This window comes from Pyxidicoccus sp. M6 (assembly GCF_055568925.1).
Map to the genome: position 1 here is coordinate 11606787 of NZ_CM145714.1, position 57671 is coordinate 11664457.

At 69.4% G+C, this 57671-nt stretch carries 47 protein-coding genes (1 of these 47 only partly in view); 28 read left to right on the forward strand and 19 right to left on the reverse strand.

Annotated features, from left to right (window positions below):
- The 3 genes in view from ACVTJA_RS45630 to ACVTJA_RS45640 are tightly spaced (at most 59 nt apart) and all read left to right on the forward strand, a layout consistent with a single transcriptional unit that may run on beyond the window.
- On the forward strand, positions 1 to 1118 hold the 3' end of the coding sequence (locus tag ACVTJA_RS45630) for an efflux RND transporter permease subunit (RefSeq protein WP_465830258.1). It extends 1594 nt beyond the left edge of the window; the window shows 1118 of its 2712 coding nt (coding positions 1595-2712); its start codon lies off the left edge, out of view; its stop codon occupies positions 1116 to 1118.
- A gap of 59 nt (positions 1119 to 1177) precedes the next feature.
- The gene (locus ACVTJA_RS45635) at positions 1178 to 1780 is read left to right on the forward strand and encodes an MXAN_6521/LA_1396 family lipoprotein (protein ID WP_465830259.1); all 603 of its coding nucleotides are present in this window, start codon (positions 1178 to 1180) and stop codon (positions 1778 to 1780) included.
- 11 nt (positions 1781 to 1791) lie between these two features.
- On the forward strand, positions 1792 to 2307 hold the full coding sequence (locus ACVTJA_RS45640) for an MgtC/SapB family protein (protein WP_465830261.1): 516 nt from the start codon (positions 1792 to 1794) through the stop codon (positions 2305 to 2307).
- Positions 2308 to 2314: 7 nt separating this feature from the next.
- Here the strand turns inward: ACVTJA_RS45640 and ACVTJA_RS45645 are convergent, their stop codons facing one another.
- The 7 genes from ACVTJA_RS45645 to ACVTJA_RS45675 all read right to left on the reverse strand — a co-directional run bounded on the left by ACVTJA_RS45645 (position 2315) and on the right by ACVTJA_RS45675 (position 7600).
- Positions 2315 to 2872, reverse strand: a complete 558-nt coding sequence (locus tag ACVTJA_RS45645; protein ID WP_465830263.1) for a hypothetical protein — start codon at positions 2870 to 2872, stop codon at positions 2315 to 2317.
- 122 nt (positions 2873 to 2994) lie between these two features.
- Positions 2995 to 4827, reverse strand: a complete 1833-nt coding sequence (ptsP, locus tag ACVTJA_RS45650) for a phosphoenolpyruvate--protein phosphotransferase (protein WP_465830265.1) — start codon at positions 4825 to 4827, stop codon at positions 2995 to 2997.
- Between the two features lie 46 nt (positions 4828 to 4873).
- Complete coding sequence (locus ACVTJA_RS45655) at positions 4874 to 5152, reverse strand: HPr family phosphocarrier protein (RefSeq protein ID WP_465830266.1); 279 nt, start codon at positions 5150 to 5152, stop codon at positions 4874 to 4876.
- A 21-nt stretch (positions 5153 to 5173) separates the two neighbouring features.
- Positions 5174 to 5941 (reverse strand): PTS system mannose/fructose/sorbose family transporter subunit IID, encoded by a 768-nt coding sequence (locus tag ACVTJA_RS45660; RefSeq protein WP_465830268.1) that lies wholly within the window; start codon positions 5939 to 5941, stop codon positions 5174 to 5176.
- Complete coding sequence (locus ACVTJA_RS45665; protein ID WP_465830270.1) at positions 5938 to 6654, reverse strand: PTS sugar transporter subunit IIC; 717 nt, start codon at positions 6652 to 6654, stop codon at positions 5938 to 5940. Before ACVTJA_RS45665 ends, ACVTJA_RS45660 begins: the two co-directional genes overlap by 4 nt.
- 4 nt (positions 6655 to 6658) lie before the next feature.
- The gene (locus tag ACVTJA_RS45670; protein WP_465830271.1) at positions 6659 to 7144 is read right to left on the reverse strand and encodes a PTS sugar transporter subunit IIB; all 486 of its coding nucleotides are present in this window, start codon (positions 7142 to 7144) and stop codon (positions 6659 to 6661) included.
- A gap of 33 nt (positions 7145 to 7177) precedes the next feature.
- Complete coding sequence (locus ACVTJA_RS45675) at positions 7178 to 7600, reverse strand: PTS sugar transporter subunit IIA (RefSeq protein ID WP_465830273.1); 423 nt, start codon at positions 7598 to 7600, stop codon at positions 7178 to 7180.
- Between the two features lie 565 nt (positions 7601 to 8165).
- Here ACVTJA_RS45675 and ACVTJA_RS45680 point away from each other — a divergent pair.
- A complete protein-coding gene (locus ACVTJA_RS45680) occupies positions 8166 to 8675 on the forward strand; it encodes a peroxiredoxin (protein WP_465830275.1) in 510 nt (169 codons plus the stop codon).
- Positions 8676 to 8778: 103 nt separating this feature from the next.
- Here ACVTJA_RS45680 and ACVTJA_RS45685 read toward each other — a convergent pair whose 3' ends face one another.
- A complete protein-coding gene (locus ACVTJA_RS45685; RefSeq protein WP_465830277.1) occupies positions 8779 to 9744 on the reverse strand; it encodes a TPR end-of-group domain-containing protein in 966 nt (321 codons plus the stop codon).
- Positions 9745 to 10293: 549 nt separating this feature from the next.
- Here ACVTJA_RS45685 and ACVTJA_RS45690 point away from each other — a divergent pair.
- Entirely contained in the window at positions 10294 to 11376 is a 1083-nt protein-coding gene (locus ACVTJA_RS45690) for a M35 family metalloendopeptidase (RefSeq protein ID WP_465830278.1), read from the forward strand.
- Between the two features lie 88 nt (positions 11377 to 11464).
- Positions 11465 to 12028, forward strand: a complete 564-nt coding sequence (locus tag ACVTJA_RS45695; RefSeq protein ID WP_465830280.1) for a protease — start codon at positions 11465 to 11467, stop codon at positions 12026 to 12028.
- Positions 12029 to 12031: 3 nt separating this feature from the next.
- On the opposite strand, the gene ACVTJA_RS45700 is transcribed toward ACVTJA_RS45695, so the two are convergent.
- From ACVTJA_RS45700 to ACVTJA_RS45740, 9 genes are all read right to left on the reverse strand, one after another.
- Positions 12032 to 12952, reverse strand: coding sequence for a diacylglycerol kinase catalytic domain-containing protein (locus ACVTJA_RS45700; protein ID WP_465830282.1), 921 nt, complete (start codon positions 12950 to 12952; stop codon positions 12032 to 12034).
- Positions 12953 to 12970: 18 nt separating this feature from the next.
- Positions 12971 to 13990 carry an SPFH domain-containing protein gene (locus ACVTJA_RS45705; RefSeq protein WP_465830284.1) on the reverse strand — a complete coding sequence of 340 codons (1020 nt, stop codon included), beginning with the start codon at positions 13988 to 13990 and terminating at the stop codon, positions 12971 to 12973.
- Positions 13991 to 14087: 97 nt separating this feature from the next.
- Positions 14088 to 14774, reverse strand: a complete 687-nt coding sequence (locus ACVTJA_RS45710; RefSeq protein ID WP_465830286.1) for an iron-containing redox enzyme family protein — start codon at positions 14772 to 14774, stop codon at positions 14088 to 14090.
- Between the two features lie 71 nt (positions 14775 to 14845).
- The gene (locus ACVTJA_RS45715; RefSeq protein WP_465830288.1) at positions 14846 to 15649 is read right to left on the reverse strand and encodes a GNAT family N-acetyltransferase; all 804 of its coding nucleotides are present in this window, start codon (positions 15647 to 15649) and stop codon (positions 14846 to 14848) included.
- A 182-nt stretch (positions 15650 to 15831) separates the two neighbouring features.
- Entirely contained in the window at positions 15832 to 16539 is a 708-nt protein-coding gene (locus ACVTJA_RS45720; RefSeq protein ID WP_465830290.1) for a DUF4384 domain-containing protein, read from the reverse strand.
- Entirely contained in the window at positions 16536 to 17102 is a 567-nt protein-coding gene (locus tag ACVTJA_RS45725; protein WP_465830292.1) for an RNA polymerase sigma factor, read from the reverse strand. Before ACVTJA_RS45725 ends, ACVTJA_RS45720 begins: the two co-directional genes overlap by 4 nt.
- Positions 17103 to 17108: 6 nt before the next feature.
- The gene (locus ACVTJA_RS45730) at positions 17109 to 17996 is read right to left on the reverse strand and encodes a tetratricopeptide repeat protein (protein WP_465830294.1); all 888 of its coding nucleotides are present in this window, start codon (positions 17994 to 17996) and stop codon (positions 17109 to 17111) included.
- A gap of 97 nt (positions 17997 to 18093) precedes the next feature.
- Complete coding sequence (locus tag ACVTJA_RS45735; RefSeq protein ID WP_465830296.1) at positions 18094 to 18981, reverse strand: tetratricopeptide repeat protein; 888 nt, start codon at positions 18979 to 18981, stop codon at positions 18094 to 18096.
- A 247-nt stretch (positions 18982 to 19228) separates the two neighbouring features.
- Positions 19229 to 21772 carry a DUF5916 domain-containing protein gene (locus tag ACVTJA_RS45740; RefSeq protein WP_465830298.1) on the reverse strand — a complete coding sequence of 848 codons (2544 nt, stop codon included), beginning with the start codon at positions 21770 to 21772 and terminating at the stop codon, positions 19229 to 19231.
- Positions 21773 to 22081: 309 nt separating this feature from the next.
- Here ACVTJA_RS45740 and ACVTJA_RS45745 point away from each other — a divergent pair, with 309 nt between their 5' ends.
- The 5 genes from ACVTJA_RS45745 (at position 22082) to ACVTJA_RS45765 (ending at position 28258) form a co-directional block, all read left to right on the forward strand.
- Entirely contained in the window at positions 22082 to 22789 is a 708-nt protein-coding gene (locus ACVTJA_RS45745) for a metallophosphoesterase family protein (RefSeq protein ID WP_465830300.1), read from the forward strand.
- A 192-nt stretch (positions 22790 to 22981) separates the two neighbouring features.
- On the forward strand, positions 22982 to 23680 hold the full coding sequence (locus ACVTJA_RS45750; RefSeq protein WP_465830302.1) for an imm11 family protein: 699 nt from the start codon (positions 22982 to 22984) through the stop codon (positions 23678 to 23680).
- 168 nt (positions 23681 to 23848) lie between these two features.
- Complete coding sequence (locus ACVTJA_RS45755; protein ID WP_465830303.1) at positions 23849 to 24961, forward strand: serine/threonine-protein kinase; 1113 nt, start codon at positions 23849 to 23851, stop codon at positions 24959 to 24961.
- A gap of 58 nt (positions 24962 to 25019) precedes the next feature.
- Positions 25020 to 26081, forward strand: a complete 1062-nt coding sequence (locus tag ACVTJA_RS45760; protein WP_465830305.1) for a PEGA domain-containing protein — start codon at positions 25020 to 25022, stop codon at positions 26079 to 26081.
- Positions 26082 to 26212: 131 nt separating this feature from the next.
- Complete coding sequence (locus ACVTJA_RS45765; protein WP_465830307.1) at positions 26213 to 28258, forward strand: TonB-dependent receptor plug domain-containing protein; 2046 nt, start codon at positions 26213 to 26215, stop codon at positions 28256 to 28258.
- A 377-nt stretch (positions 28259 to 28635) separates the two neighbouring features.
- Here ACVTJA_RS45765 and ACVTJA_RS45770 read toward each other — a convergent pair whose 3' ends face one another.
- On the reverse strand, positions 28636 to 32175 hold the full coding sequence (locus ACVTJA_RS45770; protein ID WP_465830309.1) for a tetratricopeptide repeat protein: 3540 nt from the start codon (positions 32173 to 32175) through the stop codon (positions 28636 to 28638).
- A gap of 332 nt (positions 32176 to 32507) precedes the next feature.
- Here ACVTJA_RS45770 and ACVTJA_RS45775 point away from each other — a divergent pair, with 332 nt between their 5' ends.
- Entirely contained in the window at positions 32508 to 33128 is a 621-nt protein-coding gene (locus ACVTJA_RS45775) for a hypothetical protein (RefSeq protein WP_465830311.1), read from the forward strand.
- 89 nt (positions 33129 to 33217) lie between these two features.
- On the opposite strand, the gene ACVTJA_RS45780 is transcribed toward ACVTJA_RS45775, so the two are convergent.
- The gene (locus ACVTJA_RS45780; protein ID WP_465830312.1) at positions 33218 to 33535 is read right to left on the reverse strand and encodes a hypothetical protein; all 318 of its coding nucleotides are present in this window, start codon (positions 33533 to 33535) and stop codon (positions 33218 to 33220) included.
- A gap of 321 nt (positions 33536 to 33856) precedes the next feature.
- Here ACVTJA_RS45780 and ACVTJA_RS45785 point away from each other — a divergent pair, with 321 nt between their 5' ends.
- The 16 genes from ACVTJA_RS45785 to ACVTJA_RS45860 all read left to right on the forward strand — a co-directional run bounded on the left by ACVTJA_RS45785 (position 33857) and on the right by ACVTJA_RS45860 (position 57547).
- The gene (locus tag ACVTJA_RS45785; RefSeq protein WP_465830314.1) at positions 33857 to 35695 is read left to right on the forward strand and encodes a carbohydrate-binding protein; all 1839 of its coding nucleotides are present in this window, start codon (positions 33857 to 33859) and stop codon (positions 35693 to 35695) included.
- A gap of 319 nt (positions 35696 to 36014) precedes the next feature.
- Entirely contained in the window at positions 36015 to 36791 is a 777-nt protein-coding gene (locus ACVTJA_RS45790; protein ID WP_465830316.1) for a hypothetical protein, read from the forward strand.
- A gap of 46 nt (positions 36792 to 36837) precedes the next feature.
- Positions 36838 to 38064 (forward strand): ROK family transcriptional regulator, encoded by a 1227-nt coding sequence (locus ACVTJA_RS45795; RefSeq protein WP_465830317.1) that lies wholly within the window; start codon positions 36838 to 36840, stop codon positions 38062 to 38064.
- Positions 38061 to 38918 (forward strand): glycoside hydrolase family 16 protein, encoded by an 858-nt coding sequence (locus ACVTJA_RS45800; RefSeq protein ID WP_465830319.1) that lies wholly within the window; start codon positions 38061 to 38063, stop codon positions 38916 to 38918. The genes ACVTJA_RS45795 and ACVTJA_RS45800 overlap by 4 nt, the downstream gene beginning before the upstream one ends.
- Complete coding sequence (locus tag ACVTJA_RS45805) at positions 38915 to 40555, forward strand: ABC transporter substrate-binding protein (RefSeq protein WP_465830320.1); 1641 nt, start codon at positions 38915 to 38917, stop codon at positions 40553 to 40555. Before ACVTJA_RS45800 ends, ACVTJA_RS45805 begins: the two co-directional genes overlap by 4 nt.
- A gap of 2 nt (positions 40556 to 40557) precedes the next feature.
- Positions 40558 to 41538, forward strand: coding sequence for an ABC transporter permease (locus ACVTJA_RS45810; RefSeq protein ID WP_465830322.1), 981 nt, complete (start codon positions 40558 to 40560; stop codon positions 41536 to 41538).
- Positions 41531 to 43291 carry a dipeptide/oligopeptide/nickel ABC transporter permease/ATP-binding protein gene (locus ACVTJA_RS45815; protein ID WP_465830324.1) on the forward strand — a complete coding sequence of 587 codons (1761 nt, stop codon included), beginning with the start codon at positions 41531 to 41533 and terminating at the stop codon, positions 43289 to 43291. The genes ACVTJA_RS45810 and ACVTJA_RS45815 overlap by 8 nt, the downstream gene beginning before the upstream one ends.
- A complete protein-coding gene (locus ACVTJA_RS45820; protein ID WP_465830326.1) occupies positions 43288 to 44280 on the forward strand; it encodes an ABC transporter ATP-binding protein in 993 nt (330 codons plus the stop codon). Before ACVTJA_RS45815 ends, ACVTJA_RS45820 begins: the two co-directional genes overlap by 4 nt.
- Complete coding sequence (locus ACVTJA_RS45825) at positions 44261 to 45631, forward strand: GH1 family beta-glucosidase (protein WP_465830328.1); 1371 nt, start codon at positions 44261 to 44263, stop codon at positions 45629 to 45631. The genes ACVTJA_RS45820 and ACVTJA_RS45825 overlap by 20 nt, the downstream gene beginning before the upstream one ends.
- Positions 45628 to 48924 (forward strand): glycoside hydrolase family 2 TIM barrel-domain containing protein, encoded by a 3297-nt coding sequence (locus ACVTJA_RS45830; protein WP_465830329.1) that lies wholly within the window; start codon positions 45628 to 45630, stop codon positions 48922 to 48924. Before ACVTJA_RS45825 ends, ACVTJA_RS45830 begins: the two co-directional genes overlap by 4 nt.
- A gap of 10 nt (positions 48925 to 48934) precedes the next feature.
- The gene (locus ACVTJA_RS45835; RefSeq protein ID WP_465830331.1) at positions 48935 to 49492 is read left to right on the forward strand and encodes a hypothetical protein; all 558 of its coding nucleotides are present in this window, start codon (positions 48935 to 48937) and stop codon (positions 49490 to 49492) included.
- Positions 49489 to 50142, forward strand: a complete 654-nt coding sequence (locus tag ACVTJA_RS45840; protein ID WP_465830333.1) for a hypothetical protein — start codon at positions 49489 to 49491, stop codon at positions 50140 to 50142. The genes ACVTJA_RS45835 and ACVTJA_RS45840 overlap by 4 nt, the downstream gene beginning before the upstream one ends.
- Positions 50143 to 50230: 88 nt before the next feature.
- Positions 50231 to 53557 (forward strand): ELWxxDGT repeat protein, encoded by a 3327-nt coding sequence (locus ACVTJA_RS45845; RefSeq protein ID WP_465830335.1) that lies wholly within the window; start codon positions 50231 to 50233, stop codon positions 53555 to 53557.
- 69 nt (positions 53558 to 53626) lie between these two features.
- Complete coding sequence (locus ACVTJA_RS45850) at positions 53627 to 55000, forward strand: hypothetical protein (protein WP_465830336.1); 1374 nt, start codon at positions 53627 to 53629, stop codon at positions 54998 to 55000.
- Between the two features lie 99 nt (positions 55001 to 55099).
- The gene (locus ACVTJA_RS45855) at positions 55100 to 56113 is read left to right on the forward strand and encodes a hypothetical protein (protein ID WP_465830338.1); all 1014 of its coding nucleotides are present in this window, start codon (positions 55100 to 55102) and stop codon (positions 56111 to 56113) included.
- Positions 56114 to 56152: 39 nt separating this feature from the next.
- A complete protein-coding gene (locus ACVTJA_RS45860; RefSeq protein WP_465830339.1) occupies positions 56153 to 57547 on the forward strand; it encodes an amidase in 1395 nt (464 codons plus the stop codon).
- The last annotated feature ends 124 nt before the right edge of the window (positions 57548 to 57671 follow it).

Genomic DNA, 57671 nt, shown 5'->3' on the forward strand with positions numbered 1-57671 from the left:
TCAACAAGCGCTTCAACATCTCCAGCGACCCGATGGCCATCTACACCAAGGACCTCGACGAGGCCGAGGGGGTGTACCGGGAGCTGACGCAGCACCCGGAGAAGTACCCGTCCATCGACCAGGTGGTGAGCATCTTCACCTTCGTGCCGCCCGAGGCGACGGCGAAGGCCAACGAGAAGGTGCTCCAGGAGTGGAAGGCGGAGATGGCGCAGCTGGAGGCGGAGGGCTTCACCACCGCCGCGCTGCCGCCGGAGATGCAGGACAAGGCGGAGTTCTTCAAGAAGGTGCTGGACGCCAAGCCCTTCGACGTCCACGGCGTGCCGGCCAACTACACCAGCCAGTTCAAGAACCTGCCCACCGCCCTTCCGGAGAACCAGGGCTACCTCACGTACATCTACGCGAGCGTGGACCTGCTGGACGGCAAGAAGATGATGAAGTTCGCCGAGGAGACGAGCTCCATCCCCGCCACGTACTCCCCCGGCAAGTTCGACAAGGACGCGTGGGACCCGGCGGGCCCCACCGCGCAGAAGGAGTTCCGCGCCGCGGGCGCCACGCGCCTCTACGCGAAGCTGGCGAGCATCGTGCTCTGGGACGGCAAGCTGACGGTCATCCTCACCGCGCTATGGATTCTGGGCATGCACTTCCTGGACTTCCGCAACGTGAAGCTGGCGCTGGCGTCGGTGATTCCGCTCGGCGTGGGCGTGGCGATGATGCTGGGCATCATGTCGCTCGTGAATGAGCGGCTGAACTTCATGAACATCATCATCCTGCCCATCCTCCTGGGCTTCGGCGTGAGCCACGGCCTCTACCTGCTGCACCGCTTCCTGGAGGGCACCTCGCCCCTGGTGGCGCTGCGCAGCGTGGGCGCGGCGGTGGCGTCCTCCACGCTGACGGCGGTGGCGGGCTTCGCGGCGCTGCTGGAGGCCGCGCACCGGGGCCTGAAGTCCATGGGCATGGTGGCCTGCATCGGCCTCATCACCACGCTGGTGGTGTCCTTCACGGTGCTGGCCGCGGTGATGCAGCTCATGCACGACAAGCGGCGGCGCGAGGGCGGCGCGGCGTCCGGCACGGGCGGCGGCGCGGCCGGCGGCGAGAGCAGCGAGCCGAAGGCGGCCTGAAGCGGCGGAGTGATTGAAGGAGGCCCCCTTCGCGATGAAGGGGGCTGGGAGAGAGGGACATGACGACGAAGCGACTGTGGCCCGTGCTCGGGCTGGGCCTGCTGTCCGCGTGCTCCACGGTGAAGAGCCAGCGGCTGCGCCCCGACTACGAGCAGGTGGACAAGCAGCAGGTGAAGCGGCTGGTGGTGGTGACGGAGCCGCTGCCCGCCAACAAGCCCGCGGTGGGCGAATTGTGGAGCCTCCTCGCCCGCCAGTGGGTGAACCAGAACCGGGACTTCATCGTGAAGTCCAACCTCGCGCTGCCGGAGAGGCCCCAGGACACGTCCTTCAAGGGCCTGTGTGTCGAAGGCATCGAGGGCGTGCTCTGGCTGGACCCGAGCATCACGCTCAAGAACAAGGACGGCGCGGAGGCGGCCGTGAAGGCGCGGCTGACGCGCTGCCGCGACGGGGAAGAAATCTGGGCCGCCGAGGCCGGCGGGAGCTGGGGCACCCAGGACGAGGACTACGCGCAGCGCGTGGAGCAGTACGTCCAGGAATTGGGCGAGGAGGTACGCCTGTACGTGGTGCCCTCCGCGAAGCTGCTGTCCGCCACGCTGGACACGCTGCCCAATCCCCAACTGAACGACGCGGACAAGGACGAGAAGATAGAGCTGGGTGAGTAGGCTCGTCCCCCGTGGACGAGAAGACCATCGCCCTGAGATTGGCCCTGGCCGCGCTGCTCGGCGGCGTGCTGGGCCTGGAGCGTGAGGTGCGCGGCCAGGACGCCGGCCTGCGCACCCACATCCTCGTGTCGCTGGGCGCGTGCTGCTTCACGCTGGCCAGCGTCTTCATCGAGGTGCCGCTCGCGGTGGGCGCTCCCGAGGGCGCGCGGGGGGACATCGGCCGCATCGCCAGTCAGGTGGTGGTGGGCATCGGCTTCCTGGGCGCGGGCGTCATCCTGCGCCACGGCGGGCAGGTGAAGGGGCTGACGACGGCGGCCAACCTGTGGCTCACCGCCTCCGTGGGGCTGGCCTCGGGGCTGGGCTTCTTCGCGGCGGCGGGCTTCACCATGGCCATCGCCTTGCTGTGTCTGGTGGGGCTGCGCCCGCTGGAGCGCGCCATCCATCGCTACCGCACCCGGCGCGGGCTGCATCCGGACAAGGACATCGCCGGCTCCCGCGCCGAGCCCCCGCGCCACGACGCGGGCTGAAGCGTCTTCAGCGGCGCGTATCCGGGTCCACGTCCGGCGAGGGCTCGCGGCGGCGGGGTGTCTCCGCCTCGTCGCGCGAGGCCCGGCGCTCCACCACCGCGGGCGGCTGCCGCACCGCCACCACCGCGGGGTCCACCTCGCTGATGAGGGCTTCCCGCCGGGGCTCGCGCTCGGGCTGCGCCGAGGCCCCCGGCCCGACGTCATGGCGGCCAGGGTCCTGGAACCTGGCGCTGTCCATGTGGGCCTGCTCCAGGTCCCCCGGCTCCAGCCCCAGGCCTCCGGTGAGGTCGTGCGACAGCGTCCGCCCCTCCGCCGACCTTCCGCCCCGCTCACCGGAGAGCGCCTCCGGGCTGACACCTGGCATGTCCGACACGGCCTCGCGCAGGTAGACGTCGTCCCCGTCGAGGTCCATCACATCCGAGAAGGCCACGCGGTAATCGCGAACGAAGTAGTCGCTCTTCCCGATGAAGAAGCCGCCCGCGTCCACGGAGATGACGGTGCCCAGCGTCTCGCCGTCCCGGTCCCTCGCCGTCATGCCCATGTGGATGTTCGCTGGATTGAACATGCTCGCCCCCAGGAGTGGTGTGCGCGTCCTGGAAAAGCTGGGCACGGTGGGAAGCCTCCGGCATCCCCGCGCCACGCGGCGGCCGGGCGGGCGGGCCCCTCCATGGCGGCAGGGGCACGCCTTCAGCCCGTGGTGCGGTCCGTGGGCTGGTGCTCGGCGGACTCGGGCTCGCCGGTCGGGGCGGCGGGCGGCTCCATCACCTCGGCGAAGCGGCGGTCCATCTCCGTGCGCACGTAGCGCTCGATTTCCTCCGCGGTGGTCAGCTCCATGGCGCCGTTGAGCAGCTCCACGGCGTCCGCCCGGCTCACCCGGCGGATGAAGCGCTTCACCACCGGAATCTGCCCCGACGTCATGGACAGCTCGTCGAAGCCGAGCGCCAGCAGCACCAGCGTGTACAGCGGGTCTCCCGCCATCTCCCCGCACATGGACACGGGGATGTTCGCCGCCTTGCCCGCGTCGATGATGGTGCGGAGCAGGCGCAGCACGGACAGGTGCAGCGGCCGGTAGAGGTAGGCCACCTCGCGGTTCTGGCGGTCGATGGCCAGCGAGTACTGGATGAGGTCGTTGGTGCCGATGGAGAAGAAGTCCGCCTCCTGCGCGAGCCGGTCGGCAATCATCGCCGCGCTCGGCGTCTCCACCATGATGCCCACCGGGAAGCGCTTACCCACGGGCACGCCCGCGCGGCCCAGCGCCGTGCGGCACGCCTCCAGCTCGCTGCGCGCCTCGCGCAGCTCGCTCACGCCGCAGATGAGCGGGAACATCAGCCGCAGGTTGCCGTGCACGCTGGCGCGCAGCAGGGCGCGAAGCTGCGTGCGGAACAGCTCCCGGTTGGACAGGCAGTAGCGGATGGCCCGCAGGCCCATGGCCGGGTTGGGCTCCTTCTCGTGCTTCGTCTTGCCCGGCACCTTGTCGCCGCCCAAATCCAACGTGCGGATGGTGACGGGCCGCCCGCCCATGGCCTCCAGCACCTGCCTGTAGGCCCGGTAGTGCTCCTCCTCCGTCGGCGCCGTCTTCCGGTCCAGGAACATGAACTCGGTGCGGTACAGGCCGATGCCCTCCGCGCCGTGCGCCAGCAGCGAGGGGATTTCCTCCAGGAACTCCATGTTCCCGTAGAGCCGGATGCGGTAGCCGTCGCTGCTCACCGCCGGCAGGTCCTTCGTCGTCAGGGCCAGCCGCTCGCTCTCCTGGTAGCGGCGCTGGTCCTCCCGGAAGACGGCGAGCTGCTCCTCGGTCGGATTGACGAGGATGACGCCCCGGATGCCGTCCATGGCGACCAGGTCGCCCGGCGAAATCTGCTCGCTGGCCCTCCCGGCGCCCACCACCGCCGGCGTCTCGCGCGCCCGCGCGACAATCGCCGTGTGGCTCGTCTGGCCGCCCAGGTCCGTGACGAAGCCCGCCACCCGCCCGCTGCGCGCCATCAGCGCCGCGTCCGCGGGGGACAAGTCATGGGCGACGACGATGGCCTCCGCGGGGACCTCCACCTCCTCGTCCACCACCTGGCCCATCAGGTTGCGGATGATGCGGTCGGCGACGTAGTCCACGTCCGAGCGGCGCTCGCGGAAGTACTCGTCGGGGATGTTGTCGAAGAGGTGCTTGATTTTGCGCGCCACGCGCCGGACGGCCCACTCGGCGTTGATGCGGTCGTCGACGATGAGCCGGTTGACCTCGTCCACGAGCATGGGGTCGTGGAGCATCAGCCGGTGCGCTTCCAGGATGAGGGCGTGGTCGCTGCCCTCGGTGCGCGTAATCTGTTCCTTCAGCTCGGCGAGCTGGCGGTCGGACAGCTCGATGGCCGTCTTCATGCGCATCCGCTCGGGCTCCACCTCGGCCTCGGCCAGGCGGAGCTTGGGGGTGCGGATGCGCTTGCGGTCGAGGATGAATGCGTGGCCCACCGCCACGCCGGGAGAGGCGCCGATGCCCAACAACCTCAGGGTGGGTGTGGCCTGGCTGCTCACGTGCCCATCTTCTCCCTTGGTTCTACCGCGTTCCCATTCTCACCCGTCACTGGGCCTCGCCGAAACGGTCCCCGATGAGTTTTGCCAACTCCTGGAGACAGGCGTCGGCGTCGTCGCCCTTGCAGGTCACCTTCACGATGGTGCCCTGGGCGGCGGCGAGCATGAGCACACCCATGATGGATTTGGCATTGGCCCGCTGGCCCTGGGCCTCGAGGGTGACCTCGCTCTTGAAGCGGTTGGCGACCTTCACCATCTGCGCCGCGGCCCGCGCATGCAGGCCCAGGGCGTTGATGATTTCGTATGTCCCTTCGGCCACGGTTGGCATCGCGACTCCCACCTCTCTTCTCTAAAGGAATGCCCCCGCCGCGCAGGCCAGCCCCGCGGCAAGGTAGAGCACCACGTAGTTCGGCACCCGACGACTCACCAGTACGTAGGACGCCACCCCCAGGGCCAGACACCCGGCCGCCAGGAAGGGCGCACGGGCCCCTCCCGCGTTGGTCCCGAAGGAGACGGACAACCAGGCGGCCAGGCCGCCCGCACTCGTTGCCGCCACCGCCCGCAGCTTCGCCCCGCGCGTGGGCAGGTTCGCCCGCGCCACCGCCTCCACCAGCCGGTCCCCCAGCGTCAGGCCCAACCAGTACAGCTTCACGCGCAGCAGCACGTGGACCAGGTTGTAGAGCACCAGGAAGAGCGGCACCGCCCACACGCCCAGGAGCGGCACCGTGGCCGCGCACAGCGCCCCCACCGCCGGCTTGAGGGACAGCCAGAAGAAGCCGTCCCCCAGCGCCGCCAGCGGCCCCATCAGCGCGGCCTTGAAGGCCACGACTTTATCCGGCGTCTCCTCGCCCCGGGAGATGCGCACCTCGTGGTTGAGGACGCCGCCGACGATGGCCGCCGCCACGTACGGGTGGGTGTTGAAGAAGACGAGGTGCCGGCGCACCGCCTCCTCGCGCTTGGGGCCTTCCGGGTACAGGTGCCGCAGCGCGGGATAGATGGCGTAGGCCAGCCCCAGGTTCTGCATGCCCTTGGGGTTCCACGACGCCTGCAGGAAGAGCGAGCGCAGGAAGACGCGCAGCAGCACCCATGGCGGCAGCGGCGTGTCGGGCGCGCTCACCGGGGCTCCCGGAGCAGGAGGAGGACCACCGCCACCGTCACCGCCGCCGCGCCCAGCGCCGCGTAGAGGGGCGCGCGCCGCGCGTGACTGCCCTGCGCGGCGATGGCCGCCGCCACCGAGGCCATGGCCGGCCAGGCCCACGCCAGCCCGCGCACCACCGCGGCAGGCAGCGCCTGCAGCAGCGGCTCCACGAAGAAGCCCAGGAGCGCGCACAGGGCCGTGAGGGAGCCGTACAGCACGAAGTGCGGCCACATGCCCCACAGGTTCTGCCGCACGGCGCGGGCCAGGTTGCCGGACTCCGCGGAGGCCAGCGCCACGCGGGCCAGCCGCGCCGAGTAGCCCTCCAGCAGCCGGTCGGCCCGGCGGCCCACGCGCCCCATGCCGATGAACAGCAGCACGGCGAGCGACCAGATGGCCGGCGTGGAGCCCGCGCCCGTGGCGGTGGTGAGCGTGGCGGCGGCGGCGCTGGTGGCGGTGGCCGCCAGCGTGTCGTTCTCCGGCAGCGAGGCGCCCAGGTTGGCGGTGCCCAGGAAGAACAGCTCCAGGAGCAACCCCACGGCCAGGCCGGAGCCCGCGTCCCCGAGCAGCAGACCCATGAGGGTGGCGGCCACGAGGGGGCGGGACAACATGGCCTGGAGGAACGCCTTGCGCTCCAAGGCCACCAGTCCGCCCCACAGCCCCGCGAGCGCCACCTGGGTCCAGACGACGCTCACACGCTCACCCGGCCTTCGCCCACCGGTCGGTGAGGTCCAGCAGCTCCACGGGCTTCTCCGAGGGCACCGCGCGGGCCTCCACGCGCACGCCCTTCTCGGAGAGCTGCTGGAGCGTCTTCAGCTCCGCCTCCGCCAGGAAGACGGACGGGGACACCTGCCGGCGCCCGGTGCCGAAGTGGACGTTGCCCAGGTTGAGCTCGTCCATGGACAGCCCGTGCGCGAAGGCGAAGGGCACGGCCGCCACGTCGCGCAGCAGCACCAGCGTGCGCACCCCGTCCTTGGACAGGGCGGCGAAGTCCACCTGGGCGAGCGGGAGGATCTGCACCTCGATGGCGCTCTGGACGGCGAGCGCCATGGCCGCGCGGATGAGGGGGCTGGACGCCGCCTCGTCATCCGCCACGACGACCCGGGACACCTTGAGGAAGGGCAGCCAGGCCTCGACGACCTGACCATGGATGAGGCGGTTGTCGACGCGGACCAGGGTGATCACGGCAGTCTCGAATCGCCGACCCGCGCGGACCCGTCAAGTTCGCGGCTGCTGCTGGGCCTCGCGAAGCAGGGCGGATGCACAGGTGATGTTGCGCTGGCCGTGGGAAGCCAGCTGGTTGGCCATCTCCGGAAGGGAGATCTGCTCATTGCGGAGCGAGTTCGCCTTGAGAAGCATGGGCAGGTTGACGCCGGCGAGAACCTCCAGGTTCATCCGCTGACACATCATCAGCGACTCCTTGCACGGAGTACCGCCGAACAGGTCCGCGAGGATGATGACACCTTCTCCCTCATCCACGCGCGACACCGCCTGCTTCATCTTCGCGCGGAGCTCCTCGACGGGAGTCCCCGGCTCGATGTTGCAGGTTGCCACCGCGGGAAGCTTTCCCACGATCTGTTCCGCGGTGGAGACCAGCTCCTCCGCGAGACGCCCGTGCGATGCGACGACGAGGCCGACCATGTCCGCTCCTGACCAACCCCCCGAAGTTTGCGGTCTACGCCTGAACGCCGCGCCGCGCAACTCCGGCGAAAGTTTCCGCCCTGTACCCCGGACCCCAGCTTCCTCTTCCTGTCTCGAAAGGTAAGACGACGTTGGCTTCCATGCCCGAAATTTCGGGTCCGGCCACGTGCAGGGCTGTCGCCTGCCGGACGGGGGAGCGACTCCGTTTCCCCCACACTCTATTGGATGCCATGGAAGCACGCGCGATGCGCGCCGTCGCCCTCCCTCCGCACGCCCCGTCCCACCGCCCGTACAGCAAGGAAGCAGGCGCCCTCTTAAACGAGTGCGGGACGAAACGATAGAGGGCAAACGCGCAAGCCTTCCGGAGCGGTGTTTCACGTTCTCGGAACGTGGCTGGAGCATGAGGCGTCCAAGCGCACCTGGGTCTGTGCTGACGCCATTGACGGCGCACGGGGTCGATGCGGCGGCCCCTGCCTCAGGCCGATTGCATTGACAGTTGAGTCACCCATCAGCATCCACGGGGCACATGCACCGGCCCGACGTGTCGGGGCGGATGGAGGAACCCATGGCGCGGTCGAAGCTCCTGAAGGAAGGCGATGCACTCCCGGATGTCACGCTGAAGGGCGCGGGCGACAAGCCGGTGCGGCTGCGCGACCTGGTGGGGCAGAAGGTGCTCGTCGTGTACTTCTACCCGAAGGACGACTCGCCGGGCTGCACCGCTCAGGCGTGCAGCCTGAGGGACCAGTACGAGGACTTCACGGCCGCGGGCGCGGAGGTGGTGGGCATCAGCGGCGACTCGGTGTCCTCACATGAGGGCTTCGCCGCGAAGCACCGCCTGCCCTTCGTCCTGCTGAGCGACGCGAGCGGCGAGGCGCGCGATGCGTTCGGCGTGCCGCCGTCGCTGTTGGGGCTCATCCCGGGCCGCGTCACCTTCGTGGTGGACCGGCAGGGCATCATCCGCAACGTGTTCGAGTCGCAGCTGCGCGTGGGCGAGCACGTGCGGCGCGCGCTGGATTTGGTGAAGACGCTGGCGCGCGAGGGTGGCGCGACGGCGGGCGTGGCGGCGGCGAAGTGAGAGGACCCGCGCATCGGGCCCGGGTGGACCCGATGCGCGGAGCGACCACGTGGCTCGGGCTCGAGCGCATGAGCCCGACGCGGCCCGCCCGTGAAGGCACGCGTCAGCGCAGCGTGGTGGGAATCTCCGCGAGCGGCGGGAAGCCCCAGCGTGCGCGCTCCTCGTCGGTGACGCTCGGGTCCACGGTGTAGAGCTTTGCCTCCTTCGTCGGGCCATCGCTCCGGTACTGCGTGCCGAAGCGCTGCGGTTTCCCGGCGTTCATCAGCCAGCGGTCCCACGCGGCGGCGGCCAGCCACAGGCCTCCCGGGTGTCCACGCCGCGCGGCCTCCGCGCCCATCTCCCGCGCCATGGCGAAGTCCTCCTGCGTGCGGCCATGCTGGAAGACGAAGCCCGCGGCGAGGAAGTCCGCGCCGTCCTTCAGCGCGCCCTCGGCAATCAACTCCTTCACGCGCACACGGCGCTGCTCATCGCGCGCCGAGACGACCTTCCAGGCCTCCTTCGTGGCGGGCGGCGGCGAGCGGTCCGCCTGGTCCTCCGCGAACAGCCTCCGCAGCTCCTCGTGGGACGCGGCGTCCTTCGGAGGCAGCGTGGGGATGCGCGCCACCAACGCGGCGAAGGCCGGCTCCGAGCGCAGCGAGACGAGGTCCTCGTCCTGCTGCATCCAACCCACGTTGCGAAAGCCCCACTCCGCCGCGCGCGACAGCTGCTCCAGCGCCTCCTGCTTCCGGCCCAGCAGCGCGAGCGCGCACGCGGCCGAGTACGCGGTGTTGTCGCGCGTGTTCCCCTCCTTCATCGCCTGCTGGTAGGCCGCCAGGGCCTCGGCGTGCTTGCCCTCGCTCATCAGCAGGTCGCCGCGCTTCACCAGCTTCCAGCCCGGCATCGGCTTCCCGGGCGGCTCCATGAAGGGCAGCTCCGCGACAGGCGCCTTCGTGGCGGGCGCATCCGTGGCGGGTGCCTTCTCGGCGGGCGCCTCCGCTGGGGCGGGAGCAGTGGCGGTCTCCGTGGAAGCCGGCGCATGCGCGCACGCTCCAGCCAGGACGAGCAACAACGCGGACGTGGGGATTCTCATGGCGCGCAGTCTAGGGGTCTCCAGCGACCTTGGCGCCACCCCAAGCCACGCAATGCCGAACCCGCACGGGCCTTTCCCACGCCCGAACACGCGCGGCGGACAAGCTGCCCCAGACCTGGGACGAAATGCCCCGCGTCCGGCGCGTGAGCCCTCGCAAACCCGCGTCCCGCCTCACCTTACGCGCTCAATGCCTCGCATCGAGCGCAGTGGCCCACGCCTTGCTCAAGGGTGAAGTGCCACGCGATGACTGCGAGGCAGAAAAGAGCAAGGCCATGAAGAATCACGATGAGAGCTTCCTCGATGTCGTCGTCCTCGCCATGGGCCCGCTGATGGCCGCACAGCTGTTCGCCATGGTGATGATGGTCGTCAGCTACGCCCACCCGTAGCCACTCGTGTCCGCGCCGATTGAAACATTGCGTAACACATTGATCCTGGACGGGACCGCCCCCAGCTCGATATAAACAGCAAAGCGCGATAGACAGGTATTCCCTGTGGAGCCACCGCGCTGCCGCTGAGATTCCCCCCACGAGCTGAAAGGAAGTCCCCGACATGAGCCTGAACCCCCGCGGTCGTCTCAATTGGTGGATTGGTGCTGTTGCCAGCGTTTCGCTGCTGGGTGCCTGCGGAGCGCCGGATGAGCGCGCCGAGTCGAACGAGCCCGCCGTGCAGGACGCGGTCGCGGGCGACGTCCAGGTGAAGCTCTCGGTGGAGAAGTCGTCCCTGGCCGCGCGTGACAACGTGCTGGTGAACGTGACGCTGACGAACGTCTCGTCGCGCACCGTGCGCCTGCTCAAGTGGAACACGCCGGTGGACGGAGTGAAGGAGGACCTGTTCAAGGTCACCGCCGACGGCGTCGCGGCGGAGTACAACGGCCGCCACTACAAGTGGGCCACGCCGGAGGCGTCGGACTACCTCAACCTCGCCCCGGGCGAGAGCGTGTCGAGCAAGGTGGACCTGTCGGCCATCTACGACTTCTCGAAGACGGCCAACTACGACATCAGCTTCGGCGCCGCGCATGACGGCGTGTCGGAGTTCGCCTCGAACAGCGTGAGCGTGTTCGTCGAGGGCCGCGCCTTCGTCGACCCGGTGGCCGAGGCCGCCCCGGGCACCGTCTCCGCGATGGCGCTGTCCACCGCGAACTGCACCAGCAGCCGCACGACCTCCGTCACCACGGCGTTCAACTCCGCGAAGACCTACGCGAACGGCGCGGTGACCTACCTGGGTGGCACGCCCAGCGCCACCGCTCGCTTCACCACCTGGTTCGGCACCTACAGCACCACCAACTGGAACACCATCAAGACGCACTTCACGACCATCAAGAGCGCCTTCGACACCAAGTCCGTCATCGTCGACTGCGGCTGCACGGACAGCGCCTACGCGTACGTGTACAAGAACTCGCCGTACCGCATCTACGTGTGCAACGCGTTCTGGAACGCGCCGAACACGGGCACGGACTCGCGCGCCGGCACGCTCATCCACGAGATGAGCCACTTCACGGTGGTGGCGGACACGGATGACTGGGCCTACGGCCAGACCGCCGCCAAGAACCTGGCGAAGTCCAACCCCACCAACGCCCGCGACAACGCGGACAGCCACGAGTACTTCGCGGAGAACACGCCGGCGCAGAATTAGTCCCGCGCGAGCGGTGACATGATGTGAAGTGGGACGGGGGCGGCGACGCCCCCGTTTCTTTTTTCCCGCAGCCGGGAGTCCCATTCACATGAGACGTGGAAAGCTGAGCCTCACGCTGCTGTGCCTCGGAGTCATGGGTGGCGCGTGCGCGTCACGTACCTCCGAGTCAACCCCGCCGCAGAGCGCGGCACAGCAGGAGGAGTCCGCCATGGCGACGACGTTGGAGTGTGCCCTGAGCGCCCCCAAGACGGTGAAGGCGGGCGAGCCGGTGGAGGTGGTCTTCCGGCTGACCAACCCCACGACGAAGCCGCTGTACGTGCTCGACTGGCACACGCCGCTGGAGGGACTGCTCAACAACATCTTCCAGATTACGCGCGACGGGACGGAGCTGGATTACTCGGGGCCGATGCTGAAGCGGGCAGCCCCTGGCGCGGACGACTACGTCACGTTGGAGCCGCACTCGACGTTGGAGGGCAAGGTGAATGTGGCGCTCGCGTATGACTTCACGCAGCCGGGCCGCTACCGGATTGCCTTCCGCGGCCAGCTGATGGACGTGGCCACGGAGAGGAGCGAGGTGCCCCACGGCTTTGATGCGTTCCACGGGCAGCCGGTGAAGTGCAACGAGGTGGAGACCACCGTCACCGCGCCCTGAGCGTCACCCGACGACGAGCCGCGCGCGCTGCCTCGCCGGGCGGATGCGCGCGGTGGCGCCCGCGCGGAACTCGAGGAAGTCCTCCTCCACGCCGTCGCTGAAGATGACGCCCCCCGACGCCATGCGCGACTCCAGCACCAGCTCGCGCTCCGCCGTCACGAAGCCACCCACCACGTCCGCCGCCGAGTGACGGCTGATGAAGGGCTCTCGCACCACGAAGGCCAGCTTCGGCTCCTCCCACTCCAGCTTCCACGGCTGCCCCGGCACCCCACCCGTCTGCTGCGTCAGGCTGCGCGCCAGCGTGAAGACGGACGACAGCCATCCGCTGGAGCCCGCGCCCGTGGACACCAGCACTCCACTGGAGGACTGCGACTCCTCCTTCTCGCCGTAGCGCAGCCGGTAGCGCGCCGACACGTGCGTCTTCGCGCCGATGAACAAGTCGTTGAAGGCGAGCAGCCGCTGCCCGTCCTCCAGCGCCGCCTCCGCCAGCGTCACCTGCCGGAAGCCCGCCTTGCCCTCCATCACCCGCCGCACCGCGCCGCGCGCCCCCGACACGCGGTACGGCAGCAGCACACCGTCGAAGCGCTCCGGGTCCGGATTCACGCCCACCAGCGGCTGCGCCCCCACGTACTTCGCCACGTTCGCCACCAGCCCGTCCTGCCCCGCCACCACCACCACTTCCTTCCCCGTGAAGAGGAAGGTGGGCACCAGGCTCCGGTCCACCTGCTGCACCGGCAGCCCCAGGCTCAGCCCATCGCGCAGCGTGTCCACCGCGCGGCGGTAGGCGTCGTCCTCGCGGGAGAACTCCTCGAAGTCCTGCCCCGCGTGCTCCACGTAGAACTTCGCCTGCTTCTTCGTGTTGAAGCGCTCCACCAACCCCGCCAGCCGCGTGCGGCGGGTGACGAGGACAATCTTCTCGTACATGGCCCGCCCCCTTCCCGGTCAGCGCTCGCGTGGGCCTTCCAGCTTGTGCACCTGCGCCGGACGCGTGGGCTTCGCGCCTCCACCGCCGCCGGAGTTGCCCACCAGCGCGTGCAGCAGGTCCGGCGACACGTTCAGCTCGCCGATGCGATGCGCGTTCTCCGCCATCTCCCGGAAGGCGAGCGCGATGTTCAGCGCCGGGTCCCCGCCTCCCGCCGACGTGGCCATCAGCGTCTTCCAGTCCACCCCGCGCACCGGTGCCAGCGTCTTCTCCAGCGCGTAGGCACGCGCGTCCGCGGCCTGGCGCTCGTTCTGGCTCCAGCGCTCCATCAGCGCCGAGCGCTGCTCCTCCACGGCGATGTCCGCCGACATCTTCGCCTCGCGAATCTGGCGCTGCCGCTCCTCCACCGCCAGCTCCGTGGCCAGCTCGCTCTCCTTGATGCGGCGCTCCTGCTCCACGGCCGCGTTGCGGCGCGCGTAGATGGCCTCGTCCGCGGAGCGCTGCAGGGCCTCGCGCGCCTCGGCCTCCAGCGCCCGCGCCATCTCCGGCGTCGGCTTCACCGACAGCAGCGAGAAGGCCATCACCTCCACGCCCAGCGCACGCACCGGCTCCGCCCCCGCCAGCGCCGCGAGCACCTGCGCCTCAATCGTATCCGTGTGGACGAGCACCTCGCGCAGCGGCATGCCCTGCACCACCGTGCGCGCGCGCACCTGCGCCACCTGCACCAGGCGCTCCGCCAGCTTCTCCGGGTCGTCCGAGCGGTAACGCCCGGACGGCCCCACCGAGTAGTCCAGCAGCGACGACAACCGCTTCGGGTCCGCCACGCGGTACGTGAGCTGCCCCTGCAGCGTCACCGCCTGGAAGTCCCGCGTCACCTCGTTGAAGGCGAAGGGCACGTCCGCGCTCGACAGCGGCACCGAGACCAGCGTCGCGGACGGCTTCCAGTAGAAGAAGGCGAGCCCCGCCCCCTCGCGGACCACCCTCCCCCCCTCGAACTGCATCACGTACGTCGTCGGTGCCGCCTTCATGTACCCAATCATCGGGCCCGCCCCTCTTTTGCTTCGTGTATTTTCGACACATTATTAGTGTCCTATCTACACTCTGGCAAGTCGAAGTGCGGCGGCCGGATGTCGGTGCTCAGCCCACTTCGTGGAGCGGAGCTTCCGCGGCCGGAGTGAAGAGGGCCGGATAGAGGGCGCGCGTCGTGGTGGCGGAGAGGAGGATGGCCTCCTGCTCGGCCGGGTCCTCCAGCGTGCGCAGCACGGTGGCCAGTTCCTCCACGTGGTCTCCATCCGCGCCCGCGTGGCCTCGCAGGAACGTGACGGCGCGGTGGATGCCGGGGATGGCACCGCGCGCCACCAGGCGCTCCGCCGCGAGCCCCGCGCGCACCACGGACAGGTGCTCCAGCACATAGGCAGTCCCGAGGAACGCGGTGGGCACGCCCGCCTCCGCGGTGAAGCGGTTCCAGTTCACATAGGCCCGCACCGCCGCGCAGAGCGGCGTCGCGTCCACGCGCTCCCGCGTCCAACCCAGAGCGCGCAGGTCCGAGAGCAACCAGCGCTCGTGGCCGGACTCCTCCTTTGCCTTCTGCACGAGCAGCGACGCCAGCGCGGGGTGACGCCCCAGCCGCAGCATGCGCCGGCCCGCGAGCCCCAGCAGCGGCGCCGTCCAGCGCACGTAGTGGTACGACTGCGCGAGGTAGCCGGCGTACTGCCCGGCATCCGCCGTGCCCTCGAAGAGGCGCCGCGCTTCGGGGTGCGCGTCCAATTCGCGCACCAGGGTGTTCGCCTCGTGCGCCAGCTTCTCGACCAGGTCCTTCGACATGAGCTTCTCCCGTCCGGGCGCACCGAGGGCGTGCCCGCTGTTGAGTGGATGGTTGTGTTGGAATGGGGACTTCAGGCGGCGCGCGTGGCGCCTTCCGGCATCGCGTCGAACCAGGCGCGCGTGCTCGCGGGAATCGCGTCCAGCGCGGCGACGAGCGGCGTGGAGAACCGGCGGAAGCGTGCGTCGTAGAGGGGCTCGCCGATGAAGCGCGCGCCCAGCTTCTTCGCGAAGAGCGAGAGCGTGCGCGGCAGGCGCAGCCCGTCGAAGTGCCCCTGGCATGCGCGCTGGCGCTCCTCGGGCGTGTACAGCGGGGCCTCGGGCACCTCGGGTGCCGGGGATGGCTCGTGAGGTGTCACCCTCCAGAGCGGGCTCACGCAGCGCATCCTCGCGGCCACCTGGAAGGCGATGAGTGCGTCCCGCGCGCAGTCCGTCTCCGTGTTCGCGGACGCAATCCAGTGCGTCACGCCGCGCCTCCGGCTCTCTCGGTACATCTCCGCCTGGAGGCGCAGCAGCACCTCCGAGCCGCGCCAGCCGCGCATCACGCAGTAGCGCGTCGTCTCCGCGAGCCGCATGCCCGGCGCATCGACGGAGCCCAGGTCCAGCTTCTGCTCCAGTTCGATGCCCAGCCGCTGCCCGGAGGTGCGCGCCACCTCCGCGTTGGGTAGCAGCAGCCGCGACGTGGCCACCGCCGTGTCCCCGGCGTAGACGACGAAGTGGAGCGTCGTCTCCAGCGTGTCGAAGCAGCTCACGTCCCGTGGCGCCGGAGGTGGAGTCCCCAGCAGTCCCATCTCCGTGCCGAACACCGCCCAGCGCACCCGGAGCGCGTCATCCAACTGCCGCTGCTCCGTGGCAATCACACACCGCACCGTCTTCATCTTCACCTACCCCCTGGCAATGGCGGACGGCGCACGACAGGCATGGCGGCCCCGAGCCCCCCAAGACTCCGGAACCGTCACCGCGCCCCGCTCTCCTCGTTCATCGCGCGGGGGATTTTCCGTGGGACTTTTTTCTTCGCCCTCGTCCGGCGCGCATTTCCGCAACGGGGCTGCGCGGCGGTTCAGCGCTTGTCGAAGCCGACTCGCGTCACCGCCACGGCCTTGGGTGCCGCGTCCTCCAGCCGTCGGCCTTCCTTCAGCGCGGCCACGGCCCACGCCAACGCAAAGGGCTGGCGCGAGTGCAGCGCGTAGACCTCCTCGTGTCCGCGCACGTCGTCCAGCTCGATGGCCGAGGGCAACATCGGGCGCGCCGCCTGGTAGGGCGCGGCCTCGGTGCCGTTGAACGGGTGATACACCGTGACGTTTCCCTGCCCGTCCCGGCTGAGCACCGCGATGTAGCCGTCCTCGGCGGCCTTCACCTCGAACTGGAGGATGTCTCCCGGGGCCAGAGTCGCGCCGGGCTCCACGCGTGCACTGCCATTGCCGGCCTTGCGGTGCAGCACCAACGCCACCGAGCCCTTCACGGTGAACGGGTCCTCACCAGGCCACAACACAATCGCCAGCACCGAGGCCACGAGCGCCGGCACCAGCAATACCCACCATGGGCGACGTTTCGCGGGCTGGGAGGCCTCGTGGCGGGCCACCAGCGGACCGGGCGGATGCTGCGTGAGGAACGCCGCCGAGTCCGCGCGCAATTCCTCCAGCCGCGCCCGGTCCGCCGCCGAGTCCACCAGCACCGCGTCCACCTGCTGGCGCGCCTGCGGCGTGAGCGCATCCGCGAGGTACCGCTCCAGCAGCGCGTCCTTGATGCGACGCTCACCCACGCTCATGTCCCCTCCCCCGGAGCGAGCCGCGCACTGCGCTTGCGCGCGCGCTCCGCGAACCGCGCCAGCATCCGGGACACCGTCTTGCGCGACATGTCCAGCACCTGCGCCACCTCGTCCGTGGTGTGCCCTTCCACGAAGTAGAGCACCGCCACCGTCAGCACCTCCGGGTCCTCTCCCTGAGTGAGCAGCGCCAGGTCCTGCAGCGCCTCCACCCGCTCCATTCCGCCCGTGTGCGCCGTCGCCGCCTCGTGCCACCGCTGCTCCGCGTCCTCGTCCTCCTCCACGGACAGCGGGCCCAGCCGGCCGGACCAGCGCGCGCGACGGCGCACGCGGTCCACCGCCCGGTACGTGGCGATTTGATACAGCACCGTGAAGGGCGAGGCCTCGTCGCGCGCCGAGCCATGGACCTTCATGTACGCCAGGAAGGTGTCCTGCGTGACGTCGAGGGCCTCCTCGGCGTCGCGAGTGAGCGACAACGCCCGCCGGTGCACGGCGGGGCCGAAGCGCCGGTACAGCGCCGCCAAATCAGTCGAGGCGGGCGCGGGCGCGGTGGACGCTGGACTCAACTCACGTCACTCCCGCAACGCCTGACGGCTCGCCTGCCGGCGCGCGCACGCGTCCTTCATCTCCACGTAGTAGTCCTTCGACACCAGCGAGATGGCGCGCGAGTAGTGCTCCAGCGCCTGCTCATACTCGCTGCTCGCGTCCAGCAGCACGGCCAGGTTGTACCAGCCCGACGCGTTGTCCGGATGCTGCTCCGTGTAGCTCTTGAACTGGCTGATGGCCTGCTCGACGTCGCCCTTCTCCGCCACCTTGATGATGGCCTTCTGCGACTCGTCCTCGTCGTCCATCTTCAGGAAGTGGGAGACCTTGCGCGGGGTGAGGTCCCGGAGCACGCGGTCCACCAGCTGCTCCGACACCGTGCGCAGCACGCTGTCCACCCGCTCCGTCTCGAACTCGCCCGAGTAGGACTCCTGAGCCAGCAGCACCTTGCCCGCGGCGTTGAAGGCCGTCACGCCGAGGACGAGCTTCCCGATGTAGATGTCCTTCCGCGACTTCTTGACCTTGCCCTTCTCATCCTTGGTCTCGACCTGGCGGTGGTCCACGCTCGTGTCCCAGTCGAGCAGGTCGATGCGCAGGCCAACCTCCCCCGCCTGCGGGGCCGCCGACGGGTCCCCCTGCACGTCCACCTTCTGGCCGGAGACATTCACCGTGGCTCCCGCCTGGGAGCGGTCCGCGAACCTGAAGTAGCCGTCCTCGCGGCTCTGCCGCAGCAACTCCCCGACGACGGTGTTCTGCACGGTGGGGTTGTCCTCGCCCCCGGTCTGCACCAGGACGAGCTTCTTGGAGGAGCCCACATTCACCCGCGCGGGCTCGAGGACGTTGACCCGGAGGCCGGAGGAACAGCCCATCAACAGCAGGGCCAACAACAACAGCGGGCGCGGCGCGCGGTGGAGCATACGGACTCTCTCGTCGGAAGTGAGCGGCGCCGCAGTGTAGCAGGCGCCGTCAGTCCTCCGGCAGCCACCAGGGCCGCCCCACCGCGGCTCCGCGTCCTCACTCCCGCATCGCCAGCCGAATCGCCTGCCGGCGTGCGCACGCGTCCTTCATCTCCACGTAGGAGTCCTTCGACGTCAGGGAAAGGGCGCGCGAGTAGTGATGCATGGCCCGCGGGTAGTCGCCGCTCGCGTCCAGCAGCACGGCCAGGTTGTACCAGCCCGCCGCGTTGTCCGGATGCTGCTCCGTGTAGCTCTGGAACTGGCTGATGGCCTGTTCGAGGTCGCCCTGCTCCGCCACCTGGATGATGGCCTTCTGCGCTTCGTCCCCGTCGTCCATCTTCAGGAAGTGGGAGACATGGCGCGGGGTGAGGTCCAGGAGCATGCGGTCCACCAACTGCTCCGTCGCCGTGTACAGCAGGCCGTCCGCCCGTGCCGTCTCGAACCGACCCGAGTACTCATCCTGCGCGAGCACCTCGCCCGCGGCGTTGAAGGACGTCACGCCCAGGATGAGCGTCGCGGCGTAGAGCTCCCTGCGCGTCGCCTTCCTCGCCGTGATTTTGCCGTTCGCATCCATTGCCACGAGGGGCTCCCTCCGCGGGTCCGTGTCCCAGCCGAGCACGTCGATGCGCAGACCAACCTCCCCCGGCTTCAAGGCCACGGCCTTGTCGCCTTGCACCTCCACCTGCTCCCCGGAGACGTTCACCTTGGCGCCCGCATAGGTGTGGTCCTCGAAGGCGAAGTAGCCAAGCTGCCGGGTCTGGTTCTCCAGTTGCCTGGCGATGGCGCTCTGCACCCTGGCCTGGCCCTCGGCCTGCACCAGGATGAGCCGCTTCGCGGGGCCCACATTCACCCGCGCGGGTTCGAGGACATTGACCCGGACCCCGGAGGAACAACCCATCAACAGCGTGGCCAGCAGCAACAGCGGACGCAGCGAGTGGTGGTGCATGTCGTTCTCTCCCGGAACAGGGCAAGGCGCTTCGCGAAGCGGGTAGACCTCTGGCAGCCCGCCCCGAAATAGATACGGACGACGGTAGAGCAGTTGGCGCTACCAGGAACAGACGCGGCCCGGTTCCAGTCCGCCGCGCAACGGGTTCCGGAGGGGATTGGCATCCGAGCCATGCATTGACATAGGCTCCCGGCCCACTCGGTGGCATCTGCCCCACGAGTGCAAAAACAAAACCCCATGGGGCGCGTCAGTTCACCGGCAGCCACCAGGCCAGCTTCACCGCGAAGGTGTGACTGCCGGGCGCGGAGAAGCTGTTGCCCAGTGCGTCCGGCTCCAGCACGCGTCCCAGGGCGCGCTCGTTGGAGCGGTCCTGCTGCCACACCACGAAGAGCGTGCTACCCGGCCGGAACTCCCAGCGCACCACCAGGTTGCTGCGCAGCGAGCGGAGGTTGAAGTCCGGGTCGTCCACCTCGAAGGCCACCCCCGCCGGGTCCACCAGCCGCAGCTTTCCGTCGGCCCGCGTGGTCTGCCCCTCGTCGTACCGGAGCAGCGCGCGCCCCCGCGGCTGGAACAATTCCCCGAAGCGGCTGTAGCGCCCGCTGGACGCGAAGGGCTCCGCGTACACCTCCACGCTCAGGTCCGGCGTGACGAAGAAGTCCGCGCGCAGCCGCGCGAACAACTCCTGCCGCTCCACCGCGCCGAAGACGTAGCGCTGTCCATACGTCTCTTCCCGGCCGCCACCCACCGTGGCCACGTACTGCGGCTCCTCCGTGTAGCGCGACAGCCCCGGCTCCACCGACAGGCGCAGCCGCCGCGTGGGCTGCACGCTCAGGCTGCCCTCCAGCTTGAAGCCGTGGCTGCCCGTCTCGAAGCGCCACGTCTTCGTCTCGAGGCTCCAGCGCGTCGTCGCGCTGAAGGCGTTGGACAGCTCGGTGATGAGGTCCACGCCCTGCCCCGTCTGCATCAGCGGGCCGCCGCGCGTCAGCCCGTCCGACAGCGCGCGCGGCAGGTACGTGCCCGTCGCCTCCGCCGTCCAGAAGTTGGGGAAGGTGACGCTCACCGTCGAGGACACGCTGGTGGACTGGCGCACCCCGCCGTAGTTCCAGTTGTTGTACAGCGCGAGCGTCGCCTCCATCCCGCGCAGCCACCGGCCCGGGTCCGTGTCCCGGTACGTGAGGCTCAGCTCCGCGTCCAGGTCATCCGCCGACTGGAGCTGGCCCACGTCGTTGATTTCGAAGCCCGGCGACTCCGCGTAGCCGCGCACGAGCCACAGCCAGTGCCGGCCGCTCACCCGCTCCAGCGTCGCGCCCGCCGTATAGCCCGACAATGACGTGGCCTCCGGGTTCAGCCGCGCGTACGTCTGGTCCGGCCGCTGGAAGTACCGTGCGCTGGAGCGCTGCAGGCGCAGCATCGCCTCGCGCGTGCCGCTGACATGGCTGCCGCCCGCGTACGCGGTGAGCGCGTACTCGCCGCCCGGGCCCAGCCGGAAGGACGCGTCCGCGCCCGCCGAGTAGGCCTGCTCGGGCAGGTTGAAGGTGAGGCTCTCTCCCTCCTGGCCTGGCTGCGCCAGCGAGCGATTCACCCCCGTCAGCATGGCGCCCACCACCGAGCCCTCGCCCAACTCCTGCTGCACGCGCACCACGCCGTAGCCGGTGAAGGGCTCCAGCTTCACCCGGCCCTCCTGGGCCGTGTCGAAGTCGTAGACGTCCGCGAAGCTGTGGCCGGTGACGGCCGCCAGCGCGCCCACGGACAAGCCCGATGCCAGCCGCCCGGTGAGCTTCCCCGCTCCCCACAGCGTGCTCGCCCGGGGCGCCTCCACGTAGTCCCGCTGCGACTTCAAGTCCGTGAGCAGGCGCGGCGAGGCGCCGATGCGGCGCGAGTAGAAGTACGTGGGCCCGCTGCCGGTGAAGAGCTGGCTGCCCTCCGTGAAGAACGGCCGGCGCTCCTCGAAGACGGTTTCAAAGGCGGTGAGGTTCACCACCGCCGGGTCCGCCTCCAACTGCCCGAAGTCCGGGTTCACCGTGGCGTCCAGCGTGAGGTTGGGGCCCAGGCCCACCTTCGCATCACCGCCCACGCGGCCCGCCCAATCTCGCCGCGCGTCGAAGGGGGTGCCCGCTCGCGGATTGCGCCCGGCGTTCACCTGCCAGTCCCCCGCCACGTAGGGCAGCAGCTCCAGCCGGCGCGATGGCCGCACGCCGCGCACGCCCGTCAGCTCGCCGAACCACGAGGCCCAGCCGGTGACGTGGCGCGGCACCACCACCCAGAAGTCGTCCTCGTTGCGGCGCGGCACGTAGCGGTTGAGGTTGAGGCCCCACACCTGCTCGTCCGCGTCGTTGAAGCGCAGCTGGGAGAAGGGGATGCGCAGCTCCGCCACCCAACCCGCGCCCGTCAGCCGGGTACGCGCCTCCCACACCGGGTTGAAGGAGAAGTCGCGCTCGTACTCGCTGTCCACCGGGTGGAACCAGTCCACGCGCTGGCCCGCGGCCGTCACCGCGAAGCTGTAGGCCGTGCGCCGGTCATGCCACGTGTCGAAGGAGAGGATGAGCCGCTCCGCCACGCCGCTCTCGTCCCGCCGCGTCATCACCGTCTCGATGTCCGCTGGCGAATCGCTGAACATCCGAGCGCCGACATAGAGCGCTTCCCCGTCGTAGACGAATGCCACTTCCGTGCGCAGCGTGGCCGGTAGACCCTGGTCCGGCTCCTTCTGGAGGAAGTCGGTGGTGAAGGTGGCCTGCCCCCAGGCCGCATCGTCCAGCACACCGTCCAACACGGGCGGCTGCTCCACGCGCACCGCCGACACACTCCGGCGAGGACCTGGAACCTGGGCGTGAGCCAATGCGGCACCCAGGAGCAGCATGCAGAGGATGAGCGGGACGACTCGGCGACACATGGAAGGGACGCACGGTACACACCCGCAGGCCCGAGTCACGTGCACAGAAATTCCCGAGCGCCCGGCAGTCCGCACCGTTACCAGCGAGTCCACCGGGCCCCACGCTTGCAGTTCATGCGGAGGCCACGCGGACGCGGCGGGAAGCTCACGCTCCGTTCACATCGACGCCACGCGGCGCCTCTACTCTGTGCTCGCCCTCCGGGAGGCTTCATGCGCATCGCGGTGATTTCGGACCTGCACCTCGGCCGTCGAGACGCCGCGGACCACTTCGGACACGACGACTCCGGGTTCCTGCGCTTCTTGCGCTTCCTGGAGAACAACTTCGAGCGCATCGTCCTCCTGGGCGACATCTTCGAGACGCTCACCTCGCGGACTCCGGGGCGACAGGTGGCCGAGCTCGCCGCCGCCCGCGCGGCCCACCCGGACATCGTCCAGCGCTTCCTGCTGCCCCAGTACCACTACATCCACGGCAACCATGACCTCGTGGCCGGCACGGTGCTCGGCGCGCCCGAGCAGCTCCTCCTGGAGGCCAATGGGGTGAGGATGCTGTTCACCCACGGGCACCACCACGACTGGGTCATCCGCAAGGCGCGCTTCCTCTCCGAGGCCGCGGTGTGGGCGGGGGCCTGGCTGCGGCGGATGCGGCTGCGCGCCATGTTCCGCATGTTCCAGGCGCTGGACGCGCGGCTGACGAACGCGCTGCCGGACCCGGCGCGCTGCTCCTTCCAGCAGTGGGCGCTGGCGCGCGCGTACGACAGCGGCGCGGACATCGTCGTCACCGGGCACACGCACCTGGGCATGCGCGTGGAGCACGGCAGCCGCCTGTTCCTGAACAGCGGCACGTGCTCGGAGGGCCAGTTCTCGTTCCTCAGCCTGGACACGCGCACCGCGCACTACTCGCTTCACACCACGTGGTAGCACCGGCCGCCCGGGGAGGAGGCAGGGAGGCCGGGGACTCGTGAGCAACGTGCTCCCTCCCTGGCAGGGAGGGGGTAAAATCGACGGATGTTCAGGCGGCTCACCGAGGCGCTTCGCCTTCTCGCGCGACGTGCCCCGAGAAGCGCGGGCAGCTCCCGCGCCGACACCCTGTGGGAGACCCCTCCGGCCGAGGTGTCCTCCGAGGGGGCCTCCCACCGGAAGCTGGCCGCCCGCCGGGCGCCCTCCCGGCCGGCCCGCCCGGTGCGCTACTACGACTTGCACGACGACTTCCGCCACCCCGGCCGGCGCGAGCTGGGAGACCCCGTGTCCCTGGAGCGGAAGAAGAAGGTGGACTCCGTCTGGCTCTTCACGTCCGGCGCCCCGGTGCGGGGATTGGGGAAGCTGCGCGCCACGGTCCGGCCTCCGGGCCGCCCACTCGACTTCTCCCTGGCGGGCGCGGGCCTCACGCCAGTGGTGCACGCGCGCGTGGCCTCCATCTTCCGCGAGCTGGCGCCCAACGACGTGCAGCTGTTGCCCGTGGAGGTGGAGGACTGTGACGAGCCGTACTTCATCGTCGTCGCCACCCGGCTGGTGCACTGTATCGACGACCGCAAGTGCGCGGAGGTCCACCGCTACACCTCCGAGGACGCGCCGCCGGAGCGCCTGGGCCACTACCGCACCGTGCGGGGCCTGAGAATCGACCCCACCCGCACCAATGGCGCCCGCGTCTTCCGCTCCTGGGGGTGGCCGGTGAGCCTCATCGTCTCCGAGAGCATCAAGGAGGCCTTCGAGCACGCCAGCGTCACCGGCGCCCGCTTCGCCGAGGTGACGGAGCCCCCGCCCAAGAAGCAGCGCCGGAAAGCCCAGCGCAAGACACGCAAGCCCAACTGAGGGCGGTCCGGTTGTTCACATTCCGTTGACAGCCGGCCAGTAACTTGTCGGGTAGGCCAACTCTCCAGTACGTTCCTCATTTTCCATCAATACCCGAGGAACAAGTTGGACACGGGTAATAGCCATTTCGGCAAATACAGGATTATCCAGCAGCTCGCGTCTGGCGGCATGGCGCACCTGCTGCTGGCGTCCATCGATGGGCCGGACGGCTTCTCCAAGCCGTGCGTCATCAAGCGCATCCTTCCGGAGTACGCGAACCTGGAGGCCTTCAGCCGGATGTTCGCGGACGAGGCGAAGGTCGCCGCGCTGCTGACGCATCCGAACATCGTCCAGGTCTTCGACTTCGGGAAGATTGATGGCCAGTACTACCTGGCCATGGAGTGGATTCAGGGCCAGTCCCTGGACCGGGTGCTGCGCCACGCGTGGAAGAGCGCCTTCCCGCTGGGGCCGCGGGTGGCGGTGGACGTGGGGCTGGCCATCTCGGACGCGCTCTCGTACGCGCACGCGAAGACGCTGCCGGACGGCACGCCGCTGAAGCTGGTGCACCGCGACATCACGCCGGGCAACGTGCTGGTGTCTCGCGACGGCATCGTCAAGCTGGCGGACTTCGGCATCGTGAAGAGCTCCGTCAACCTGGAGCGCACCGTCACCGGCGTGGTGAAGGGCAAGTACCCGTACATGTCGCCGGAGCAGATTACGAATCGCGAGCTGGACCACCGCTCGGATTTGTACTCGCTGGGCATCGTCCTCTACGAGGCCTCCACCGGGAAGCGGCTCTTCAAGCGCGAAACCGTGGAGGCGACGATTCTGGCCGCGTCACAGGCACACGTGCCCGCGCCGTCGGAGTTCAACCCGGACTTCCCGCCCGGGCTGGAGCGCATCCTCATGAAGCTCCTGCAGAAGGAGCCGGAGGCGCGGTACCAGAGCGCTCGCGAGCTGCACGTGGACCTGGAGAGGTTCCGCGCGTCGCAGCACTGGACGTCGGGCGGGCGCGAGCTGGCCATGCTGGTGACGAAGCTGAGTCCGCCGGACCCGTCGGGGCAGATGCCCACGGCGTTGCCCGCGTTCGGCTCCGCCTCCAGCCGCACGCCGAGCGGCAACGCGGGCTCGCGGGCCGCGGCCGCGCAGGACGAGGGCACGGGCCTCTTGGGGCTCACCCCGAGCGGCGCCGCACCGACGCAGGCGCAGTCACAACCGCAGGCGGGATTCCCGTGGGGCATCGCCGTGGCCGCGGGGGTGTCCGCGCTGGGCACCGCGCTGTTCTGGTACTTCGCCGCCTAGAGGGGGGCGCGGCCGGTGGGGCGGCGAGTCCGCCTCCTAGCGCCGCAGTGAGACGCCGATGAAACAGTCGACATGGATTGCCGTCATCCTGCTGGGCACCGTCACCGCCAATGGCGTGGTGTATGGCGTGCTGCGAAGCCGCCGTGCCGCGACTCCCGTGGCTCCCGTCGCGGCCGATGCGCCCCGGCCCCAGGCTCAGGCTCAGGCTCCGGTGACGGTGGCTTCCGTCACGCCCGCGCCTGCGCCCGAGGAGGATGCGAACTCCGGCCTCGCACGGGCCCGGCGCGCCGCGGGCCTGGCCGCGCTGGAGGACCGCGACTACGAGACGGCGGTGGCCGAGTTCACCGAGGCACTCCGGCTGCGCAAGGACGACAAGGGCGACCTGGTGGAGCTCTTGCGCATCGCCGCGGACCTGCGCACGCGGGAGCAGTCCCGGACGCACGTCGAGCGGACGCGGCCGGTGCGCGAGCCCGCGACTCCGACGCGCAAGGAGTCGGCGAAGGCGCGGCCCGCGCGGGTGGCGTCCAAGACGCAGGCGCGAGAGGAGAGCCCGGCGGCGGCCGAGGAGCCTCGCAATGGACTGCTGCTGGTGACGTCCACGCCGCCGGGGTTGCAGGTGCTGGTGGATGGGAAGACGGTGGACCTCACGCCCGCGCGCGTGCCGCTGAAGGCGGGGACGTACCGCGTGGCGCTCGCGCAGGGAGAGCGCAGACTGTCGGAGGAGACAGTGGAGCTGGGCGAGGATGACGTCCACTCCATCAACAAGGACCTCTCCGCCGAGCTGGCTCCGCCCACTCGACCCGCGCCGCAGGCGGCGGCTCCCGCGCCCACGAGCCCCGCTTCGACCGTGGCCTCCGCGCAGCCCGCGTCCGCCACCGTGCCCGCAACGCCCACCACCGTGGCCCGTGCCTCGACGGGGAAGGGAGACCTCGACGTGACGTCTCCGGCCCTCTACGGCGAGGTGTGGATCAACAACCGCCCCTATGGCTTCCCGCCGCTCAAGGCCCAGGGCCTTCCGGCCGGGCCTGCTCGCGTCGAGGTCCGCGTCAACGGCGTGGTGAAGCGGAAGATGACCGTTGAAGTCGAGCCCGACCGACTCACCGCGGTCCGCGTTCGCTGAATCCTTCCGCGCCGACGCACAGGCCGCCCTCTTTCCTCCCAAGCGCTGGTCCCGAAGGCCGGCGCGACTCACACCCCACCCCCTGAGCGACGACCTCGTTGGCCGGCGCTCGCAATCGTTCGAGGTTGCCCATGCGCGTCCGCCCCTGGTGGCCCGTCGGTTCCATCGCCCTCTCCCTCCTGCTGAACGCCTCCCCCGCCTTCGCGCAAGAGCCCTCCGCGTCTGCTGGAGCGGACCCCACCACTTCCTCCGAAGACGCCAGCTCCACCGGCGAGGAGCCCGAGGTCCACAGTCAGGTCGCCTCCTTCGCCGTCACCCGGTTGCAGGAGTCCCCCGCCGTCGTCACCGCGATGAACGCGGACGAGATTCGCGCATCCGGCGCGCGCGACCTGATGGACCTGCTGCTCCAGGTTCCGGGCTTCTTCTTCGGCGTGGACGTGCAGGGCTCGGTGGGCCCGGGCTTCCGCGGCCTCTGGGGCTACGAGGGCAAGGTGCTCCTCGTCATCGACGGCAAGGAGATGAACGAGCAGCTCTACTCCACGATGCAGCTCGGCCACGAGTTCCCCATCGAGCTCGTGGAGCGCATCGAGGTGGTGCGCGGCCCAGGCTCGGTCATCTACGGCGGCAACGCGGAGCTGGCCGTCATCAACGTCATTACTCGCGGCATCCAGGGCAGCACGGACCTCCAGCTCACCGGCACCTATGGCGAGCTCGAAACCGTCAACGGCCGCCGCAGCCTCACCGTCTCCGGCCGCAAGGTCTTCGAGTCCGCGCCGGGCCTGAGCGTCTTCGCCTCCGCCTCCCTCGGCCAGGGCCAGCGCAGCGACGCCGAGTTCCACGACTACTTCGGCAACACGGCCAGCATGGGTGGGCAGAGCCAGTTGGACCCGACGACGGTGCAGGCCGGCGTGGGCTACAAGGATTTGCAGCTCAGCGTGCTGTACCAGCGCAGCACCACGTCCACCATCGTCGCCTTCGACGAGGTGCTCTCCGCCCCGGCCCCCACCGAGTTCGAGGCCTTCCACGCCGAGCTGAGCGACAGGTTCCGCCCGAGCGAGCGGCTGGAGCTCGTGTCCCGCCTCAACCTCACCCTCTCCGAGCCCTTCCGCGATTCGAACCAGGACTCGCCCTTCTATTACGAGAAGCAGGTGCGCCGGCTGCGCGGCCGGGTCATGGCGCGCTGGGCGGCGCTGGACTTCCTCCAGCTCACTGCCGGCGGGGACGTGACGTCCGATGCGGGAAAGCTCCAGGGCCCTGCGGACATCGGTCTGCAGACGGCCTTCGGTGAGGAGGGCGCGGACCACGTCTCGTACCTCAACCTCGCGGGCTTCATGGAGGCGTACCTCGACAACCCCATCGCCACGGTGGTGGCGGGCGCGCGCTACGAGAATCACAGCGCCTTCGGCAGCTCCTTCGTGCCGCGCCTGGTGCTGCTGCGGAGCTTCGGTCCGTTCAGCGCCAAGGCGCTCTTCAGCCGTGCGTTCCGCGCGCCGGGCATCGAGAACATCAGCCTGGGCGACGACGTCACGCCCGAGCGCACCACCGTGTTCGAGTTCGAGGGCACGCTGCACCTGGGCGAGGGCCACACGGTCAGCGCCAACGTCTTCGACATGGGCGTGACGGACCCCATCATCTACTCGTACGACGCGGTGTCGAACACGGAGGCGTACCGGAACCTCGGGCGCCTGGGCAGCCGCGGCCTCGAGCTGGACTACCACCTGCGCACGGGCTGGGGGCGGGTCGCGCTCAACTACTCGTTCTACACGCCGTCCGGCCGCAACGACGTGAAGGACTACCAGGTGCCCAAGCACTCCGACGCCTTCACCGCGATGCCCACGCACAAGGCGTCCCTCACCGGCAACGTGAAGGTGCTGCCGTGGCTCAACATCAGCCCCACCGCGGTGCTGGTGGGCAAGCGCTACGCGGTGGATGCGCCGGACGACGCGGGGAACTCCTCGGTGGAGGAATTGCCCACGCAGCTGCTCCTCAACCTCTTCGTCAGCGCGGAGAACGTGGGCACGCAAGGGCTGGAATTGGGCGCGGGCATCTACAACATCATGGGCACCAACTTCCGCCTCGCCCAGCCGTACAACGGCGGCCACGCGCCGCTCCCCGTGTTCTCCCGCGAGTTCCTCGTGCGCGTGAGCTACCTGTTGGACCCGGGGGCGGGTTCCTGATTGGAGCCGGGCGATTCAGAGTGCGGGAAGACGCCCGGGAGTAACGGGAGCGACTCGTCCAGCGCTGACCAACCATCTCGCAGCTGGGCCCTTGCCGCCGCGTAGGCACGGGCCTTTGAGCACCTTCTCGCGTGAAGCGGAAGCGTGCCCACGCGAGATGTGAGCGGATGCAGTCGTACTGTGGCAAGCGGTAGGAGCGTGCGCTGGTCCGACAAAGGCCGGTTGAGACGTCATGAGAGGTGCCGGACGAGCTTCGGGCGCGAATCAAACCGAGTGTTCTCGATGCGTTTCTGTCTCCTGGAGAGGCAGAAGTGCCGGCCGGTCCATCTCCTCCACGCGTTCGCGCTGATCGTTCTCGCCAACGGAGGAAGGGTACGTCAGGGCCCTGCTGGCGGTTCTTCAGTCCCAGGGCCCGCGTTCTGCTTCTGCTTATCCAGAATCAGCCCCAAATTGCGCTTCGCAACAAGCGTGTTCGGGTGCTCCTCCCCCAGCACCTGCTTCATCACTTCCAGCACCCGCTCTTGGTACCCACGCGCCCCGACAAAGTCTCCCTGCGCAAGCAGCGTCCCGACCAGATTGGCCATCACCATCAGCGTTCCCGGGTGCTCCTCCCCCAGCACCCGCTTCCTCACCTCCAGCACCTGCTCCTGGTACTCACCCGCCCTGACGAGGTCGCCCTGCGCGCGCAGCATCTCGGCCAGGTTGTTCATCGCCGTCAGCGTGTTCGGGTGCTCCCTCCCCAACACCCGCTGACTCATCTCCAGCACCCGCTCCTGGTATCCACGCGCCCCGACGAGGTCGCCCTGCGCGCGCAGCGTCCCGGCCAGGTTGTTCATCGCCGTCAGCGTGTTCGGGTGCTCCCTCCCCAACACCCGCTGACTCATCTCCAGCACCCGCTCCTGGTACCCACGCGCCCCGACGAGATCCCCCTGCGCGCGCAGCGTCCCGGCCAGGTTGTTCATCGCCCCCAGCGAGTCCAGGTGCTCCTCCCCCAGCACCCGCTGACTCATCTCCAGCACCCGCTCTTGGTACCCACGCGCCCCGACGAGGTCCCCCTGCGCAAACAGCGTCAATGCCAGGTTGTTCATCGCCATCAGCGTGTCCAGGTGCTCCTCCCCCAGCACCCGCTGACTCATCTCCAGCACCCGCTCTTGGTACCCACGCGCCCCGACGAGGTCCCCCTGCGCAAACAGCGTCAATGCCAAGTTGCCCATCGCCGTCAACGCGTCCGGGTGCTCCTCCCCCAGCGCCTGCGTCATCACTTCCAGCACCCGCTCTTGGTACCCACGCGCCCCGACAAGGTCTCCCTGCGTGCGCAGCGTCTCAGCCAGGTTGTTCATCGCCCTCGGCGTGTACGGGTGCTCATCACCGAGCACCCGCTTCCTCACCTCCAACACCTGCTCCTGGTACCCACGCGCCCCGGCGAGGTCTCCCTGCGCGCGTAGCGTCTCGGCCAGGTTGTTCATCGCCGTCAGCGTGTCCGGGTGCTCACCACCGAGCACCCGCTTCCTCACCTCCAGCACCTGCTCCTGATACCCACGCGCCCCGACGAGGTCCCCCTGCGCGCGCAGCGTCTCGGCCAGGTTGCCCATCGCCGTCAGCGTGTTCGGGTGCTCCCTCCCCAACACCCGCTGACTCATCTCCAGCACCCGCTCCTGGTATCCACGCGCCCCGACGAGGTCGCCCTGCGCGCGCAGCGTCCCGGCCAGGTTGCCCATCGCCCCCAGCGTGTCCGGGTGCTCCTCCCCCAGCACCTGCTTCATCACTTCCAGCACCCGCTCTTGGTACTCACGCGCCCCGACGAGGTCCCCCTGCGCGCGCAGCGTCCCGGCCAAGTTGCTCATCGCCCTCAGCGAGTCCAGGTGCTCCTCCCCCAGCACCCGCTGACTCATCTCCAGCACCCGCTCTTGGTACCCACGCGCCCCGACGAAGTCCCCCTGCGCAAACAGCGTCAATGACAGGTTGCCCATCGCCGTCAGCGTGTCCGGGTGTTCCTCGCCAAGCTTTTCAGCGGCCCGCTGAACGAGCCGCACCTCAATATCCCGCACGTGCTTCGCAAGTCCTTTTGCCCTCAGGAACAATCCCAATCCGAGACCCAACGAGACTTCACCTCTTACATCGAGGGTCGCTTCGTCCTGCGTCAGCCTCTCGAAGAGACTCTCCGCATGCGGACGGCACGCGTCCATCAAGGGCCAGGTTGTTGGATTCTTGAGCGAGGAGGGCTTCATGACTTGGATGAGCCCTTGGCAGACCTGCCTCAGTTCCTCTTGCGGCTCGGGTGACTGGCTGCGCAGGTAATCTGCCAACACACGGTGCATGCTGCCGAACATGCGCACCGGGCCTGCCTCCACGCGTGTGACAAAGCTGCGAGACAACAGCCCACCTCGCACGCTGCTCGCCGACACCTCCGCGCCCAGTGCCTTCAGCAAATCCAGCGGAATGGGTTCAGGAGCCATCCTTGCGATGAGCTGAGCCGCTCTTCGCTGAGGCTCAGAAAGCTTCGCGTAGGAGATGGAAAAGGCCTCTGTCACTCCTCGATAGACACCAGGCCCCACGTAGCCCAGTAGCTCCTCGCTCCAGTGGTCCAGTTCCTGCGTCAGCCCCCGAGACTTCATCCCAGAAAGAAGCTCTTCCGGTTCGAGCCCGCCTGTCCGCATGGCCCGGTTCAGCAGTTCGAGTGCCAGCGGAAGAAACCCCACCCACGTTGCTATCTGCCGCCACTCCGTCCCCTCCAAGTCCTTCCCATTCATTCCGTCCGTCAGCAGCGAGACTGCAGCGTCCGGCGTCAGCGTGGCGAGAGGCAACTCATGGACTCCATCTGTCCCCAGCCCCATGCTTGCCCGCGAGGTAACAAGCAGCGACACCTTCCCCATGGCCGGACACCAAGTCCTCAGCGGCTTCGCAACGTCGTTAGGTCCCGCCTCCGGTACGTTGTCCACCACGTACAGGATGCGCCCCCTGGTGGCTGCCTCATCGAGCGCACTTGCAAGCTCCTTGGTTGCATCCCGATTGCTCTTACGGAACGTCACCAGGTCCGGTACCTCCGGCCGCAGCGTGCGAAGGATGCCGTGGAACTCCTCTTCCCGTCGGTCCTCCGTCACGTCCGCATTCACCCAGAAGAGGCCCCCCGGGTAGTGGCTTGGGCCGAACCGGTGCAGGTACTCCAGCACCAACTGCGTCTTGCCGAAGCCGCCACCTCCAATCACTGCGACAGCACGTCCCGCGCCCGCTCCTGGCTGGTTGTGGCGGACAGAGAGAGTTCGATAGACGCGCCACAATGCCGTGGAGCGCCCCACGAAGGAGGTTTGCAGGGACGGTCGAAATTCTCGTAGGTAATGCGGAATCCCCGCGAGGTTTCCGGGAGAGGGAAGAGCCACTTCCTCAAGCAGCCGAGAGCGAAGTCGTGAGCTGGCCTGACCTGCGGCTTCCAACCGCTCTTCAAGTGTCCTGGGGCTCGCTGCCAGTCGCTCGCGAACCCGTTCCGCCAGGCCCTTGGTGTCTCCTGCCCTGAGCCAATTCGAGTTGCGCAGCATCGGAGGCAAGTCGAACAGCGGAGGTACCGCGTTCTCCTCGGACGGCAGCACGATGATGATGGGCGCCAGCGCCGCCTTCTCCTCCTGCTCCGTCCCCCTCTCCTCGAGCGCCAGATACGGGCTGAGCATGGCGTCCAGTTCCCACTGGCAGTACCAGCGCTGGAAATACTCCTTGCTCGTGAAGATGACGGCGACCCGTGACGCAAGGAGCGAGTCCACCAACACCGGTGGGTAGTGCTCCCCGAATTCGATGTCCGATTCGTCGAGGAACGCCTGCTCATCCTCCCCGCTCAGCTCGGCATGGAGTGCCCGGGCCTCCTCTTTGCTCGTTCCCCGCGCATAGGAGATGAACACAGGAGCACGCGCCTGCTCTGAGGTCTTCATCCCTTCCCCCAAGGGTTGCCTCACGTGCACACCTCCACGTCAATCGGAGTTGGCCGACGCCCACCGCGACCAGGAGCATCTCAAAACTCCCTGGGGTGGAGACCAGCGCCCCAGACCCCATCTCACGCCCGGACGAACATCGCCGAAAGGCCACAGCCTGATTTCCAGCCCGGCCTGTCCCAAGTAACCACCTGACATCCCACGGCTTCCAGGTACAAACAGGGGAAAATGTAGGCAGGAAGCAACCAAAAACCCTCATGTACGACAATGGCAGTGAGGGTTGGACTTCAGCCCCTACACAACCACCCCCTCTTTTCGCCCGGAGCATAACCATGAGCGGCATCTCCAAGCTGTCGGCGGGTCCTTCCCTGGCTTCCTTCCGTTCCATCGGCGGTGCTCCCGAGACTGGCAAGCTCCCGGGGCTGGAGACGGCGGAGAAGGCGATCCAGGCGCTGAGCCAGAACCCCATCCTCCGCTCGCTGATGGGGCAGAGCGGCTTCGACGGCGTCTCCGGCAAGGACAAGACGGAGAAGGCCGACGCGACGAAGCAGGCCAATCCGCAGGAGGCGCTCCAGAAGCTCCTCGAGACCCTCCAGCAGCTCATCAAGGCGCTGCAGACGCAGGCCGGTCAGAAGGCCGGTGAAGGCGAGGCCGGTGGCCCCGAGGGTGCGCAGCAGGCCGGTGGCCCGCAGGGTGCGCAGCAGGCCGGTGGCCCCCAGGGCGCGCAGCAGGGCGGCGCTCCCGAGGGCGCGCAGCAGGCCGGCCCCGCCGAGGGCGCGGGCGGCGTGGCCCCGGAGGACGAGGACGAGAAGGACCCCATCAAGAAGCTGCTCAAGACGCTGGAGCAGATGGTGCAGATGATTGGCCAGCTCCTGAAGGGCGCGGGCAACGGCAACACCGGCATCGTGCCGGCCGGCGCCACCGGCGGTGCCGCTCCCGCCGCCGCGGCCTGAGCCACGCACGCATCCCTGAAACATGGCGGCCCGCCTCCCTTCCTGGGTTGGCGGGCCGTCGTGCGTTCCGGGCCAGGTGTCCCTGAGCGTCAGCTCCGGATGAAGCCCCGCTTGAGGAGCTCCAACTCCTCGCGGAGCTTCTTCATCTCGTCGGTCTGCTCCAGGTCGAGCCCACTCTGCTGGAGCGCCTCCGTGAGCTGCGCGCGGAAGACCTCCACCAGCGCCCCCGCGGCCGGCGAGCCCGTGGCCTGGAGCTGACCGCCGAGCTGCAGGAGCACGTCCTTCAGGGACAGCGTCACCTTGCGCAGCTCCGCCTCCAGCTCCGCGCGCGAGAGCCGGCCCGGCTCCTTCGCCGCCCGCGTCAGCTCCTGAATGGACTTGAGCAGTGAGTTCAGGTCCTGTGCCATGCCGTTCCGCCTCCGAGCCCGACCGTGCCGCGAAGCCTACCGTCCAGGCCGCGCCCCGCCCAGGCCCCGTTGCCGGAGGCAGCCCCCGACGATGCACCTCCACGCAGCTTCCTTCTGAGGCCGAAGCAAACCCTCCGCGCGCGAGCACCGTCCCCCACGTTGCCGCCACTACTCCCACTCGAACCTGTCTCGGACGCGTGTATGAAAACACCCCGTCCCCGGGCCCATTTGCCTTTGTTCTCACGACGAATAAAGTCGGATTGGGCTCGTTTTGCCCATCTGGCAGGTATCCCACCCCTCGTATCTCCCGGAGGCAGGACCATGACGAAGACCATCCAGTCGTGGAGCAACCGCGTTGCGCGGAAATGGTTGAAGCCGGTGTGTTGGTCTGGAGCGCTCGGCCTGGCGCTGGTCGCTGGCGCGGGCTGTGAGAGCGCGAGCGACGAGGCCACGAGCCTACAGCAACCCCTCTCCGAGACGTCCCAATCCGTCCGCGTCGGCGCTCGTCGCCAGGCGGAGGGCTGGGTCACCGCGGGCACGACGGGCGTCTTCAACGAGGGCGGCGGCGAGGGCCAGTCCGTCGCCGGCTTCCAGGTCAACGAAACGATTCACTACACGGCGGTGGAGTTCGGCGGCGCGGACCGCATCGACTTCAACCTCGGCGCCCCGTACGGCGGAGGCCGCGCCGAGCTGTGGGCCGACGCCATCGGCTCGGGCCGGCTGCTGGGCACGCTCGACATGGGCGCGGCCACCGGTGACTGGAACACCTTCGCGGTCCGCTCGCTGAACATCCCGGAGATTGGCGGCACGCACGACCTCTACCTGCGCGGCGTGGCCACCGGCGGTGACTGGCTCTACAAGCTGGACTGGTTCGAGCTGCACGACACCAACGTCGCGGGCGGCGTGGTGCTGCCGGCGCGAATCGAGGCCGAGCGCTTCGTCGCCGCGAGCGACACCACCGCCGGCAACAGCGGCTCCGCGACCTGCACCAGCGCCGCCAACGCCAACGTGGACCTCGAGGCCTGCACGGACAGCTCGGGCTGCGGCTGCAACATCGGCTGGACGGTGGCGGGCGAGTACCTCGACTACTCGGTGACGAACTCCGGCTCCACCACGAGCAACTTCGACATCAACCTGCGCGTGGCCAGCGAGCGCACCGGCCAGCGCGTCCGTGTGGAATTGCCGCCCGGCACCGTGCGCGGCTACGCGTCCCCGGATGGTTCCACGCCCGGCTGGCAGAGCTGGGTGACGCGCACGGTGGGCAACGCCCCCGTGGCCCCCGGCACCCAGACGCTGCGCCTCGTCTTCGAGGGCGAGCTCAACCTCAACTACCTGGACATCCAGCGCTCCGTCACCACCAGCGGCGTCGCGGTGCAGGTGACGAACAAGTGCCCCTTCCCGCTCTGGATTCACGGCGAGGGCAACGGCGGCATCCTCCAGCCGGATGACGCGCGGCTCGCCACCAACGAGGTGCGCACGTACTCGGCGCCCTCCCTGTGGACCTCCGCGCGCGTGACGGCCTACCTCGATGGGCCCCGCTCCAACGAAATCGACAAGGTCGAGATGACCTTCGACCGCACGCCCAACAACGAGCAGGCCCTCAACTACAACCTCACCTACGTGGACTGGGTCGGCCTCCCCATGGAGGTGAGCAGCGTGGGCACCGGCGCGGACTGCAAGCCCGCCGGCTGCTACCGCTCCGCGGCCACCATCACCAACGGCTGCCCGGATGGCCTGTTCGACGGGAGGCGGTGCATCTCCGCGCGCACCTACTGCCTCAACCCCGTCAACGCCTCCAAGCCGTACTGCGCCGCGTTGGACGCGAAGATTTCCGAGTGCGTCAACCGCTACGCCGACTGCCGCGGCGCCGCCGGAGCGAAGACGCCCGAGGTCTACGCCTGCTCCGGCGCTTTCTTCAGCCAGAGCCCGAAGTATTGCGCCGCCATCAACCGCGGCATGCTCGACTCGCCGGACAACACCAACAAGGCGCTCTACTACCAGGCGCCTCCGTACAACACCTACGCGAAGTGGGCGCACAGCCAGTGCCCCAACATCTACGCGCTCGCCTACGACGACTACCCTCCCGCGGCCGAGGCGAGCGGCTACCACTCCTGTGTGGGCGGCACCCGCCTCAACATCGTCTTCTGCCCGGCCGGGTAGGCGGCGCGGCGCGTCACGCACCGGGGCGGGTCGGCGGCTCCGTCCGGCCCGCTCCTGCAACACCTGGTCGGAATCACCCCGCTTGCAATCGCAACGAAGAGGCTGCTACTTTCTTCATCACTCGAACAAACTCGGTTGCGTTCGCGGCGGGATGGGGCGGGAACCCGGAGGCACGGTCGGTTGGAGCAGGCGCGCGTTGGAGGGATTCTCCTCCAACGCAGCGCGGCAACACCAACGCGGCGCGCAACGCACACACCCACTCTTGGCGGCACCGCATTTCTTCGTCGTACGCACGAAGTCATCCAGCAGCGGAGGGGACATGCAGCGGCACAAGCGTTTCGCGTGGACGTGGGCGGCGGCGGGAATGGTCGCGGTTGGGGGCCTCCTCGGGGCATGTGACCCGGAGGACTCGGGCGACAAGCCAGGCCCCCAGCAGCAGGCAGACTCAGGGACCCAGCAGCAGACGGACTCGGGCACGCAACAACAGCAGGACTCCGGCACCCAGCAGCAGGCCGACGCGGGGACGCAGGAGCCGCAGGACTCCGGCACCCAGCAGCAGTCGGACTCCGGCACCACCCAGCAGTGCCCCGTCCCGGACGCGGGCCCCACCGTCTTCACCCCGATGAAGGTGGACGGCACCTGGGCCGCCAGCGGATACATGGGCGACGGCGCGAGCAACCTCGTCCAGGACTCGAACGAATGTGCCGCCACCCGCCCCGGGACGGCCCTGGGCGACTGCCACAAGTTCACCTGGACGCCCGGCGGGGCCGGCTGGGCCGGCGTCTGGTGGCAGTACCCCGAGGGGAACTGGGGTACCACCCCCGGCTTCGAAATCCCCGAAGGTGCAAGCGTACTGTCCTTCTACGCCTGGGGTGCCACGGGCGACGAGAAGGTCACCTTCCTGGTGGGCATGGGGCCGACGGCGGATGGCTTTGAGCTGAAATCGCCCGAAGTCACGCTCACCACGGAGCCGAAGCAGTACACAATCGACGTCAGCCGCGTCCGGTACCGGAAGGTGGTGGGAGGCTTCGGCTGGGTCGCCGGGGGAAGGACGAGTCCGCTCGTCCTCTTCATTGACGACATCCAGTGGCGCTGACGCCCCCCGCACCTTCTGGCGCGGCGGAATGGAGCGTGAGCGCACGATGAGAGTGGGAACGGCGGAGATGACGGTCGATGCGGCGGGCATGCGGGCGCAGAACAGCAGCCTGCTGCTGAACATGATCTGGCGCGAGCGCCAGATTTCCCGGGCGGAGATTGCCCGGCGCACGGAGCTCAGCCCGTCGACCGTGTCGGCCATCGTCTCGGACCTGGAGCACTCCGGCCTGGTGCGGAGCATCGGCGCCGGGGTGTCCCGCGGCGGCCGCCGCCCCACCCTCATCGGCTTCTGCGATGACGCGTTCAGCATCATCGGCGTGGAGATGGGCGCCACCCACGTGACGGTGATTCTCACGGACCTGCGCGGGCGCGTGCGCGTGCAGCGGCAGTCCCCCCAGGCGGTGCGCGACGACCCGAAGGGCACTCTCCAGAAGGTGAAGGAACTGGTGCAGGAGTGCCTGGAGGCGGAGCGCGTGCCGCGCCGCTCGGTGCTGGGCATGGGCGTGGCCGTGCCGAGCCCCGTCCATCCGTCCGCACCGGGCAGGCTGTCGCCGCTCATCGTCCCGGCGTGGAAGGACTACGACGTCCAGGAGTGGCTGCGGTCCGCCTTCAACCTGCCGGTGTTCGTGGACAACGACGCGAACCTCGGCGCGCTGTCGGAGTGCTACTGGGGCGCGGGCGTCGGCGGGGAGGATTTGACGTACATCAAGCTGGCCACCGGTATCGGCTCGGGCTTCATCATCCACGGGGACGTGTACCGTGGCTCGGGCGGCACCGCCGGTGAGATTGGCCACATCGCCGTGGACTCGTCCGGCCCGCAGTGTGTCTGCGGTCTGCGCGGGTGCCTCGTCACCCTCATCGGCACCGGAGCGCTGGTGGAGCGCGCTCGCGAGCTGATGGGCACCAAGGGCCGTCGCTCGCCCACGGTGAAGGAATTGGTGGAGGGCGCGCGCGCGGGCGAGCCGGCCGCGCGGCAGGTCATCGACAGCCTGGGGCACTACCTGGGCATCGCGGTGGCGGGCCTGCTCAACCTGATGAACCCGGCCATCGTCGTGCTGGGCGGAGAAATCTCCTCGGTGGGAGACCTCCTGCTGGACCCGCTCCGCGCCTCGGTGCGCAAGCGGGCGCTGTCCACCTCCATGGCGGAGACGCGCATCGTCACCTCCGCGCTCGGAGACCGCGCCATCGCCGTGGGCGCGGCCACCCTCGTGCTCCAGGCCGCGCTGCGCAACCGCGCTCTCTTTCCACTTCAACACGTCGGGAAAACGGCATGACCCCCTTGCGTCTCCTTCCCTGGCTCTCGGTACTGAGCCTGGGATGCCTCGCGTGTGACCCGGCAGGCTCGCGCATCGACAAGCCCGAGATGCCCGATGACTCCACCCCGCAGCCGAGCAACGACTGGCAGCTGGTGTGGCAGGACGAGTTCGATGGACTGGCGAACACCCCGCCCTCCTCGGACAAATGGGTCCACGACGTGGGAGGAGGCGGCTGGGGCAATGCCCAGCTCGAGTACGACACGAACCGGACGGAGAACGTCGCGCTGGACGGTGACGGCCACCTGGTCATCACGGCGCGCAAGGAGCCGTACGGCGGCAATTCCTATACGTCCGGACGCATCAACACCCGCGGGCGCTTCGAGCACGCCTATGGCCGCTTCGAGGCGCGCATGCAGTTGCCAGTGGGGCGCGGCATGTGGCCGGCCTTCTGGCTGCTGGGCGCCAACCTCGAAGAGGTGCCCTGGCCGGACTGCGGCGAAATCGACATCATGGAGTACCGGGGCCAGCTGCCGGCCATCATCCGCGGCTCGCTCCACGGCCCGGGCTACTCGGGCGGCAACAACATTGGCGGCGAGTACGTCGTCAGCGGCGGGAAGCTCTACGAGGACTTCCACGTCTACGCGGTGGAGTGGGAGCCGGAGCGCATCCGCTGGCAGTTCGACGGCGTGACGTTCCTCGAGGTGACGCCCGCGAAGCTGCCCGCCGGCAAGAAGTGGGTCTACGACCATCCGCACTTCATCCTGCTCAACCTCGCGGTGGGCGGTAACTACGTGGGGCCGCCGGACCGCTCCACCGTGTTCCCCCAGCAGCTGAAGGTAGACTGGGTGCGCGTCTACACGAGGGGCGCATGAGACGCGCCCTCTGGCTGCTGCCGCTCCTGGTGATGGCCTGCACCTCGGAGCCGCGCCCGCGCGACCCGGGCGTGCTGTTCGCCTCCGTGGAGCTGCGAAGCGCCTGGGTGCGCAACTTCAACCCGCTGTTCACCGGGGCCAACGCACGCTGGCCCACGCGGGCCGGCATCTACGAGTGCCTGGAGGTGTACACGCCCTCCACCGGGCAGTGGAACCCGTGGCTCGCCACCGCGCACGAGTGGTCCGAGGACCGGAAGACGCTGCGCTTCACGCTGCGCGAGGGAGTGCAGTGGTCCGACGGCCGCCCCTTCACCGCGGACGACGTGGCCTTCACCTTCCAGCTCCTGAAGAAGCACGCCGCGCTGGACGCGGGCGGCGTGTGGCGCTTCCTCTCCGACGTGAGCGCGGAGGGGCCGCGGACGGTGGCCTTCCACTTCTCCCACGTCTACATCCCCGGCTTCTCCGAGCTGGCGCACCAGCCGCTGGTGCCGCGCCACATCTGGGAGCACGTGGCGGACCCCGTCACCTTCACCAACCCGGACCCGGTGGCCACGGGGCCCTTCACCGAGGTGCGCGTCTTCCGCAACCAGGTGTACGAGCTGGGCCGCAACCCGCACTACTGGCAGCCGGGCCGGCCGGCGGTGAGCGCGCTGCGCTTCCTCGCCTTCCCCACCAATGACCAGGCCAACCTCGCGCTGGTGGAGGGCGAGGTGGACTGGGCCGGCAACTTCGTGCCCGCCGTGGAGCGCACCTTCTTGTCGAAGGACCCGGAGCACCACGGGCGCTGGTTCCCCCTCTTCGGCAGCACCGTCTTCCTCTACCCCAACACCACGCGCCCGCCGCTGGACGACGTGCGCGTGCGCAAGGCGCTGAGCATGGCCATCGACCGCGAGCAGCTCGTCGACATCGCCATGTACGGCTACACGCGCCCGGCGGACTCCACGGCCCTGAATGACTCGTACACGACCTGGCGCGACGCGGAGGCCGCGAAGGGCACGTGGGTGCGTTACAACGAGGTGGCGGCCAACGAGCTCCTGGACGAGGCGGGGCTGAAGAAGGGCCCGGACGGTGTGCGGCGCAAGGCGGATGGGACGCCGCTGGAGCTCGAAATCGAGGTGGTGGGCGGCTGGTCCGACTGGGTGCGCGCGGGGCAGGTCGTCGCCCGGGATTTGCGCAAGCTGGGCGTGCAGGCGCACCTGAAGACGTACGAGTTCGGCGCCTGGTACGAGCGCCTGCAGAAAGGCGAGTTCCAGCTCTCCATCTCCTGGTCGCTGGACGGGCCCACGCCGTACATCTTCTACAAGTGGCTGCTGTCGCCGCGCACGGTGCGCCCGGTGGGTGAGGTGTCCGCGTCCAACTGGCACCGCTTCGGCGACGCGGAGGCGGACGCGCTGCTGTCGGCCTTCGAGACGGAGACGTCGCCGGAGAAGCAGCGGGAGCTCATGGCCGCGGTGCAGCGGCGCTTCTCCGAGACGGCGCCCGCCATTCCCCTCTTCCCCAACCCGTCCTGGGGCGAGTCCAACTCGCGGCGCTTCACCGGATGGCCGAGCGCCTCGCGCCCCTACGCGCGCCTGTCCCCCCACGCCGAGCCCGACAGCCTGCTGGTGCTGACGTCGCTCGCCCCGAGGGAGCACTGACGATGCCCTACGTCCTCCGGCGGCTCGGCTTCTACCTGCTCGCGGCGTGGGCCTCGCTCACGCTCAACTTCGTCATCCCCCGGCTCGCCCCCGGGGACCCGGCCTCGGCCATGTTCGCGCGCTTCGAGGGCCGCGTGGCGCCCGAGGCCATGGACGCGCTGCGCGCCGCCTTCGGCTTCACCCAGGCGCCGCTGCACGTGCAGTACTTCACGTACCTTCGGCACCTGCTCGTCGGGGACCTGGGCATCTCCTACGCGTACTACCCGTCGCGCGTGTCGGAGGTCATCGGCACCGGGCTGGTGTGGACGGTGGGGCTGGCGGGGTGCGCGGTCGTCTTCAGCTTCGTGCTGGGCTCGTTCCTCGGCGTACTGGCCGCGTGGAACCGGGGCGGGTGGCTGGACTCGGCGGTGGCGCCCGCGCTCGCGTTCCTGGGCGCGTTCCCCTACTTCTGGCTGGCCATGCTGGCCCTGTACCTCTTCGGCTTCGGCCTGGGCTGGTTCCCGCTGCGCCACGCGTACTCACACGATTTGGAGCCCGCGCTGTCCTTCGCCTTCGCGGCGGACGTGGCGAAGCACGCGGTGCTGCCGGCGGCGTCCATCGTGGTGGCCACGCTGGGCGGGTGGATGCTGAGCATGCGCAACACCATGGTGGCCACGCTGGGCACGGACACCCTGCGGCTGGCGCACGCGAAGGGCCTGCCTCCGCGGCAGGTGATGCTGCGCTACGCCGCGCGCAACGCGCTGCTGCCCAACGTCACCGGCTTCGGCATGGCGCTGGGCTTCGTGCTGAGCGGCTCGCTGCTGACGGAAATCGTCTTCTCGTATCCGGGCACCGGCTACCTGCTCATCCTCGCCGTGCGCAACCAGGACTACCCGCTGATGCAGGGGCTCTTCCTGGTCATCACCCTGGCGGTGCTCGCCGCCAACTTCGCCGTGGACCTGCTCTGCCTCTGGTTGGACCCGAGGACCCGCGCCCATGCGTGACTCCATCCGAAGCCTGCTCCGCCACCGGAAGGCCGCGGTGGGCGGGAGCATCCTGCTCTTCTTCCTGGTGCTCGCCATCATCGGGCCGTGGCTCGTCATGGACCCGAGCGACCTCGTGGGCAGGCCGCACCAGCCGCCCTCGGCCGAGCACCTGTTCGGCACGACGGGCCAGGGCCAGGACGTGCTCGCGCAGACGGTGGTAGGCGCGCGAGAGACGCTGGCGGTGGGCTTCGCGGTGGGCGCGCTCGTCACGCTGGTGGGCGCGCTGATGGGTGTGACGTCCGGCTACCTGGGCCGCCGGGTGGATGACGTGCTGTCGCTCACGACCAACATCTTCCTCGTCATCCCCGGGCTGCCGCTGGCGATTGTCCTCGGCGCGTACCTGCCGTCCGGGCCGCTGCGCATGGTGGTGGTGCTGACGGTGGCCGGCTGGGCGTGGAATGCGCGCGTCTTCCGCGCCGAGGCGATGGCGCTGCGCAACCGCGACTTCGTGGCCGCGGCGGTGGTGGCGGGCGAGAGCCGCTCGCGCATCGTCGCCCGGGAATTGCTGCCCAACATGGCGTCGCTGGTGGGCTCGTCGTTCATCGGGAACACGCTGTACGCCGTGGGCGCGGAGGTGGGCCTGGAGTTCCTCGGGCTGGGCGACGTGGGCTCGGTGACGTGGGGCACCAACCTGTACTGGGCGGGCAACGACGCGGCGCTGCTCACGCGCTCGTGGTGGATTTTCGTCCCCACCGGCGTGTGCATCGCGCTGGTTGGCTTCTCGCTGACGCTGCTGTCCTCCGCCATCGACGAGCTGACCAACCCGGCGCTGCGTGCTCCTCCGGCGGTGGCTCCGGAGCCGCACGCGGTGACGGCGGCGCAGACGGAGCCGCTGCCTCCTGGCGTGCTGCTCAGTGTGCGCGAGCTCTGCATCGACTACGCGACGGAGCGCGGCCGCTCGCGGGTGGTGGACGGCGTGTCCTTCGACATCGCGCCGGGCGAGGTGTTCGGCCTGGCGGGTGAGTCCGGCAGCGGCAAGTCCACCATCGGCTATGGGCTCTTGCGCCTGCTGCCTCCGGCGGCGTGCATCTCGCAGGGGCGCATCCTGCTCGGGGATACGGACGTCACCGCGCTGAGCGCGGACGCGCTGCGCTCGTTCCGGTGGGGGCAGGTGTCCATGGTGTTCCAGAGCGCGATGAGCGCGCTCAACCCCGTGCTCACGCTGGGCGAGCAGTTCCACGACGCGCTGGCGGCGCATGGGCCCACCACGCGGGCGTCGTCGTATGCGCGGGCTCGCGAGCTGCTGGCCATGGTGGGGCTGGAGCCGAAGCTGGTGAATGCGTGGCCGCACCAGTTGTCGGGCGGCATGCGGCAGCGCGTGGGAATTGCCCTGGCGCTGGCGCTGCAGCCGAAGCTCGTGGTGATGGACGAACCCACCACCGCGCTGGACGTGGTGGTGCAGAAGGAACTGCTGCAGCGGGTGCTGGAATTGAAGAGCCGGCTCGGCTTCGCGGTGCTGTTCATCACGCATGACCTGCCGCTGCTGCTCGCGCTGGCGGACCGGGTGGGCATCCTTCAGGGCGGCAAGCTGGTGGAGGTGGACACGGCGCAGCGCATCCGCACGGAAGCGCGGCATCCGTACACGCGGCTGCTGCTGTCGTCCTTCCCGCACCTCACCGCCGGTGACGCGGAGGGGCCGCTGCCCAACGCGGCGCTCGCGGCGAATGAGCTCGCGCCTGCTCGCACCGCACTCACGGGAGGTCACCGATGAGCGCCCCCCTGCTCGAAGCCACCGCGCTGTCACGCACCGTCCCCATCGGTGGGTTCCTTTCGCGCGCCCGACGCACGCTGCTCGACGGCGTGTCCCTCACGCTGGAGCGCGGTGAAATCGTCGCGCTCGTCGGCGAGTCCGGCAGCGGCAAGAGCACCCTGGCCCGCGTGCTGGCGAGACTGGACGCGCCGGACGGCGGCAGCCTGCGTCTGGGCGGCACGGATGTGCTCACCAGCGAGAAGCGCGCCTCCCTGGCGTACCGGGGCCGCGTGCAGATGGTCTTCCAGGACCCGTTCGCCTCGCTCAACCCCGTCCACACCGTGGCCTATCACCTGGAGCGCCCGCTGCTGCGCCATGGGCGGGCCACCCAGGCCGACCTGAAGACTCGCGTCCATGCGCTGCTCGAATCCGTGGGCCTGACGCCCGCCGAGTCCTTCGCGGGCCGATTCCCGCACGAGCTCTCCGGCGGACAGCGCCAGCGCGTGGCCGTGGCCCGCGCCCTCGCCGTGGAGCCGGACGTCATCATCGCGGACGAGCCCACCTCCATGCTGGACGTGTCCACGCGCCGGGGCGTGCTCCAGCTCCTGCGCGGCCTCACTCGCGAGCGCGGCATCGGCATCCTCTTCATCACCCACGACCTCGCGAGCGCGCGCCACCTCGCGGACCGCATCCTCGTGCTGTACGCGGGCCGCATCGTCGAGTCCGGGCGCACCTCCGAAGTCCTGGCCGCCCCCCGTCACCCGTACACGCGGCTGCTCCTGTCCGCGGTGCCGGACGGCGCGGACTTCCTGCACACCCCGCTGCCGGCGAAGGCCGGCGCGGGCCCTGCGCCGCCGCGCGGCTGCGCCTTCGCGCCCCGCTGTCCCCAGGCGGACGCCCGCTGTCACGACACCCTCCCCGTTGAACACCTCCCCGCGGCGGACCACCTCGTCCGCTGCCACCTCGAGTCCTCGAAAGGAGTCCCCGACGATGCGGCAGTTCCCTCATGACTTTCTCTGGGGCGTGGCCACCTCCGCCTACCAGATTGAAGGCGCCACCGAAGCAGACGGGCGCGGCGAGTCCATCTGGGACCGTTTCTGCGCCACGCCGGGCAAGATTGCCGACAAGACGGACGGCAGCGTCGCGTGCGACCACTACCATCGCTGGAGCGAGGACGTGGAGCTCATGCGGTGGATGGGCATGAAGGCGTACCGCTTCTCCATCGCCTGGCCGCGCATCCTCCCCACCGGCCGCGGCCCCGTGAATCGCGCCGGCCTGGACTTCTACTCGCGCCTGGTGGACGGACTCCTGAAGGCGGGCATCGAGCCCGTCGTCACGCTCTACCACTGGGATTTGCCCCAGGCCCTGGAGGACAAGGGCGGCTGGCCCGCGCGTGACACGGTGAGCGCCTTCGTCGAGTACGCGGACGAGGTCAGCCAGGTGCTCGGCGACCGCGTGAAGCGGTGGATTACGCACAACGAGCCGTGGTGCATCAGCGTGCTGGGCTACGCCAACGGCGAGCACGCCCCCGGCCGCAAGGACTGGGGCGCGACCCTGGCCACGGCCCACCACCTGATGGTGTCGCACGGACAGGCCGTGTCCGTGCTCCGCTCCAACGTGAAGAACGCGGAGGTGGGCATCACCCTCAACCTCGTGCCCGCCCAGCCTGCGTCCCCCAGCGCGGCGGACCAGGACGCGTGCCGTGCCTTCGACGGCATGTTCAACCGCTGGTTCCTGGACCCGCTCTACGGCCGGGGCTACCCGAAGGACGTCATCGCGGACCACGTGGCCGCCGGGCACCTGGCCTCGGAGACGCTGCCCTTCGTGCAGCCCGGGGACATGGAGGCCATCGCCACGCCCACCGACTTCCTCGGGGTCAACTACTACAACCGCGGCATCATCCGCAGTGACCGCATCCCGGAGTCGCAGAACGCGCCCCGCACCGTCCACGTCGGTCCGGAGAAGACGGACATGGACTGGGAGGTGTACGCCAGCGGCCTCACGGACCTGCTGGTGCGCCTGCACAAGGACTACAAGCCGCCGCGCCTCTACATCACGGAGAACGGGGCCGCCTACGCCACGGGCCCCGACGCGGACGGGCGCGTGCGTGACACCAAGCGCGTGCACTACCTGCGCACGCACCTGGAGGCGTCGCTCGCCGCCATCCAGCAGGGCGTGCCGCTCGGCGGCTACTTCGCCTGGTCGCTGCTCGACAACTTCGAGTGGGCCTACGGCTACCAGAAGCGCTTCGGACTCGTCTTCGTCGACTACGCCACCCAGAAGCGCATCCCCAAGGACAGCGCTCACCTCTATCGCGCCGTCGTGGCGCAAAACGGTCTGGACGTGGAGCTGGCGGCATGAACTCCCTCATCCTCGCGACGTGTCTGGCGGCCTCGCTGTCCCAGACACCGGCCCCCGACGCCCCGGCGACAGTGGGGCCCAACATCAACAACCCCACCGCCGCGGGCCCCGCGCCCGCCGAGCCGACGGCCACCGAGCCCTCGGCGCCTCCCGCCGACGCGCCGGTGGCGCCCCAGCCCGCGCCCACGCTGCGGCCCGCCGAGGTGCGCGTCACCGCGGCAGTGCCGCAGGTGCGCGTCCACCGCGACGAGCGCGGCTTCAAGCTCCAGGTGGACGGCCGGGACTTCCCCATCCACGGCATGAACTGGGGCTACACGCCCATTGGCGAGAACTACCGCTACTCGCTGTGGAACCAGCCGCCCGACTTCATCCGCGCGGTGCTGGCGCGGGAGATGACGCTCCTGCGCGACATGGGCGTCAACGCCATCCGCCAGTTCGATGACATCCCCCCGCAGTGGGTGGAGTACATCTACCGGAACTACGGCATCTACACCGTGCTCAACCCGTTGATGGGCCGCTATGGCACCAACGTCAACGGCGTCATGGTGCCGAACACGGACTACTCCAACCCCGTGCACCGTCAGGCGCTGCTCGCGGACCTGCAACGCAAGACGGAGACGTACGCCAACGTGCCCGGCGTGCTGATGTGGATGCTGGGCAACGAGAACAACTACGGCCTGCACTGGACGGGCTTCGAAATCCAGCCGCTGCCCGGCCAGGAGGACGCCGCGCGCGCGGAGTCCCTCTACTCGCTCATGGGCGAGGCGGCGCGCACCATCAAGTCCCGCGACGCGCACCACCCGGTGTCCATCGCCAACGGCGACCTCCAGTACATCGACCTCATCGCGCGGCTGGCTCCAGACCTGGACATCTTCGGCGCCAACGTCTACCGCGGCCCCTCCGCGCGCGACTTGTTCGACGAGGTGCTTCGCAAGCTGGACAAGCCGGTGATGTTCACCGAGTTCGGCGCGGACGCGTATGACGCGAAGGCCGGCCGCGAGGACCACCTCGCGCAGGCGGAGTACCTGCGCAAGCAGTGGGAGGAAATCTACACGCAGAGCTACGGGCAGGGCCGCGCGCAGAACGCGCTCGGCGGCTTCGTGTTCCAGTGGGTGGACGGCTGGTGGAAGCACGGCCAGGAGGCCAACCTCTCCATCCACGACACGACGGCCTCGTGGCCCAACGGCGGCTACGCGGCCGACTTCGTGGACGGCCAGAACAACATGAACGAGGAGTGGTTCGGCATCTGCGCGCTCGGCCCCGAGGACGAGGCCGGCATCGCCCGCGTGCAGCCCCGCACCGCCTACTACGTGCTGCAGGCCGCCTTCCGCCTGGACCCGTACGCGGTCACCACCAACACGGACACCATCCACGCGCACTTCGCCGCCATCCATCCCACGGAGATGTCGCGCGGCTACGAGTCCTCGGTGGCGTTGGCGCGCGCGGAGGAACTGAGCGCGGTGCGCGTGTCCAACCTGCGCCTCTACCTGGACAGCTCACTGTCGCGCGGCAGCATCGCGACGACGCGGGCCAACCAGACGGCCGCGGACCACACGGAGTCCATCTTCTTTGATTTGGCGCTCCAGCCGTCGTCCGGCGTGTACGGGCGCGCCTCGTTCAACGTGGTGGGCAACGTCGCGCAGAACCGGCTCAACAACCTCTTCTACGAGAACCGGGGCACGCAGACGACGACTCCGCAGGGTGTGGGCGGCGCCGTGCCTCCGACGACGAACGGCGGGGCCGTGGGCCAGCCGCTGGGCCTGGAGCGCTTCGCGCTGTACCAGGCCGAGTTCAAGCTGGACCGGCAGGACTTCGCGCTCGAGGGCTACTACCGCACCGGCCACTACCACTGGGGCGAGGAGGGCGACTTCTTCGGCCTGTACCGCGAGGCGAACTACGGGCCGAACATCGACATCTACCACGGCAACGCGCCCTTCGGCGTCGTGTTCAGCGGCAAGAAGGGGCTGGACGGCCTGAAGCTGGCGGTGGGCCCGGAGCTGTACTGGGGCGCCAACCCGTCCGTCGTGGCGAAGTACACGAAGAACGTGGGCCCGGTGGGCATCACCCTGATGCACTCCGAGGACATCGCCCGGGGCTCGTCGCAGCAGACCAGCTCCGTCATCCGCGAGCGCGTGGCGCGCCGCACGGCGCTCAGCTTCGACTGGACGCGCGGCCCCATGAACCTGGAGTTCGGCGGCATCCTCGCCGCGCCCCAGCGCATCGGAGAGGAGTTCACCTGGACGCGCCGCACCGACGGGCCCAGCTACCTGGGCACCGGCTACGAGGTGCTGCGGGACAAGGTGCAGTTCCTCGACACGCTCGGCGCGAAGGCGCGGCTCACCTACGACATGGGCACGGTGCGCTGGTTCGTCCAGGGCTCCTTCCGCGGCCTCGTGGCGGACGGCGGCCCGGAGCAGAGCACGGTGCTGACGGGCTGGAGCCTGCGTGAGAGCGGCCGCGGCAACCACTTCGCGGGCCAGGGCGGCGTCACGGTGCAGGTGGGCAGCAGCTTCCAGGTGTCCCCGAACCTGCTCTACCAGAAGCCCCTCGTCGGGCCGAACCCCACCATCGGCGACTCGTACGACGCGGTGTCGGGCATGTATTACCCGGGCGTGCGGCCGCGTAACGTGCTGCAGGACGCCTTCACGGTGCTCGACAACCGCGAGACGCTGGGCGCGGAGCTGCTGCTCACCTTCGACCCGACGCCGGGCACCTGGTTCTGGTCGTGGGACCGCGAGATGCGCGAGGACGCGCCCTTCGCCGCGGGCCTGGACATCGTCTACCGCCGGCAGCCCACGTCGCGTGACGCGGGCATCGCGATTCTGGCGGACGGCAGCGCGGTGGCCTTCGGCGCGGCGCCCCCGGCGCACGACGAGTGGGAGACGTCGCTGCGGGCGGTGTTCAACCCCACTCCGCGCCTGAAGCTGTACGGCACGGCCTTCGTGGGCAGCAACCAGTCCCCGGGCGAGGACCCGCGTCAGATTGAGCGCTTCGGCCTGGACGGCTCGGTGCTGCTGGACACGCTGCTCTTCACGGCGCAGTTCCACGTGAACGACTGGGGCCCGTACGACTACCACCGCGTGTTCAACCTCACGTACCCGCTCCAGCTCGGAGGCGATGTGTCGTACGGCCTCAAGAAGCCGGTGCTGGGCTCGGTGACGACGCGCTTCGGCCTGCGCGGGCTGGTGCGCTACCTGAACGAGTACTCGGAGGGGCTCAGCGCGGCGGCCCTCGAAGAGGGGCTGAAGGGCCGCGAGTACGAGGTGGGCGCGTATGCCATCCTTTCGCTCTGAGGGACGCGGAATGAAGACGGGACTGCTGCTGCTGGCCGCCGCCACGGGACTCTGCGGCTGCTACGACAAGGCCAGCTACGTGTATGGCGAGTCGATGGACGGGCTCACGCTCACGTTCCACGGCGAGGACGAGGGCATCTACCCGGACCAGTCCGTGCTGGAGGACCCGAACAACCCCTTCCGCTTCAACTCGCCCGGCGAGGAGACGAAGTGGGACATCCAGGGCGGCGGAGACCACGTGGCCGCGTTCTACGCGTGGGCCACGCTGCTGGCGCGCGGGCCGTACGGCGAGGCCCAGTTCTACGTGGGCACCAACCTCATCAACGTCTACCAGAACGGTGAGGCGAGCCAGGAGGACCTGCCGAAGGTGAAGGAGCAGGCCATCCGCGCGTACCAGTCCGTGCTGGACAACTTCCCGGACGCGGTGACGTACGACGCCACGGGGACGATTCCCTACGAGCTGGTGACCCCAGCGTACAAGGGCATCGTCGAGCTGGGTGGGAAGGTGCAGGGCGGCTGGGTGCTGGTGCAGACGACCAATGGCCAGGACAGGGCGGTGAAGCCATGAAGAAGCTCGGATTCGCGCTGCTGATGCTGGTGGCCGCGTGCCGGCCGGAGCCGGGGGACTCGGACTACGAGAACCAGGGGCAGTACTCCCGGCCGGACGCGGGAGATGGCCCGAGCTCAGACGTGCTGCCGGGGCCCTTCCCCTACCAGGAGGGCCAGCGCCGACTGGGCGTGGGGTTCTACGAGGGCGGCCGCTCCGAGGACATCGCCATCGACAACACCACCACGCACGTCTACCTGTACGAGAACACCGTCACGCTGGAGCCCTCCACGGACCGCGTGGAGGGGCGCTCGTCGGACCTCGTGGTGCACGCGGGCAAGACGTGGCTGGGCCTGGGCATCCACTGGGACAGCACGCGCAACCTGGACGGGTGGAAGACGCTGCACATCAGCTTCAAGTCGGCGGACCCCGGCTTCGCCAGCGTGAAGGTGGGGATGAACGACGCCAGCAAGAGCGTGCAGCTCGACGCGACGAAGTACGGCTACAAGAACGACGGCGAGTGGCACCACCTGGCCATTCCGCTGGCGGACTTCGCCGCGAACAACGGCGTGAAGCTCAATGCCATCAACGCGCCCTTCGTTCTCATCGCCGGCCAGGGCCCGGCGGCGGACAAGCTGCTGATGGACAACCTGTACTTCACCGCCGACTGACGGCGAGGCGCCGTACCACTTAAGTGGTACGGCCCTCCCGGTGCTCCTCCGCCATCTTCCTCCTTCGATTCATGCGAGGAGGAGCACCATGTCGGCAGTCTCGCGGTGGCACACGGCGCCCGTCGTCGGGCTGATGCTTTCCCTGGCCTGTGCCAGTCCCCCAGCCGAGGACGGACAAGCGTCGTCCCTGCGCACGGGAACCAGCGCGCAGGCGCTGACGAGCCTCGGCGCCGCCGTCACGCTCGACCTCAACCGCACGACGGAGTCCTCCGCGCCCGACGCGTTGCTCGTCGTGGGGGAGCGCGTCTTCTTCTCGGCGGATGACGGCGTGTCGGGCCGCGAGCTGTACGTGAGCGACGGGACGCCCGCGGGCACGGTGCGCGTGAAGGACGTGTTTCCCGGGCCCACCGGCTCCAACCCCACCGGGCTGACGTCGCTCGGCGGGCACGTCTACTTCTTCGCGCAGAGCGGTGAGCCGGCCAGCACGTGGGGGCGGTGGGGCTTGTGGAAGACGGACGGCACGGAGGCCGGCACGGCGAAGGTGCTGGAGTTCCAGGACCAGGCCTCTTCGTACGCTCTCACGCGCAGCGGCAACCAGCTCTTCTTCGCCGGCTACGACTCCGACGCGGGCACCGAGCTGTGGAAGAGCGACGGCACGACGCAGGGGACGGTGCGCGTGAAGGACCTCCGCCCGGGGCGTGACAGCTCCTACCCGAGCGGCTTCGTGGACGCGAACGGCGTCGTCTTCTTCTCCATCTTCCAAGGCCAGAGCGACACGAGAGAGCTATGGCGGAGCGACGGCACGGAGGCCGGCACGGTGCGCATCGCCGAAGGCACCGACTTCCCCTTCTACGTCACGGGAGACCGCGTCTATGCCACCCGCACCGTGCAGCACCCGGGCGGCCCCTGGAAGGAGCTGTGGGGCGGCCAGACGACGGACACCGGCCTGCGGCTCGTCAGGGCGCTCTGGCCCGATACCACCTACTACATCGCCTGGGGCACCACGGTGGGTGACCGGCTCTACCTCTTCCGCAGCCTCGGGGAGCTCTGGACGAGCGACGGCACTTCGGGGGGGACCCTCTTCGTGAAGAAGATCCAGGGCCGGCTTCCTTCTGGCCAGGGTCGCCCGTACGCCGCAGTGGGGAACCGGCTCTACTTCGCCGCCGATGACAACGCGAAGGGACTGGAGCTGTGGGTGACGGACGGCACCGCGGACGGGACGCGCCTCTTCGCGGACATCCTTCCTGGCACCGGGGGCTCGGAGCCGTCCGACTTCGCGGTGGTGAACGGCGTGCTCTACTTCAGCGCCCGGGACGCCACGCGAGGACGAGAGCTGTGGCGCACCATCGGCCTGGACGTCGCTCCCGTGGGAGAAATCGCTCCCGGGGCCCTCGATGCCTCGCCCGAGAAGACGGTGGCCACGGCCAGCGGGCAGACAATCTTCTTCCGCGCCAGCGACGGCGCGCATGGTCAGGAGCTGTGGAAGACGGACGGGACGCCCGAGGGCTTCGCCCTGACGCGAGACCTCCGCACCCTCGCCGCGGGCTCCGGCGTGACGGGCTTCACGCGCCTGGGGACGAAGTACTTCTTCGCCGCGGACGACGGAATCAACGGTCGGGAGCTCTGGGTGACGGACGGCACGGTGGCGGGCACGCGGCTCTTCAAGGACTTCGTTCCGGGCTCGAGCGGCTCGGACCCTCGCCGCTTCACGGTGTATGGCGGCGCGCTCTTCTTCGTCGTGGACGACGAGCAGGGCCTCTCCCAGCTCTGGAAGACGGATGGCACGCAGGGAGGCACGGTGCGGTTCGACGCCATCGGTCATGCCAATTACATCCAGGGCCTGACGGAGGTCAGCGGGTCGCTGCTGTTCATGGTGAACTACGGCGCCTTCTGGAAGACGGACGGAACGCCGGCGGGCACCGTCCGCTACGAGACGACCGACTACCAGAACATCAGCCCCGGGAATGACGAAGGCTTCGAGGCTCCCGTGAAGGTCGATGGCGTCGTCTACACGCTGGCGGCCACGCAGGCCCAGGGCATCGAGCTGTGGCGGGTGGACGGCACGGCCAGTGGGACCTCGCTCCTCAAGGACCTGGTGCCTGGCAGCAACTACACCAGCATCGACAACCTGAGGAGCGTGAGTCACGCCTTCTTCTTCACCGCCGGGGAGACGGGGAAGCCAGGCGTCGGGCTCTGGAGGAGCGATGGCACCGAGGCCGGGACGACGCGCGTCGCTGTCATCCACGAGTCGAGCTACCAGGTCCCGGCGGACCACATCGCCACGCTGGGGGACGCGGTCGTCTACGTGAGCTTCTCCACCGCCGGCCCCATCTCGCTGTGGCGCACGGATGGCACCTCCGCGGGCACGTGGAAGCTCCATGAGGCCGAGCCCGAGTCGGGCGTCTACAACCCCAACTACGCGAGCCTGACGACGGTGGGCTCGCAGGTCTTCTTCGTCGCGGACGGCAGCGCGGGCCGGGAGCTGTGGAAGACGGACGGGACGCGCGAGGGCACCCGCCTGGTGAAGGACCTCCGGAGCCGGCTCGACACGGGGGCGGAAGCGGGTAGTCCGCCCACGGCGCTCACCGCGTTGAATGGCCAGCTCTACTTCGCGTTGAACGACGGAGTCATCGGCGAGGAGCTCTGGAAGACGGACGGCACGGCGGAGGGCACGGTGCGGGTGACGGACCTGGCGACGGGCGCCGGAAGCTCCAGCCCTCGCATCTTCACGCCCTTCGGGGACAGCGGCCTGCTGGTCGTCGCCCGTGACGACGCCGCCGGCGCCGAGCCACGCGTGCTGGCGCCCTCCTCGGTGACGTGCCCGACGCCGCTCCGCAAGGAGGCCACGAGCAGCGCGGGCGCCGTCTATGCCTATCCCCCCGCGCTCCTGGCGGACGGAGTCCCCACGTCCACGCCCATCCGCTACAGCCACCCGCCCGAGCAACCCTTCCCGCTGGGGAGCACGGTGGTGGAGGCCACCGCCGAGGTGCCCGGCTTCCAGGTGCAGAGCTGCTCCTTCGTCGTCACCGTGTCGGACACCACGGCTCCGAAGCTGGAGTGCCCGGACAGCAAGGTGGTGACGGCCACCGACGGGCAGGGCACCACCGTCGACTACCCAACCGCCCGCGTGTCGGACGCCGTGTCCGAGGTGGAGGTGACGTACAGCGTTCCCTCCGGAAGCCGGTTCCCCGCCGGGAGGACGCAGGTGGACGTCACCGCGACGGATGCCTCGCACAACACGGCCACGTGCAGCTTCGGCATCACCGTCCAGCCCGGCGTGACGGGGCCCGATACACAGACACCCGACGACTCGGGTTGCGGCTGCGACACGGCGAGCCCCGCCCTGGCATGGTGGCTGTTGTGCCTCCTGGTGCCCGCCGTGAGACGTCGGGCTCATGGGTTGTCACAGACCTGATACATGTGACAGAGCGAGATAGTCAGCCGGCTGTGGTAATCCGGGCGCTCCACCCGGGAGACCACTTCCATGAAGAAACTTCGTACTGCCCTGGCCTGTCTCTTTGCCCTCGGGGCGACGGCCTGTAACGACACCGATATCCAGACGTCCGAGCCCGTCGCCGAGGAGCTGGGCACCTCCACCGGCGCGGCGGCCGTCACCCGGCTGTACGCGACGGAGGGCAACAACGAGCTCAGCGTCGAGACGCTGGGCACCTTCGAGACGCGCAACGGAGAGCGCGTCCTCGTCGTCCACGGCACGTTGAACCGCTACCTGGACCGCGTGTTCAGCTTCGTCCCCGACGACGCCTTCGGCGAGGCGAACGTCATCAGCGAGCGCCGCTTCGAGGTGGTGCTGCGCGAGGGCCACGAGCTGAACACGGTGCTGTCCGGCCTGCCGCTGTTCGTCTCCATCGACACCTTCACGGGCTCGCCGCAGCGCATCTACGCGCGCCTCGTCTTCGCGCCGCGCTTCTATGACTTCGTCGGCTCCAGCGGCATCTGGATTGACGAGGCGGTGAACCCCGTCTACGTCGCGCAGGGCAACAGCAACCTCCTCTACCGCGGCCGCGCCTCGGTGTCCGGGTACACGGACTGGCTCACCGTCACGGCACCCGACGGCATCCCGTCCGTCTACGGCCGGCCCAACTACCGCCTCGACTGGACGTACGAGAAGCTGCACCAGGCCATCGACCCGCACACCGTCCCGCTCACCTTCAGCGCGGGCGGCGACAACGGTGCGACCATGCAGAAGACGGCGCGGCTGGTGGCGCGCGTGACGGAGCTGGCGGTCACCGCCGGCGACCCGTACGACGTGTGGCCGTCCGAGCCGTGCCAGGCCACGGTCTACAACTGCATCCACTCGCAGCCCGCGGGCACCACGGACTTCTCCGCGTGCGGCACGTACCGCCAGGTGTCGCGCTGCATGTACGTCACCAACGCCTGCGACGTGACGCCGACCCCGCCCCTGTCGCTCACCACCATCGACGCCTCGGCGCTGACGCCCGCGGTGACGGCGTGGAACTCCACCTCCTCGTCCACGGACTGGCACCACATCTCCACCGTCAACGCCTACAGCGCGACCGTGTGCCCTGTCTCCGCCAACAGCATCCAGGCGCTGATGGCGCACTTCAACGCGACGACGCAGGACCTGCCGCTCGCGGAGAACGGCACGTTCACCGACCGCGCCGGCCTGGCGCAGAGCACGTTCTTCCTCGGCGGGAGCAGCTCCTCGCTGCTGGCCGCGATTGACGCGTACGCGGGTGGCGGCGCCATCCAGGCGTGGATTGCCGAGGAAGAGGTGGCCTGCCACAACTGCCACGACAACAAGGACTACGCCGTGCTGTTCTACCCGGGCAGCGGCAAGGTCATCGTGCTGCAGGGCAACCACGGCTACGACTGGTGAGCGTGACGCCGGGCATGGCGTGAAGTCCTGGCGCCGTGCCCGTGTCGTGGAAGAATGCTCCCGCCGGGTGGACGTGCCGTTCCTCCGGTGGGAGCAACCATGTCGCTGTGGGGTTCACTGCGGAAGAGCCTGTTCGGAGCCCCCCGGGCCCCCGGGCGCGTGGACCGCTACGAGGTGGAGCCCGGCGGCCTCGTGCTGCTGACGACGCGCCACCCGCTCCAGGTCCGCGGTGAGACCTTCGAGTGCCGCTCGTACGTGACGCAGGGGCTCGCGGCGCACGGGCAGCTCGAGATGGTGTTCACCCTGCGGGAGAACACCAGCGTGGAGGAGGACGTCCTCCGCAAGAAGCTGGCCTCGCTCTTCTCGCGCTTCCGGCAGTTGGCGGAAGAGGGCCGCACGGTGGACGTGGGCGACGTCACCATCTTCGGTGAGCACCGGCTGTTCCCGGGGATGCACCTGCTCTACACCCCGGCCACGCCCATCCCCGGCCTGCCCGTGCCGGCCAGCGCGCTGGCGCTGCAGCTCATCACGGAGCGCGAGCTGGAGCTGGTCCAGCGCTGCGGGCCCGCGCGGATGATGGCGGCGCTCGGAAAGGCATACAGCCACTACCCCTGCCCTCCCTGGTCGGACCTCCACCGGCCCGAGCTGCCCGTGGCGGCCATGCTCGAGCAGAGCCTGCTGCCGCGCGTGAGTCACTCCCGTGTGTGGAGCGCCCGAGTGGTGAAGCAGGACGAGGACATCCTCCTGCGCGTGGCGCCCGGACAGCACGAGCAGTTCCGCAAGCTGTTCGAGCAGCTTCCGGACGAGACGCAGCCCTTCGCGCTGCTCACCGGGATTGATGCGCTCGCCGACGGGTGTCTCACGTGGGAGCCGGGCCAGACGGGGCCGGTGGCGATTACGCCGCCGGGAGGCCGGGGCGAGCGCATCAGCGGGTGCTTCCTGCTCGTCCTGCCGGGGATGGAGCAGGAGGAGGCGCGGCTGCACGAGGACGGCTTCATCTGGAGCCTGTCTACTGCTTCCTCGAAGGCGTTGTGGACCGCGCTGTGCGAAGGCCGGGGACTCGCGTTGCTCGTGGGCGGTAAACGGCTGCGCGTGGAATGGGTGGCACCGTGACGGCATGCCGAGCCGTCCGGCAACACGAGGGGAAGGCCCATGAAGGACCTGGCGCGTCTGGACGGGATTGCACAGGCGGAGCTGTGCGCTCGGGGTGAGGTCTCCGCGGAGGAGCTGTTCGAGGCGTGCCTGGCGCGCATCGACGCGCTGAATCCGCTACTGCATGCCGTGGTCACCGTGGAGCGCGAGCCGCCGAGCAAGGTGAGGCCGGGGCCGTTCTCCGGGGTGCCGTTCCTGATGAAGGACGCGACGCCATGGCCGGGGATGCGCTGGTCGATAGGCTCGCGGTTGTTCGCGAAGAACGTCGCGCCGCAGCAGACGCCGTATGGCCGGAGGCTGGAAGAGGCGGGGCTGGTGTGCGTCGGCAAGAGCGCGATGTCGGAGTTCGGGTTGCTGGGCAGCACGGAGACGCTGCTCGAAGGCGTGACGCACAACCCTTGGGACTTGTCCCGCTCGGCCACGGGGTCATCGGGTGGCAGCGCGGTGGCCGTCGCCGCGGGGCTGGTGCCGCTGGCGCATGCGAATGATGGAGGTGGCTCCACGCGCATCCCCGCGTCGGCGTGTGGCCTCTTCGGCTTCAAGCCGAGCCGCGAGCGCACGGTGATGGCGTCCTTCGCCACGTCGGACTTCGGCGACATGACGAGCGACCACTGCATCAGCCGCTCGGTGCGGGACAGCGCGTTGTTCCTCGCGGTGACGGAGGACCCCACCGCCGCCCGGCCCGTCGGCTTCGTGCGCGAGCCGATTCGACGCAAGCTGCGCATCGCCACGTGGACGCGGACGATGATGGGCGGGGAGCCGGAGCCCTCGGTGCGCCGGGCCTACGATGAAACGGTGGCGCTGCTCACGGAGCTGGGCCACCACGTCGAGCCGATTGCGCCGCCGGCCTTCGACGGGCCCGCGCTGCGCGATGCATTCTTCCTCGTCGCGGGTGCGGCCATCGCGGGCGTCGTGGAGACGATGGACCGGATGCGGGGCATGCCCGTGCAGACGGAGGAGCTGGAGCCGTTCACCTGGGAGTTGGTGGAGAAGGTGCAGGCCTTCGGGCCGGATGCACTGCCCTGGTCGCGAGCGACCTTCGCGAAGGCGGTGCAGGTGTATGGCGAGGCGACGCGGGCGTACGACGTGGTGCTCACACCGACGCTGGCCACGGAGCCGTGGCGCCTCGGTCACCTGTCGCCGGTGCTGAAGCGGGAGGAGCTGCTCGCGCGCACGGCGCGCTCCGTGGGCTACACGCCCATCCAGAACATCGCGGGCTGCCCGGCCATGTCCGTGCCGCTGTGCTTCCCGGAGGGCGGGCTGCCCATCGGCATGCACTTCGCCGCGGCACGGGGAGAAGAGGCAATGCTACTCGGGCTGGCGTACCAGCTCGAAGAAGCGCGCCCGTGGAAGGACCGGTGGGCGCCGTATTCGATTCCGGCGCTGTTCTCTTAGCGTCCGGCCCGGGCCGATGGCGATACATCGTCGGGCCGTGCCGTCGCATGGCGGCGGTGGGTTCGATTCCCGCCGCCTCCACATTCAGAAGCCCAGCAAGCTCACCGGGTTGCTGGGCTTCTTC

Excerpts from the sequence above, each read along its gene's own strand:
- ACVTJA_RS45635 (WP_465830259.1), top strand. The coding sequence starts at position 1,178 with ATGACGACGAAGCGACTGTGGCCCGTGCTCGGGCTGGGCCTGCTGTCC.
- ACVTJA_RS45645 (WP_465830263.1), bottom strand. The coding sequence starts at position 2,872 with ATGTTCAATCCAGCGAACATCCACATGGGCATGACGGCGAGGGACCGG.
- ACVTJA_RS45655 (WP_465830266.1), bottom strand. The coding sequence starts at position 5,152 with ATGCCAACCGTGGCCGAAGGGACATACGAAATCATCAACGCCCTGGGC.
- ACVTJA_RS45675 (WP_465830273.1), bottom strand. The coding sequence starts at position 7,600 with ATGGTCGGCCTCGTCGTCGCATCGCACGGGCGTCTCGCGGAGGAGCTG.
- ACVTJA_RS45680 (WP_465830275.1), top strand. The coding sequence starts at position 8,166 with ATGGCGCGGTCGAAGCTCCTGAAGGAAGGCGATGCACTCCCGGATGTC.
- ACVTJA_RS45685 (WP_465830277.1), bottom strand. The coding sequence starts at position 9,744 with ATGAGAATCCCCACGTCCGCGTTGTTGCTCGTCCTGGCTGGAGCGTGC.
- ACVTJA_RS45690 (WP_465830278.1), top strand. The coding sequence starts at position 10,294 with ATGAGCCTGAACCCCCGCGGTCGTCTCAATTGGTGGATTGGTGCTGTT.
- ACVTJA_RS45695 (WP_465830280.1), top strand. The coding sequence starts at position 11,465 with ATGAGACGTGGAAAGCTGAGCCTCACGCTGCTGTGCCTCGGAGTCATG.
- ACVTJA_RS45700 (WP_465830282.1), bottom strand. The coding sequence starts at position 12,952 with ATGTACGAGAAGATTGTCCTCGTCACCCGCCGCACGCGGCTGGCGGGG.
- ACVTJA_RS45705 (WP_465830284.1), bottom strand. The coding sequence starts at position 13,990 with ATGATTGGGTACATGAAGGCGGCACCGACGACGTACGTGATGCAGTTC.
- ACVTJA_RS45710 (WP_465830286.1), bottom strand. The coding sequence starts at position 14,774 with ATGTCGAAGGACCTGGTCGAGAAGCTGGCGCACGAGGCGAACACCCTG.
- ACVTJA_RS45715 (WP_465830288.1), bottom strand. The coding sequence starts at position 15,649 with ATGAAGACGGTGCGGTGTGTGATTGCCACGGAGCAGCGGCAGTTGGAT.
- ACVTJA_RS45720 (WP_465830290.1), bottom strand. The coding sequence starts at position 16,539 with ATGAGCGTGGGTGAGCGTCGCATCAAGGACGCGCTGCTGGAGCGGTAC.
- ACVTJA_RS45730 (WP_465830294.1), bottom strand. The coding sequence starts at position 17,996 with ATGCTCCACCGCGCGCCGCGCCCGCTGTTGTTGTTGGCCCTGCTGTTG.
- ACVTJA_RS45735 (WP_465830296.1), bottom strand. The coding sequence starts at position 18,981 with ATGCACCACCACTCGCTGCGTCCGCTGTTGCTGCTGGCCACGCTGTTG.
- ACVTJA_RS45745 (WP_465830300.1), top strand. The coding sequence starts at position 22,082 with ATGCGCATCGCGGTGATTTCGGACCTGCACCTCGGCCGTCGAGACGCC.
- ACVTJA_RS45755 (WP_465830303.1), top strand. The coding sequence starts at position 23,849 with ATGGCGCACCTGCTGCTGGCGTCCATCGATGGGCCGGACGGCTTCTCC.
- ACVTJA_RS45760 (WP_465830305.1), top strand. The coding sequence starts at position 25,020 with ATGAAACAGTCGACATGGATTGCCGTCATCCTGCTGGGCACCGTCACC.
- ACVTJA_RS45765 (WP_465830307.1), top strand. The coding sequence starts at position 26,213 with ATGCGCGTCCGCCCCTGGTGGCCCGTCGGTTCCATCGCCCTCTCCCTC.
- ACVTJA_RS45770 (WP_465830309.1), bottom strand. The coding sequence starts at position 32,175 with ATGAAGACCTCAGAGCAGGCGCGTGCTCCTGTGTTCATCTCCTATGCG.
- ACVTJA_RS45775 (WP_465830311.1), top strand. The coding sequence starts at position 32,508 with ATGAGCGGCATCTCCAAGCTGTCGGCGGGTCCTTCCCTGGCTTCCTTC.
- ACVTJA_RS45780 (WP_465830312.1), bottom strand. The coding sequence starts at position 33,535 with ATGGCACAGGACCTGAACTCACTGCTCAAGTCCATTCAGGAGCTGACG.
- ACVTJA_RS45785 (WP_465830314.1), top strand. The coding sequence starts at position 33,857 with ATGACGAAGACCATCCAGTCGTGGAGCAACCGCGTTGCGCGGAAATGG.
- ACVTJA_RS45790 (WP_465830316.1), top strand. The coding sequence starts at position 36,015 with ATGCAGCGGCACAAGCGTTTCGCGTGGACGTGGGCGGCGGCGGGAATG.
- ACVTJA_RS45795 (WP_465830317.1), top strand. The coding sequence starts at position 36,838 with ATGAGAGTGGGAACGGCGGAGATGACGGTCGATGCGGCGGGCATGCGG.
- ACVTJA_RS45800 (WP_465830319.1), top strand. The coding sequence starts at position 38,061 with ATGACCCCCTTGCGTCTCCTTCCCTGGCTCTCGGTACTGAGCCTGGGA.
- ACVTJA_RS45805 (WP_465830320.1), top strand. The coding sequence starts at position 38,915 with ATGAGACGCGCCCTCTGGCTGCTGCCGCTCCTGGTGATGGCCTGCACC.
- ACVTJA_RS45810 (WP_465830322.1), top strand. The coding sequence starts at position 40,558 with ATGCCCTACGTCCTCCGGCGGCTCGGCTTCTACCTGCTCGCGGCGTGG.
- ACVTJA_RS45815 (WP_465830324.1), top strand. The coding sequence starts at position 41,531 with ATGCGTGACTCCATCCGAAGCCTGCTCCGCCACCGGAAGGCCGCGGTG.
- ACVTJA_RS45820 (WP_465830326.1), top strand. The coding sequence starts at position 43,288 with ATGAGCGCCCCCCTGCTCGAAGCCACCGCGCTGTCACGCACCGTCCCC.
- ACVTJA_RS45825 (WP_465830328.1), top strand. The coding sequence starts at position 44,261 with ATGCGGCAGTTCCCTCATGACTTTCTCTGGGGCGTGGCCACCTCCGCC.
- ACVTJA_RS45830 (WP_465830329.1), top strand. The coding sequence starts at position 45,628 with ATGAACTCCCTCATCCTCGCGACGTGTCTGGCGGCCTCGCTGTCCCAG.
- ACVTJA_RS45835 (WP_465830331.1), top strand. The coding sequence starts at position 48,935 with ATGAAGACGGGACTGCTGCTGCTGGCCGCCGCCACGGGACTCTGCGGC.
- ACVTJA_RS45840 (WP_465830333.1), top strand. The coding sequence starts at position 49,489 with ATGAAGAAGCTCGGATTCGCGCTGCTGATGCTGGTGGCCGCGTGCCGG.
- ACVTJA_RS45845 (WP_465830335.1), top strand. The coding sequence starts at position 50,231 with ATGTCGGCAGTCTCGCGGTGGCACACGGCGCCCGTCGTCGGGCTGATG.
- ACVTJA_RS45850 (WP_465830336.1), top strand. The coding sequence starts at position 53,627 with ATGAAGAAACTTCGTACTGCCCTGGCCTGTCTCTTTGCCCTCGGGGCG.
- ACVTJA_RS45855 (WP_465830338.1), top strand. The coding sequence starts at position 55,100 with ATGTCGCTGTGGGGTTCACTGCGGAAGAGCCTGTTCGGAGCCCCCCGG.
- ACVTJA_RS45860 (WP_465830339.1), top strand. The coding sequence starts at position 56,153 with ATGAAGGACCTGGCGCGTCTGGACGGGATTGCACAGGCGGAGCTGTGC.